Raw genomic sequence first — 46,840 nt, 5'->3', positions numbered from 1 at the left:
ATTCTTTGGTCAGAACTATTTTGAGTGTAGCACAAATGGCTTTTTTAGTTGTCTAGCTTAATTTTACAATCGGCGATGAATGAAAACTGTACCTATAAAAAGAGAAAAATTATTAAAAAAATTTTGATACAGAAACCCAAAAAAAGAAGTAGAATAAAATAACTATAATTTAAGAATAATAGTAAAAGAATGGTTTTGGTTACCTAAAATTATTTTGAAAGATGGTTATATTATTTGGCTTTGAGCATGTTTTTTTTAAAATTATAAAGCTTGTTAAGTAATTTACGCATAAATAAAAAAATTTTATTTTCAATTTATGTTTAAATTTATCGAAAAAAATTTAAATTAAATAGTACAGATTTAACCGTTGTTATAGCACTGCATAAAATGAGTTTTATGCCATTGTATTCTCATTTTAATTCAACCTACTAGCTCGGATAGCTTTTGTTAGGTTGTCTTTAATTAAATAACACTAATATTTGTAAAAAAAAAAGGAAGTACCTCTTTTTTTTGTTACCTTTTTTTTGTATAATAGAAACAGATAGCAGGAGATAGGTTACACCTGTTACAAAAATAAGAGAGTCAAGAAAAGGAGTGATATGTATGTTGACGCTATATACTTCCCCTAGTTGCACATCATGTCGGAAAGCACGTGCTTGGCTGCAGGAACATGAGATTCCCTATGTTGAACGAAATATCTTCTCTGAGCCGTTGAATATCGATGAGTTGAAAGATATTTTACAGATGACGGAAGATGGAACTGAAGAGATTATTTCTACTCGTTCTAAAGTTTTCCAAAAGTTGAATATGGATTTAGATGAACTGTCACTAAAAGAATTACTGGATTTGGTGAAAGAAAACCCAGGTCTGTTACGTCGCCCAATTATGATCGATGAAAAAAGATTACAAGTTGGATTTAATGAAGACGAAATCCGTCGCTTCTTGCCTCGAGATGTTCGTCAGTATGAATTACGTCAAGCACAATTAATGGCTGGATTATAGAAACAAATGCCTCGCAGTTGCGAGGCATTTTTATTTTATATTCATAAAATGAAACATGGACCATTAGATGGGCTGATTTCACGATTTTATAGCTGGATAAATTGAGAAAAATCTTGTATTAAATCTGAATAGTCTTTTCTGAAATGGAACCCTCGCATACCTGTTTCTTCAGCAGCTAAAATATTCGGTGCAGAATCATCGATAAAGTAGCACTCGGCAGGATTTAGCTGAAAGTGGCTATAAAAAGTTCGAAAAATCTGATACTCAGGTTTTGCTAATTTCCAATCTGACGAGATAAAAATACCATCAAAAGCGTTATAACTAGGAATAGTTTCTTCGAATAGATAAAAATCTTGCGGGGCATTGGATAGCAAGTAAATTTTTAAGCCTTGATCCTTTAATTTTTGTGGAAGTTCCTCCATGTGTGGTAGGGGGTTTAGGCCGTGATACCAAGTATGCAACAAATCTTCAGTGATTTCATGTAAATCTTTTGGTAGCCGAGTTTTCACAGATAATAAAAGTTCCTGGCTAGTAAGGGTTCCTTTGTCAAAGCGCAGCCAGTCGATGGAACCAAAAATTTCTTTCATAAGCAGTTTCTGCTTTTTTTCGTCAGCGGTTTTTTCTCGAATAAATCTTATTGGATCAAAATCCACTAAAACATTGCCTAAATCAAATACGATATTCTTGATCATTAAAAGACCTCCTTCACTAAAAGTATACGTTAGACGAACGATCAAACCAAGTATTTCTGATTCGTTCAAATGGATGTAAAAACTAAGAGAAACATTCGTAATAGACTGTTTGTCTTTGTTTATAGGAATTTAATAAAATCTGTCGGCATTCTTTACTTTTAAACGGAATCAGTTACAATGAACATATAATCTATCTTTAAAGTGAGGTGTGCCAAGATGGAGATGGAACACATCAATGAGAATACGATCCGAGTCATTATCGAAAATGAAGATTTAGCTGAACGAGGGATCACTTTTTTGGATCTTTTAGGAAATCATCGTGAGATCGAATCTTTCTTCTATAGTATTCTGGAAGAAGTCGATATTGAAGATGAGTTTAAGAGCAGTGAGGCAGTCACATTTCAAGTACTTCCCAAAAATGACGGATTGGAACTATTTATCAGCAAGAACTTGACGCCTGAGGATATCAGTAAAATGAATAACTCGACTGAATTTGAAGTCAATGATTTTGACCAACTAATTCGGCAACAAATTTTAACGAATTCGGAAAGTCTTGAAGAGAATAGCAATAAGAACAATCTGCGTGTTTTCCAATTAAGCAGTTTTGAAGATATGATCGAGCTTGCAAGCTATCATTTTTTAGATGATGCCTGGTGTGATCTATATCTGTTAAATGAGACGTATTATGTACAAGTGTACTTCGATCCTGAAATTTATGGAGAGTATGCGTTAGCTAATGCGACAGCGGAGATTTTAGAATATGCTTCAGCTTCTTCCGTCTCTACTGAAATGTTAGAAGAATACGGAAAGCTGTTGATGCAGCGTGACGCGATCGAGATTACGCGGGCTCATTTCAGTTAAATTGTTTTTTAATACCATCGCTAGTTTTAGCGTTGGTATTTTTTTTGTCACCGTTTTAGAAGTCAATGGTTTTTGCGTATCTTTTTATGAGGTGAGGAAGATGCTGTTTGCTTATACTGATGAAAAGAAAATGATTGAAGCGGCAATGGTCAAAGAAAACCAAATTTGTTTTTGCCCAGATTGTGGAGAACGATTAATACGTAAAGTAGGAAAGATAAAAATTCCCCACTTTTCACATTTTAATCATAGTCATTGTGTGGGACTAAGTGAAGGTGAGACGCCAGAACATTTAGAACTAAAAGCACTTTTTTTGAAATGGGGCGCCCGATTTGAAGTCAACTGGAAGCTAGAGCAGCCATTAACCGATTTGCCTCAAAGACCAGATCTGCTAAATGAGCAACTAGCCGTTGAAATTCAATGTTCAAGTATCCAAGGTTCTCGTTTGAAGGAGCGGATTGTTGGCTATCAGGAAAAAAACTATCAAGACTGGTGGCTGTTGGGTCAAAGGTTGTGGCCGAAAGAAACATTTACTTCATTACAAAAGCAATTTTGTTCTTTTGATAAAGAGAAGGGACTGCACCTTTGGCTGATTGAAAAAAAGCAGATTCGTTTACTTTACCATATTCATGATAATAAAGGATTGGTCTACAGAGAAAGACAGTGGCCGGCTTTTTCGCTTCCTTTAAAGCGAATTTTCCATTCGACAAACTATCAAAAACCATTGAAAATTGTTCCTTCGAGAGAAAATATTCTTTTGAATAAGCAGACGTTGAGTGTCAAATTGGTTCAAAGCAATCCTAGAATTCTTAAATTACAGCAGTTTTTCTACCAAGAGCGCCGCCATCTTTTGTATCTAACGGAGTGGATCTATTTTCCTAGTCGCTATTTTTTCTTTTATCAAGAGGATGTCTTCCTCTTTCGTTATTTATTTCAAAGGGAAGCAAAGCATGCTTCACGAATTTTCACAAAGTTCATGGACTATCGTGCAGCGAACCAACGAGAGTGGCTCTTTCATCGAGTCAATCAGCAAGAAATATTGGAACGGCTGTATCTTGAAGCCATTTTTTTGTCAAAGAAAGGCTAAAGTTTATTTTCAACCAGCTCTTTTTAAAATTACTTTTTGTGAAATTATGGTAAGATTGAGGATGAAAATAGCTAGGATGTCCATTGCATCAGCTTGCGATCTTGTAGATTGAAGCAGAGAAGACATTGTGAAGCCTGTTTTTTTCCTTAAAAATAGTTTGAAAAGAGTTAGGAGTGTTTTTATGAGTGAAGCAAAACAATTGCCAAAACGTCAAGAGATTCCAGCTGAATTGACCTGGGACTTAACGAAAATTTTTGCAGATGATGCGGCCTTTGAAAAGGAGTTCCAATCTCTATCTGCTGAATTGTCAAAAGTTACGGAAATTAAAGGAACACTAAACCAAGGAGCCATAGATTTCCTTAAAGCAATCGAATATGTCTTAGATGTTTATCGTAAAGCTGAAGTTGTCTATGTATATGCTCACTTGAAGAATGATGAGGATACAGCGAATGCGACGAATCAAGCGCTCTATGCTCGTGCATCTAGCTTAATCGCCCAAGTCAGTGAAGCAGTCAGCTGGTTTGAACCGGAAATGCTGCAACTTTCTGATGATGCGATCTGGAATTATTTTGAAGCAGAACCGAAGCTTGAAATGTATCGCCATTTTGTTGAGCAGATTATTTCAGAAAGAGCGCATATTTTACCAGCAGAGCAGGAAGCATTGTTGGCTGGTGCCAGTGAGATTTTTGGCAGTGCCTCAGACACGTTTTCAATTATGAACAATGCGGATTTAAAATTCCCAGTTGTTAAAAATGAAGCAGGTGAAGATGTTCAATTGACTCATGGTGTTTATGGTCAGCTGTTGGAAAGTACGGACCGAAAAGTCAGGGAGCAAGCTTTTAGGGCCTTGTATTCAGTTTATCATCAATTCCGTAATACTTTCGCTTCGACCTTGAGCGCTCACGTGAAGAATCATAATTATAAAGCCAAAGTTCGGGGATATTCATCTGCTCGTGCAGCGGCTCTAAGTGGGAATCACATTCCGGAAGATGTCTACGAGACACTGACTTTAGTGGTCAACCAATACTTGCCGTTATTGCATCGCTATGTTGAATTGCGGAAGGAATTGCTAGAACTTGAGGACTTGCATATGTATGATCTATATACGCCGCTTTTAGCAGAAGCTCCGATTAAATACACGTATGAAGAAGCCCAAGCCAAAGCACTAGAAGCACTGAAACCACTAGGAGAAGATTATTTAAGTGTAGTGAAAAAAGCCTTCTCTGAACGTTGGATCGATGTCGTTGAAAATCAAGGAAAACGTAGTGGTGCTTATTCTTCAGGTGCTTATGATACCCAACCTTATATTTTATTAAATTGGCATGATCGTTTAGATGAATTGTATACGTTAGTCCACGAAATGGGTCACAGTGTCCACAGCTATTTCACGCGCAGCACGCAACCCTATGTTTACGGGGATTATTCGATCTTCTTAGCAGAGATTGCTTCAACGACCAATGAAAATATCTTAACGAGTTATTTACTACAAACCGAGAAAGATCCGAAGGTCCGGGCCTATATCATCAATCACTTTCTTGATGGGTTTAAAGGTACGATTTTCCGGCAGACACAGTTTGCAGAATTTGAACATTTTATTCACACCGCCGATGCGGCAGGTGACCCATTGACCAGTGAATATCTAAGCAACTATTATGGTGAGCTGAACGCAAAATATTATGGTCCAATCGTGATCAATGATGAAGAAATCAAGGATGAATGGTCACGGATTCCGCATTTCTACTATAATTATTATGTGTATCAATATGCGACTGGTTTTTCAGCTGCAATTGCTTTGTCGAAACGAATCGTTGAAGGAGAGCCTGAGGCCTTAGAAAAATATTTGACGTATTTGAAATCCGGCAGCAGCGATTATCCAATCGAAGTCATGAAGCGGGCCGGTGTCGATATGACTCAGCCAGCGTATATCGAAGATGCGATGGAGGTCTTTGCTTTACGTCTCGATGAATTAGAGGAATTAGTAGCAGAATTAAAACAATAATGATGGATGAAGCTAGGAAAAGGTTTCCTAGCTTCTTTTTTGTCTTCTACTGACTATTTTTTTCGGTTAGAAAACGTATTCCAGCAGTTGAACGATGGTTTCATGTACTATGCTACGAAGCCATTTCAAAGCAAAATTTATAGAAAAGAACTAACTTATCAGTATCAAACCGAGCGAGTTTACGTGGCCTCGAGTGAGGTGGGAAATAATTTATTTGTATTCAAATTGTTGAAAGAAAATTTACAATTGGAATTTCTCTTTTAAGAATGAGTATGCGAGAATTAGCATAAAAAGGGGTGGGTACACATGCATAAACCAGAGAGACGAGATAAGATCGATCTGCTGTTGAAGTTGTCTATTGCAATGATGTTTATCACTGGTTTTTTGATCTTTATGTATCCATTCGTGGTTGATTCGATTAATAATTTTGTTGACCAACAGCGGCTAGAAGAAGTCCAAGATAAAATGGAAGCTCGTTCTGAAGCCGATAAAAAGAAACGTTTAGATAAATTGGAACAGGAAAATAAAAAACTGCGAACGATTATTCCAGGAGCAGGAAGTTTTGATGATCCTTTTGAAAGTTCTTTGCGAGGAACCAAAAGCCCAAAAAAGGAATACTACGAAAAACATATGATCGGAGCCATTTTTATTCCTAAAATTAAAGTAAGCTTGCCCGTCTACGATCAAACGGATGATTTTTTGTTGGACAAGGGAGCGACTGTTTTACAGGGAACCTCTTTTCCTGTTGGCGGGTCAAGTACTCATTCAGTAATCACAGGTCATTCTGGCTTGCCAGATAAAAGACTATTTACTGACTTGGAAGCATTAAAGAAGCAAGACAAGTTTTACCTACATATAGAAGGAAAAAAATTAGCTTATCAAGTAGAAAAGATTAAGAGAGTCAAACCTGATAACTTTAATGCACTCAAAATTGAAAAGAATCGCGATTTAGTGACACTATTAACCTGCACACCTTATGGCGTTAATAGTCATCGCTTATTAGTCACGGCCCATCGGATTAAATACCCGGTCCAAGCAGCTGAGAAAATCAAGGAAACGGAAAAGTACCATCGACAGCGCGTCTTTTATTTAGTAGCAGGTTGTCTGTTTTTCCTAATTATTTTTGGCTATTTTGTTTGGCGCAAGATTATCCTTTATCAATCGAAGAAACGGGATTACACTTTTGTCTTTTATCTCTATGAAGCGGGCGAAACGGTGCCAGGTGTTCGTGCCTTGTTGACACAAAAACACAACGTGGTTCGTTTGGATGGCAGACTAGTTCATACAGTCAGTGATGCGAATGGAAAAATTGAATTTCAGAAAATTCCCGGTGGGATTTATCGCGTTGAGACCGAAAACGGTCTGAGTGTGAAAGGGAAAGTTTGGCGCCTGAAGGATCGTACATTCAAAATTTTAGGGCGCCGGGGCTATACGTTGATAAAACAACGGATTAAGCATTACGTGATCGAAAGCAAGGTGAAGTAGCATGAGTCAGACTTCTAACAAAGGTGCCAAAAAACAAATGATCAGTAAGATTTTAATGATTTTCGTCTTTTTGGCTGGGGTATTAGTGATGGCCTATCCCTTTTATAGCAATGCGGTGAATACTTTTATCGATGAAAAACGAATGGAAGAAGTGCAACGGCGAAATCAAGAACAAAATAAAGAGCAAGTTCGTAAAACAAAAGAAAAAATGAAAAAACGCAACGAAGAACTGAAGAAAAATGGTCTGATTCCATTAGCTGATCCTTTTACCAATGACAATGAACGTAGGATCGTTTCGGATAACTATATCCGTAGCCATTTAATTGGAGCCATTAGCATCCCAAGTATTGAGATTACACTACCATTATTTGATAGGACGAATGAGAAACTGTTGCAAGAAGGAGCTACGGTTTTGCAAGGAACGTCTTACCCTACTGGTGGAATCAATACGCACTCAGTGATTTCAGCTCATAGTGGCTTGCCTGAGAAAAAACTTTTTACTGATTTAGAAGAGGTAAAGATCGGTGAAGTTTTCGTCATTACTTTATTTGAAGATAAGCTGGCCTATAAAGTAGATAAAATCGATGTGGTCGATCCGAAAGATACTTCGATTATTGAGATTGATCCGGGTCGAGATATTGTTACGTTGTTGACCTGTACGCCTTATATGATTAATAGTCACCGCTTATTAGTGACAGGCCATCGAGTGCCTTATACTGAGGAAATGGCGAAAACAATCAATCAGGCGAATAAAACTCGAAAGTTGAAACAGCTTTTGATTTTAATTGGTCTAGGATTGACGGTTTTACTGCTGCTTATAGGCATTTATCGAGCGATCCATAGTTATTTATTGAAGCAACGATTTTTTAATTTGAATGTGGCACGAGTAGATAGAACTGGAATTGGTTTGGCGGATAAACGGTTTGCTTTATATAGCAGAAATGGGAAACGACCAATTCAAAAAGACGGTGTACCACTAATAGCGATGACTAATGAAAAAGGTCATGCACGGTTTGAAAATATTCCTGGTGGAGTCTACTGTATTAAAGAAACTAGTGGCATCAGTTTTAAGGTGGGAATTAAAAAATTAAGACAAGAAAAAATTAGTCTTTATTTGATGAAAGCACAAAAGGAATATATTTTTACTAGAGAGAATCGTGTGTGGATCAAAAAATAAAAAAGCGGTCATTGCTAAGAGCAATGACCGCTTTTTTTCAAATGAGCGATAGATGACATTCTGGTGGAACTCGTTTAATTGATGTGTTTTTACTTTGAGACTTTAAAAATGCCACCAATAAATCTGGCGTATTATATGTATTTAGGATATGAAGGATCGTATCGCAGCCTTCAATTCGAACACCAGCATCGCAGTCCCCGTCATAATTGTAAATGACAGCAGAAGGATGCAAAGTAATCTCCATCTCATTAGCGATCTGTTGATCCGCTAAAAATGCTTCATTTGTAAATTCAGAACGACGATCCTCTAAAAACATTTCCAGATCGCCACCAATTTGAGTGAATAATTGAATCGCTAATTTTTTGGAATAAGGTTTGTTTTCTTCACCCACTGCGTGTTGCAGTGCGATCAAAAAGTCGCGTCCGCGTTTTTTTCCTTGAAGCTGCGCCGCTTTGACATCTAAAGCAGCAGAATAAATTTCTTGAGATAAATCTTTACGTAAGTGAAGGTCTTTTTCTGATCCACCAATCCGTTTCATGAATTCAGAAATCGTCTTGAGATTCATAATAGGGACCAGACGTAATTGGATCTTGAGATCACATTGATCAATCAGTTCAATTACACGCCGTTCGATCGTTAAACATTTTCTGCCGATCGGATTAACAAACAAATAAATCTCAATCACCGAGGGTTCTCCTTTCTATTATCCAGTTGCTGTTGTGCTGCAACTGCTCGCGCGATCTTATTTTGGGTTGCGCGATAAGGGAAGTCAAATTTATGCAAAAATTGTTTGAAGTCTTGTAAGGAGAACTGATCGTTGGATACTTCAAGTTCCAGTTCAAAATCATGCTGGCCACTGTACCAACTTTCATCCAGTGCTAATTTTCCTTCAGGAACGTTCAATTCTGCACGTTGAGTTGTTAATTTGCCAATTAGTTTTAATTCATTAAAGTTGATGTTTAATAAGTCTAAACGCTGCAAAATTTCTTTTGCATCAAAAGCAAAGCGATGCTTCGTAAGAGCCACTTCAACCTGTTCAGGTGTTAACGAGTCGGTTACTTCTAAAAGACCAACGGCTTGAGGAATTTTCAAGGTTGCTTCTGCATGTTTATCAAACTGACGGATCCTTAAACCCATATGGTTCTCTTTCAACTGCCAATCGACAGTGTCATAGTACCAATTGGTTTGTTGGATGGTTTGAGAAAGCGAGAGTTGATAGAAACGGAAGACATGTTCATACTCTGACTTTGTTAACATCGATTTGAATTCGATTTCAATTTCTTCGCTCAATACACTAACCCCTAGTTAAATTTTTCCTACATAAGGCAACCTTACATAGATTAACATATTCAGTCAAATAATCAGCCTAGTGTTTGTGAAAATGTTAGTATTTTGTAATATTTGTTAAATAACAAAAATGTCAGAATTTTTTCTCCGAGAGGTTTGTGATAAGATAAGGAAGGAATGGAAAAAGAAGTGAGGGATTTGCGATGGAGAGAGACTGGGATACATTTCTTGCCCCCTATGAATTAGCAGTGGCTGAGTTAAAAATTAAGTTGCGAGGATTGCGAAAACAGTACCGCAATAGCGGTGAGCATGTGCCGATTGAATTTGTAACAGGTCGGGTAAAACCCGTTGAAAGTATTTTAAATAAAGCTGAGTTGCGAGGGATTGCATTAGATCGGTTGGAAGATGAAATGTCTGATATGGCTGGTATGCGAATTATGTGTCAGTTTGTAGAGGACATTCATTTAGTCGTGGATATTTTGCGCCGACGTAATGATATGAAAATTATTCAAGAGCGTGATTACATCACTAATCGTAAAGCCAGCGGCTATCGCTCGTATCATCTGGTGATTGAGTACCCTGTCCAGATGTTAGAAGGCGAGAAGAAGCTCTTAGCGGAAATCCAAATTCGAACGCTGTCAATGAATTTTTGGGCAACGATTGAGCACTCATTGAATTATAAATATAAAGGACAAATTCCTGAAGATATTGATCAGCGTCTGTTTCGAGCGGCAGAAGCGGCGTATCAACTAGATGAAGAAATGTCTAGCATTCGCGATGAAATCCAAGAAGCACAACACTTGTTTAATCGTAAGGAACAAAAAAAGGAAGTGAAACAGCGTGGTATTACGGATCGGGATCATCCATAATCAAGAAGAAAAATCGATTCGCGTCCTCCAACGGTTACGCGGCTTACTGGCGATGAAAGACGATCTAGAAATTGTAGATCGTGATCCGCAGCTCGTGATTACTATCGGCGGAGATGGTACTTTGCTGTCGGCTTTTCATCGCTACAGTCATCGACTGAATGAAGTGCGCTTTTTAGGAGTTCATACAGGGCATCTCGGTTTTTATACAGACTGGCGTGATTACGAATTGCCTGAATTGGTTAATAGTTTAAGCGATGAACAAGGAACAAGCGTCAGCTATCCGTTACTGGATATTGTGGTAACCTCAGCCAACGGTCAACACCAGCATTTTTTAGCGCTGAATGAATCAACGATCAGAAAAGGGAGCCGTACAATGGTGGCGGATGTTTATATTAAGGAAGAATTATTTGAACGGTTCCGTGGAGATGGCTTATCTATTTCTACGCCAACTGGCTCAACGGCCTATAATAAAAGTGTCGGCGGAGCAGTGGTTCATCCTAGTATCAACGCGATGCAGCTGGCGGAGATCGCTTCTTTAAACAATCGGGTCTTTCGGACGCTTGGTTCGCCAAGTATTATCGGCTCTCATGAATGGATCGATGTTCAATTAAAAAGCAGTGGAGAGCATTTGATTACCATTGATCAATTAGATATAAACAGTAAAGAAGTGGTTTCAATTAAATATAAAATTGCTGATGAACGAATTCACTTCGCTTCCTATCGGCACATGCATTTTTGGCATCGCGTGAAGGATGCCTTTATTCGAGAGGACTAACATGAGATTCGAATGGACTTATCAAGGACAAGAGAGATTGCTTGTACGGACATTTTTACGTCATCAGGGCATCTCAAAAAAATTACTAGCTAAAATTAAATTTCAAGGTGGAAAAATTTTCGTCAATCAGACAGAACAAAACGTCTTGTTTTCTTTAAATACCCATGATATGGTAACTGTTGTGATTCCAGACGAAGAGCCCCATGAAACGTTATTGGCAGACGACGTACCGATCGAGATCATTTTTGAAGATCAGCATGTTTTGGTCGTCAATAAACCGGCGGGGATCGCGTCAATCCCTGCACAGTATCATCCACGAGGGACCATGGCGAATCGCGTCAAGGCCTATTATGTTGCGCAAAATTATCCGGATCAAGTCGTACATGTCGTGACGCGCTTGGATCGAGATACTTCAGGTTTGATGCTCTTTGCCAAGCATGGCTTTGCCCATGCGAAGTTGGATCAAGAACTGCAGCAAAAACGGTTTATCAAAAAGTACCAAGCGTTAGTTTCAGGGACGATTGCCAGTTTAAAAGACCACGACACGATTGCTTTACCGATTGGTCGGGATATGTCATCTTTGATAAAACGTCAAGTGATTGAGACTGGTCAACAAGCGGAAACGGAATATTGGTTAGCTAAACGAGGCGCCAATTGTGCTTTAGTCGATATCCAGCTCCACACAGGGAGAACCCATCAAATTCGTGTGCATTTTTCAGCGATTGGTTGTCCTTTGTTGGGTGATGAGCTGTATGGTGGTACGATGAATTTAGGAATCGAACGGCAAGCGCTGCATTGCTATGCGTTATCATTTATTCATCCGTTTAGCGGTGAAAGAATCGCCTTAGAGCTTCCTTTAGCACCGGACATGGCTAAAATAGCAGATAAAATAGAATCAAAAAATTCATAAGAATGAACAAAGTTCTCAGTTGTGAACAGCAAACTATTTTTTCTTTATAGAAAAAATAGTTCATTAAAAACGAGCGAGGTTGCCAGTTCTGCTATTAGCAGCAACGAGAAAGTGAAGCAGTCAAAGAAAGTCGTACTTATTAAACGATCTTGACAAGCAGAATGGTATCCGAAGCGAGCATCAACCTATTTTTTCTAAAAGAAAAAATAATTCATAAAAACGAGCGAGGTGAGATTGATGGATGAAAACCAGGAGGAATTAGAAGCGCTTTTCCAGCAATTAAGGGAGGAGCTGCACCAGAATCATTTGCAGGAGTTCCGCGATGAATTTTTAGAAATGCACTTCTATGATCAAGGCCAATTTTATCAATCGTTAAACCCGAATGAGCGTCACCTGATTTACTCGTACTTGTCGCCGAAGGAACTGGCGGATATGTTTGATGTGATCGAAGAAGATGATGAACATGTTGATGAGTATTTAAATGAAATGCGCCCGCAGTATGCGGCGGATATGTTATCAGAAATGTACACGGATAACGCGGTGGATTTACTGAATGAGTTAGAGAAAAAACCGGTAGCTAAATATCTAAGTTTGATGGACTCTGAACACGCCAATGAGATTCGCGATTTACTTCATTATGAAGATGACACAGCCGGTTCTTTGATGACTACCGAGTATGTGGCCATTGTAGCGAATCAAACGATGCGTTCGGCCATGTATGTTTTAAAAAAAGAAGCTCAAATTGCCGAGACAATCTACTATACTTATGTAGTAAACGACGACAATCAATTAGTCGGAGTTATTTCTTTGCGCGATTTGATTGTCAACGATGACGATACGATGGTTTCTGAGGTCATGAGTGAACGAGTGATCGCGGTGCACGTTGGGGACGATCAAGAAGATGTTGCTCAAACCTTCCGGGATTATGACTTTCTAGCACTACCGGTAACGGATTATGATGATCATTTATTAGGAATCGTGACAGTCGATGATATCATTGATGTCATCGATGACGAAGCGGCCAGCGACTACTCTGGATTGGCCGGGGTCAATGTTGAAGAAGTCGATGAAAATCCGGTTAAGTCAGCGTCACGGCGGTTGCCGTGGTTGATTACGCTGCTATTTTTAGGGATGACGACAGCGACCTTGATCAATCATTATGAAGAACTAGTAAGTAAAGCGAGTATTCTAGCGGTGTTTATTTCTTTGATCACCGGAACGGCCGGAAATGCTGGAACGCAATCACTAGCCGTGGCAGTCAGACGTTTGGCGATTGCTGATAATAATGAGAAAAATTTTGGTAAAATGATTTTAGGAGAAATTTTAACGGGGCTAGTAACCGGTTTTGTGACGGGCGTGACGATTTTTATTATCGTTGGCATTTGGAAGCATAATTTTATCTTAGGCTTTGTAATTGGCACAGCGATGATGGCCGCGATCACGGTTGCCAACTTGGCTGGCAGCTGGATTCCGATGATCATGGAGCGCTTGGGCTTTGACCCGGCGGTTGCCAGCGGTCCTTTTATTACTACATTGAGTGATTTAACGAGTGTGCTGATTTATTTTAATATTGCGAGTTTGTTTATGGAGCGGTTTATTAATCATTAAGTTATTACCAAAAGACATATGCTGAAGGTAGTGAAAAATTTTGAAAAAAGCTTATGCCATCGTTATCCGAAATGGATTGATTTTATTGGTTCGTCGTCCAGGAATGCCCATTTGGGATTTGCCAGGAGGAGACCTTTTACCAAATGAAAATGAGCGAGACGGTATGCGCAGATTAATCTCCGAACTGCTTTCTTTTAATAGTACTGTTGAGGACTTGATCGGGATCTATACCAAAGAACATTACGAAGAAATCACGTATATATACAAGGTGCAGGAAGCCGTTTCTCAAAGTCGAATGGAGTCTCACGATTATGCAGATTTCAGCTTCTTTGATATTCATAATCTACCGCTAAATGTCTATCCGGATCGTCAACGCCAGATTAAGGATTATTTAACTGGCCGTTTTCCTGTGCGCTTGCGCCTAAAAGAAAATAAATGGCTGTTTAAATTGAAAAGCTTCATCAAAGAAAAAAGAAAATGATGCGCAAACAACCTGCGAATCATTTTCTTTTTTCGTTTAGACTGGCATAGCGACGAACAAAATAATCGCAGAAAAATTCCAGCGGATAATTTCCGATTTGGACATAATTGGTGCTAGTCAAATTGAGAACTTGATCAAAAAGATTGGTCATTAGGTTCTGCGTATGCTGAGTGATTAAGACGGAATGAGCTGGCCGATGACTGATTTGGTTAATTAAATCGACATGACTGGTTAAAATAGTTCCGTAAGACGAAAGCACAAGGATTACAGTTTGTTCGTCTGCTTGCTGAATCGCTTTTTTCTGTAGCTCCTCGTTTTCAGGGACATGGATCAATTTATTTGAAGCGCTAAAGGCGATCTGCATATTACGAGCCAGTTCTAATGTTGTGGTATAGCCGATCAAAATAATTTTTTCAGCTTGCTGGATTTTTTCAAGTAATTGATCAATCTCTTGGTAATCAATTTTCTCAAGAATATCCTTTAATGCCGACGTGATTTCAGCGGCGTAATTGGCTAGAAAGATTTCTGGCTGTTCTTGTAACTTTTGAAAGTCAGACGCTCTCATCCTTAATGCGTTATAGCTTTTTATCCGCTCGTTGATCGTCAGCGCTTCTCGCAAGTGTGAAAAGGAAGAAAAGCCAAAGGCCTGACAGAAACGGGTCATCGTAGCAGGTGACACGAAACAGCGTTTCGCGATTTGTGAGATAGTTAAGTGCTGGATCTCTTTTTGATGAGTAAACAAATAGACAATAATTTTTGAATAAGTTTTATCAGAAGGGTGTCGATTCAAGTAATTGAACAACTCATAAATAGGAAACATAGGGAATACTCCTTTTTTGATGATTCATTTTCATAACTATGAAAATAAGTGCCGAAAAAGAAAATGGATCGGCCAAGCTGAAACTAGAACCGTTTCCATTTGTGCTAGACTAATAAAGTAAAGACAATTATACACTATTTGTTTAGAAGGGATGAGAAGATGAGTAAATTTCCAGATAACTTTTTATGGGGCGGAGCCGTTGCCGCAAACCAATGGGAAGGGGCCTACCTAGAAGATGGAAAAGGTTGGTCAACAGCGGATACCGCACTTTTTGAGGAAAATCCTGATAAAGTGAATCTTTCACTGCTACAACCGATGACTACGGAAAAAATAGAATTCGCAAAAAATGATACGGAGGGAATTTATCCGAAACGTTTTGGAATCGACTCGTATCATCGTTATAAAGAAGATATCGCGCTTTTTGCTGAAATGGGCTTCAAAACTTTTCGTTTATCGATCTCTTGGCCGCGCATTTTCCCAAATGGTGACGACAGTGAGCCTAACGAAGCAGGCTTGGCATTTTATGATGCACTTTTTGATGAGTGTTTGGCCTATGGAATTGAGCCTTTAGTAACGATCTCTCATTATGAGTTTCCTTTAGCCTTGGCGCTAAAACAAAATGGTTGGGAAAGTCGCGAAACAGTTGATGCCTTTGTGCGCTATGCAAAAGTCTTGTTTAAACGCTATCAAGGAAAGGTTAAGTATTGGCTAACCTTCAATGAGATCAATATTATTGGCATGACGGGGTATTTAAGCGGGGGCTTATTGGCGGATAAAACGGACAATATGCTGCAAGCACAATTTCAAGCCGCTCATCATCAGTTCATCGCCAGTGCTTTAACGGTTGAAGCGTGTCATGAAATGCTGCCAGATGCTCAGATTGGTTGCATGCTAGCGCGCCAAGAAGCCTATCCTGAAACATCCAACCCGCTGGATGTTATGGAAAGTATCAAGGCTGATCAGATGAATTTATTCTATTCTGATGTACAGATCCGTGGCTATTATCCACGTTATATGGATAAATTCTTCCGAGAACATCAAATTGAAATTAAAAAGGAAGCCGGCGACGATGCGATTTTGAAGGCGGGGACTGTTGACTTCATGTCTTTTAGCTACTACATGAGCAGTATCGCTTCTCATGAAAAAGCCGCCGAAGAAACTGGTGGAAATCTTTTAGGTTCGAAGAAAAATCCGTATTTAGCAACCAGCGATTGGGGCTGGCAAATTGATCCTATGGGACTACGAATCACACTGCATAAATTATACGATCGCTACCAGATTCCTTTGTACATTGTTGAAAATGGTTTAGGCGCGAAGGATGTCGTTACCGAAGATGGACAGATCCATGATAGTTATCGGATCGATTATTTAAGAGACCACATCGAGGAAATGGCACTGGCAATTGACGAAGGAGTGGAGCTGATGGGGTACACGCCGTGGGGCTGCATTGATTTAATCAGCGCCAGCACTAGTGAGATGGCAAAACGTTACGGTTTTATTTATGTCGATCAAGACGATAAAGGCAACGGTACACTGAAACGCTTGAAAAAGGATTCCTTCTATTGGTATAAGGAAGTCATTGCCACAAACGGTGAAGACTTAGGCTAAATAATATCCCCGCGACAGCATCATGGATGACTGTTGCGGGGGTTTTATTCAATTTTTAAAATTTCACAACTTTTGTTCCATGAACTTCATGGATACCTAAGGATTCGGCGATTCTTTCCGCATTGTCAGCGTTAATCCCGCCGCCAGGTAAAATAATGATCCGACCCGCCGCATAATCAATTAACTCTTTTAAATGAGGCAAGTTGTCTTCGATGGAGGTATCTAACGACCCACCGTGAGTCAAAATTCGGTCGATGCCTAGTTTAGCGAACCAATCGATCGTTTTGAATTGTTCTTCCTTAGAAAGCTCATCAAAGGCCATGTGGAAGGTTGTCAATAAGCCTTCACTATTGCCTAAAAGCATTTCCAACGCTTCTTCATCAACTTCATTATCCGGTGTCAAACAGCCAAAAACAACCCCGTCTGTTCCAGCATTTTTCGCATGAATCAAATCGTTTTCCATGATTTTCAATTCAATATCATTATAGACAAAATTTCCGCTACGAGGACGAATCATAGTCATCACTGGTACGTGCTTTTCACTAGTATAAGCTAAGACTTCTTCAATCACGCCGATACTTGGCGTTGTTCCGCCAACGGCTAGATTGTCACACAATTCGATCCGACCAGCTCCCGCTTGGATCGCTTGAGGAATGTTTGTGTAATTTTCAGCGCAAAATTCTTTAATCATTAAATAGCCTCCTTGATTCTCATCTAAAATATTCTTTAAAAAAATTCTATTCTTGTTCCGCAACTAGTTTAGCATATCTCGACGATAGTAGGAATAAAAGAACTATGCTATGATAACCAAAAGGAAGTGGCAAAATGTTAAAAAAAATTGAACGGGGCGCTAATTTTTTGGCCAAGCAACAAGCACTGTTTCGTTGCCCAAAATGCCACCGCGAAATGATTCAAAAGGAAAAAAGTTTAACTTGTGAGAATGGTCATCGCTTTGATTTAGCGAAGAAAGGCACACTTTATTTTTTAGATCATCAAATTAAAAGTGAGTATGATCAGGAAATGTTTGCACCCCGAGGCCGAATGATCCGTTCCGGTATGTATCAGCCAGTGGTCGAAAAAATCGCCGAACTGATGCAAACAGGGAATGTATTAGATGTAGGTTGTGGAGAGGGCAGTTTCTTGCAGCAGCTTAATCGGCTGAATGAAAATCCTGTGACGATCGGCTTTGATATTGCTAAAGAAGGAATTTATTTAGCAAGCAATCAGCCCATAGACGCATTTTGGTGTGTAGCGGATCTGACGAATTTGCCCTTTGCGGATCAATCCTTCGATACAATCTTGAATATTTTTTCACCTTCCCAGTATCGTGAGTTCAAGCGCGTATTGAAACCTAACGGCTGTGTAATCAAGATCGTTCCACAAACAAACTATTTAAAAGAATTGCGAGCAGTCTATCGACCTGATGGGGAAAGTTATTCTAACGAGGCAGTTATTCAACGTTTCACAGAAGAAATGACCGTGGCTCAACGGGAACGTGTCACCTATGAATTTGAAATTCCAGAAAATAACCGATTGGACCTCTTAGAGATGTCACCCCTTGAATGGCAAGTCTCACCAGAAATAAAAGCAAATTTAGCTGCGAACCCGTTAAAAAAAATAACGATTGATGTCGAGATATTAAAAGGCTATTAGAGTAATCGCTTTCATAAGAATTTGTGAAAACAGATGGTTGCATTTGTGACTTCGTGATGTTATAGTAGCAACAAGTTGTTTTTCATTGGTTTTTATCAGGTTCCTGTTCTGATAAAAGTTAGTGAAAAGTGCTTCACTAACGTAGCGACTCGCCGTGCTAGACACCGAGTTGGTACGTTTTTTTTTTGATTTTGGAAAAAATCACCTCGATGATTGAGTGCGCTGTCGATTCAGCTTCAGCAGCTCCCAAGATCATTTGTCTAATAAAACAAGCTGTAAACCAGCAAAGATCATAAATTAAGAAAAAGAAGGGTACTAGCATGACAAATCATATTGTATTATTTGAACCACAAATTCCAGCAAACACCGGAAATATCGCCCGCACGTGTGCGGCAACAAATTCTCCGCTACATTTGATCGAGCCATTAGGATTTTCAACGGACGATAAGCATTTAAAACGAGCAGGACTCGATTATTGGAATGATGTAAACATCACTTATCATAAAGATTTAGCGGCTTTTCTTGACTATCTTGGTGATCAACAATTGCATCTAATAACAAAATTCGCCAATGCAACCTATTCAGAAGTGGATTACACAGATGATGCCGATCATTTTTTCATGTTTGGTAAAGAGACTACAGGTTTGCCAGAAGAATTTATGCGGGAAAATGAGGACAAATGTTTACGGATTCCAATGAACGATGAACACGTTCGCTCATTGAATCTGTCCAACACAGTGGCGTTAGTGGTGTACGAAGCATTGCGCCAGCAAGATTATCCGCAGCTAGAATTGACGCATCACTATGACCACGATAAGTTAGACTAAGTGAATGGATAGTCAACGAATTAGGAATGAAATCTAAAGAGTAAGGAACTGGATTGGATGAAAATTTATTTTACCCGCCACGGAAAAACCCGTTGGAATGATGAAAAAAGATTTCAAGGCATGATGGGAGACTCGCCTTTATTGCCTGAGAGTATCGAAGCAATTAAAGCATTAGGCCAGGAATTAAAGGATATTCCCTTTGAAAAAATCTATACTAGCAGCTTGAAGCGGGCTTATTTGACAGCAGAAGGCATCAATAAACAATTAACCCAACCGACGGAGATTATTCGAACGGATGAGTTACGTGAGCTGGGCTTAGGAACCCTTGAAGGACAATTGATCCCAGTTATTGAGGAGCGTTATCCTAAAGATATGGTAAATCTGCGAAATCATTTGGACCTGTATGATCCAACGCCCTTTGAAGGTGAGAAAATTGAAGACATGCTGAAGCGGATTAATGATTTTGTCGCAGAAGCAGTGGCAGAAGCCCAAACGGGTCCGCTGCTTTTTGTCGGTCATGGAGCGGCATTGACCGCGGCAATCCAAGCTTTAAACGGCAAACCCTTAGCAGAATTACGTGATATGGGCGGTTTATACAATAATAGTTTGACCATTTTAGAGGCAAAATCTAGCCAGCCGCCGTATGAAATGATCCAATGGAATGATGTCAGCTTTTTAGCAGGAACAGGCTCGAAACCCGACTCATTACTTTAAGAAGGAGGGACAAAATGTCGGAAGAACAGTTATACATCGTGGGCACGCTAAAAGCCATTTTCTTTCAAAACCCCAGCAATTTTTATAAAGTTCTGCTGGTAAAAGTTAGCGAGACCAACAGCGATTATCTCGAACAGGAAATCGTCATAACGGGCAGCTTTGGCGATGTGCAAGAAGATGAAGAATATCGCTTCTTGGGGCATTTTGTTGAACATCCTCGCTATGGAAAACAATTTTTGGTGGAAAGTTATGAACAGGCGCATCCAACTTCGGCGAATGGGTTGATCAATTATTTATCTAGTGAAAAATTTCCCGGAATTGGTAAAAAGACCGCTGAAAAAATCATTGAGGTATTAGGCGAAGAAGCGATCGATGAGATCATCGAAAATCCGGCGGTGCTGGCACGGATTCCCAATTTGAATGCTAAGAAACAAAAGGTCGTCGTCGAAACCCTGCGGCAAAATCACGGAATGGAAAAAATTATCATGGGTTTAGGGCGCTATGGCTTTGGCAGTCAGCTCTCCTTTGCAATTTTTCAAACCTATCGTAATGAAGCTTTGGATGTGATCGCGGAAAATCCATATCAGCTAGTGGAGGATATCGAAGGAATCGGCTTTAAAAAGGCGGACAGCTTGGCAGAACAGCTTGGTATCGCGGCGGATAGTCCACAGCGGATTCGGGCGGCGATTTTTCATCAAGTTAATGAAGATGCCAACCAAAGTGGCGACACGTATGTGGAAGCTCAGCAATTATTAACCGAGGTTTTGCAATTATTAGAAACCACACGACCTGTTGAGATCGCTCCCGATCAAATTGCAACGATGATTATTCAGTTAGTAGAAGAAGAAAAAATTCAGCAAGAAGCAACCAAAATCTATGAGAACACGTTGTTTTACAGTGAGTGGGGAATTGCTTCTTCTATCGAACGGTTGTTGGCCCGTAAAAAGGAAATCAATTATCCGCAAAAGACGGTGGATAAAAAATTACGAATCATTGAAAAGCAATTAAAGATTACGTATGGTGACTCACAAGATCAAGCAATCAAAGAAGCGATTCGTTCACCGTTGTTTATCTTAACGGGGGGTCCCGGAACAGGGAAAACCACGGTGATTAACGGGATTGTTACATTATTCGCTGAGTTGAATGAGTTATCTTTAGACCCGAAAGACTATACTAACGCGATCTTTCCGATTTTATTAGCGGCTCCCACCGGACGGGCAGCCAAGCGGATGAATGAAACGACCGGTCTGCCTGCCAGTACGATCCACCGATTATTAGGTTTGAATGCCAACAATGAGACACCCGATATTGAAGCCAAAGAATTAGATGGGGGCTTGTTAATCGTAGACGAGATGTCGATGGTAGATACATGGCTCGCAAATACTTTATTAAAAGCAATCCCTGATAACATGCAAGTCATCTTCGTAGGAGATAAGGATCAATTGCCCTCTGTCGGTCCGGGTCAAGTTTTCCATGACTTGCTGCAAATTGAGGCTATTCCCAAAATGGAGCTAACGGATATTTATCGTCAAGGGGATGGCTCTTCGATTATTCCACTGGCGCATGAAATCAAAGACGGCAAGCTGCCGCAAGATTTTAGACAAAATCAAAAGGACCGTTCATTCATTGCTTGCCACGCTTTTCAAATGGAAGAAGTGGTTAAGCAGATCGTCGAGCGAGCAAAGAAAAAAGGTTACACTGCCCAAGATGTTCAAGTCTTAGCACCAATGTATCGCGGACCAGCAGGGATTGATGCAATTAATAAGATGATGCAGGAAATTTTCAATCCTAACGATGGACGAAAAAAAGAAGTTCAGTGGAACGATGTTGTTTATCGCATTGGAGACAAAGTTTTACAGTTAGTCAACAATCCGGAGCTGAATGTGTTCAATGGTGATATGGGGATGATCGTAGGGATCATTCCAGCGAAGGAATCGGAAGACAAAGTCGATGAATTAGTGATCCAATTTGATAGTAATGAAGTCAGCTACAAACGTTCCGAATGGAATAAGATCAAACTTTCTTACTGCTGCTCGATTCATAAAGCGCAAGGCAGCGAGTTCAAAATGGTACTGCTGCCGATGGTGAAGCAATATTCTCGCATGCTGCAACGAAATTTATTGTATACGGCAGTGACTCGTAGTAAGGATTTGTTGATCCTGTTAGGTGAAGAGGAAGCCTTTCAAGCATGTGTCAATAAAGAATCGGCCGTGCGAAAGACGACTTTGATTGAACGAATCACTAAAGGCACTGCCGATGCACCCGAAAAACCTAAGGAAGAACCTTTTGAAGGATCAGAACAGCCTGTATCTGATACCAAAGACCCGACCATCTTGACACCTAAACTAATCACTGCACAAACCATCGATCCAATGATCGGAATGGAAGGCACAACACCAGCGATGTTTATGTAAAAAGGACGGAAAATAAATCCGAGGATTTATTTCTCCGTCCTTTTGTCTGCATACCAGATGTATTGAGTAGCGGTTGAAAAATTAATATCGAAAGAGCGCTCGCCCATATTTTCACCGTCGGCTTGTCCATGTTGTGGAACGACGGAGACGATTCGAATGCGGCTGCTGGTAAAATGTTTGTAGTGTTTATTTTCCGTGTGCTTTTTTCGTAGCAGCTGGATTAAAAAGCGTAGGATTGCAGGGAGATTGGGCTTTTCAACCACGACGAGATCAATCGTATCTTTTTTCGGGTCAGCCATTGGTGCGATTGCGATACCGCCGCCAAAATACGGAATATTGGTCGTTGTACATAAGAAGGTCCGTTCAAAGTTTAAGGACTGACCATTCAGCTCCACTAAAATCGGAAACGTCTTTTGCGTTAGGATCGCTTTGACTAAGTAAAGAGCATAGGAGGCGGAGCCTAAATGATATTTGTTCAAGACCTTTTTTGAAGTCGAAGCGTTGGTTGTTGCAACGATCAATGCATCTAAACCAATCCCGACATTATTCAAGACTAAACCAGACTCTTCTCGAATCTTTTCTTCATAGTGAAAGACGTTGATTGGTTGAGGCTGCAAAGCGGAAGTGATCTGTTCGAAGGCTTTCTCAGGATCCCGCGACAACCCGATGCCGCGAGCAAAATCATTTCCCGAACCCGCTGGGATATAGCTAACTGGCAGCTCTAGGCCCAAAGTGTAAAATTGATTGACCACTTCGTGCAAAGTACCATCGCCGCCAATCACTACTAGCAGATGGAAAGAATTATCAAGATGGTCCTCTTCACAAGTTTCAGACCAAGGACTTAATAGAGCACCTAAGCGTTCCACCAAAGCCCTTTCATCGCCAGGCTTTTCTGTATAATAAGGCGTATATGTATAGTTGCCATCATCTAATAGTTGGATGATTTTTTCGGCTTTTTTCCCACCGTTGCCACTACCAGCTGCGGGATTAATTAATAAATGATAATGAAATTTCATGTTCTCGATCCTTTCAGAAACTGATTATAACAGAGTGAAGGGCTGAACTGTATAAAATTGAATCATTTTATTCCTCTGAAGCCGTAAAATCCGGCTAAAAAATTCGTAAGAACACGAAAAATACCTGCTCCAACAGAGTAGGTATTTGTAGCATCATCCATTAGGATTGCTTCACTCGTTCGCTAAACCAAGTGATGACTTTCTTTTCATAATTTGAAGGGGAATATTCAGGTGAGATTTCTGTCTGTTGTGTTGCTTGCTCAATGGTGACCACTAATTTTCCCCAAAGATAGAGCACTTTTTTTTCTGGTGTATATTCGATCCGGTATTTTTCCACCAGGGGTGCTCGCGTACTGCAGCAACCATAATTGCCATCGGTCCAGCGAGCTTTAAGTATAGCAACCTTGTTTTGTTGTGCCTCTTCATATAATTGTTCGAGTTCATTATCAATTCCTAGCAAAGCAAACACCTCTCATTCATAAAAAATTCTTATATTTGAATTGTATCACCGAATGCTAGAAAGATTCAATTTTGCCGCCGTTCGTTTGGGAAGTAAGCTTTTTGAAAACTTGTTCTTCCGTGGAGTTGTGTTATAATACGCGAAGCGGTTCATCAACCATCCCGCTTTAAAAAAACTTGGAGAAAGAAGGATAAGAATGAATTTAGTAGAAAAGAAACGTGTCAATGTCGTTGTGACTAACGGAATCATCATGGCGTTATACTTAGCGTTGACGATTTTAGTCTCGCCAGTCGCATCAGGAGCGATCCAATTTCGTATTTCAGAAAGTCTGAACCATTTAGTCGTTTTCAACCGTAAATTTTTATGGGGGATTTTCGGTGGGGTCGTCGTGTATAATGCGATCTTTGGAATGGGTTGGCTCGATGTTGTTTTTGGCGGTGGACAAACCTTATTGGCACTATCTCTAACCGCCTTATTACAGAATGTCATTAAAAATACTAAAGTCCGTTTAGCCTTGAATGTTCTATTTTTTAGCGGAAGTATGTTTATGATTGCCTGGATGTTGAATTTAACGGCACAATTGCCTTTTTGGCCAACCTATGGCTGGACAGCTTTAAGTGAAGCAATCATTATGACAATTTCTGCGCCGATTATGTTTTATTTAGATAAACGGTTACACTTTAACACTCAAGTATAAAAAAATGACTGGGCCCAGATTGGGCTCAGTCATTTTTATTATTCATGCATAGATAAGGCTTCGACATCTTGAATTTCAAAATGTTTACGTTCTAAGTAGTCAATAATATGATTCAATTTATTTTCATCCACACCTGCTGGTAAGGTAAATAGGGTTCTGCGGCCTTTGAAATCTTTACCAACGTCAAGTGTAATACAGCTAGCGATGGGAGTGAATTTTGAGATAATTTTCGCCATGGTAGCGAGATCGCCTTGTTTGCCAGAAGTGACGACCGTCAAGACATAGCTTCCTGTTTGGATATTCCAAGATTGAGAAAGCATATTCAGCAATGTGCTGTGAGTCAAGATACCATAAAAATGATGGTTCTCGTCTAAGACAGTGATATAGGGCAATTCTTTTATCGTAAAAAAGATTTTAAAAAAAGAAGTGTCTAAAGAAATAAATTTTGTTGCATTTTTGAGCAAATGAGTGACTGGCAGACTCATGTCACCACCATTTGCTTTGTGCCGGTAAATGTGCATTTTATAAATATTGCCGCGGAAAATTTGATTGCTCTCATCAAGAATCGGTACACAACGAAACCCGGTACCTTCTAAAGTATCCAGTGCCTCTTGCAACGTGGTTGATTCATTAATGGTGGTCAAATTCTCTTTAGGATAAACAAGACTTTTTAATAACATCCAATAACCCTCCAATAAAGCGATTCATTCTTTCATTATATTATCATATTCTATCTGATAAAGAAATTCTTTCTCGAGGTCATTTGAATTCAGTGAAAAATAAATCTTGTAAAGGAAGATTGACAGAAAATTCGATAGATGATAATGTAAGCTTGTGACTTTATGGGGATATCAGCGATTATGACGCATGGTTATCCACCTTATTTTCAAAAAAACATTAACAAGAATTAGGAGTAGATCGCTATGGCAACAAAAAAAGCGGCTCTAGCCTGCACTGTTTGCGGGTCAAGAAATTACACGAAATCAGTCAGTGAAGGCAAACGCGGTGAGCGTTTAGAGATCAATAAATTTTGCAAGCATTGCAATCAGTATACAGTGCATAAAGAAACTAAGTAGGGGGATTTTAGATGAATTTTTTACGCAGTGTGAAAGAAGAGATGAAGCTTGTTTCATGGCCTTCTAAGAAACAATTACGTCATGATTCATTAGTCGTTATCGAAACGGCGATCATCTTTGCTTTAATGTTTTTCATTATGGATACGGCCATTCAAGCATTGATTAATTTGATCATTCGCTAGTAGCCAATTCAAAAAAAGCATGTTATACTATTTGAGAGAAAAAACCTTGGGAGTACTGAGGTTTTTTTATTTTAGAACGAGGAGCCGATGGCGAAAATGGAATCTTTTGAAAAACAATGGTATGTGTTACATACTTATTCCGGCTATGAAAACAAAGTGAAGGCAAACTTAGAATCACGTGCCCAAAGTATGCGGATGGAGGACTATATTTTCCGAGTAGTCGTTCCTGAAGAGACAGAAACAGAAGTTAAAGGCGGCAAGGAAAAGGAAATCGTCCACAAAACTTTCCCAGGTTATGTGTTAGTTGAAATGGTCATGACCGATGATTCTTGGTATGTTGTTCGTAATACACCAGGTGTAACAGGCTTTGTTGGCTCACACGGTGCCGGAAGCAAACCAGCGCCATTGATGCCAGAGGAAATCAATCATATTTTACGCTCAATCGGTATGAGCACACGACAAAATGATCTTGAAGTTGAACTTGGCGAAACCGTAAAAATCATCGAAGGTGCTTTCGCTGGTCTTGAAGGGGTCATCACTGAAATTGATGATGAACGTGCGAAAGTGAAAGCCAACATCGATATGTTTGGTCGGGAAACAAGTACGGAATTAGATTTCGATCAAATCGACAAAATTTAACATGTTTAGCTGAGGCTTTTGTCTCAGCTTTTTTTATTGTAAAAGTTTTTCTAAAGCAGCTCGTTTTAGTTGAACTATCTGATTCGAGTCAGTATGCTGAATGGGCTATTAAAAGAGAATTTTTACTATGGAAACGGAGGTAGTGAGATGAAAAAAAATTTTCTATTTCTACTAGGGTTCATGGCGCTAATAACGCTCGCAGCCTGCGGAAATAAAACAGCTGAGGATACAACAAAGACACAGACAACTACGAGTAAAGCACAACCAACGAATCCTAAAAGTGACGTGCCAACAGTCTTTATCCATGGCTATGGTGGTACGATCAATTCTTTTGGTGGAATGATCCAGCGTTTGACAACTGACGGAAAGACGAAAAAAGAAGTGCTTATTACAGTCCAGCCTGATGGCACGCTGCAGGTGGATGGTGAACTAAGTAAGCGAAAAGACAATCCTAGTATTCAAGTATTATTTGTGGCCAACAAAGACAATGAATGGAACCAAACAGAATGGATCTATGGTGTTTTGAAGTATTTGAAGCAGCAAGGAGTCGATCAGGTAAATCTAGTTGGTCACTCAATGGGGGGAGTCAGCTCATTACGCTACTTAACGACATACGGCCAACCAAACGATGCGCCAACGATCAAAAAATTTGTTTCGATCGGCGCGCCTTTCAATGATTTTACAGATACTGCCAATGAACAGTCAGTCGATGAGCTGTTGCAAAATGGCCCGAGCGAACTAGCTAGCCGTTATGTTGATTATCGCGATGGTGTTGGAAATGTCCCGAGTCGGGTACCGATCTTGCTGTTAGCTGGAAAATTGAAGGAGCAAGCTACTTCTGATGGAACTGTACCACTGAATAGCGCCTTAGCGACCTATTCTTTATTGAAGGCCCATGGCAATCCAATCGAGTATCAGATTTTTACAGGAGCCAATGCGCAGCACAGCCAACTCCATGAAAATCGTCAAGTGGATCAAGCAGTCGCTAACTTTTTATGGAAGTAGGAGACAAATCACTTGCTTACTTTTTGTAAGAGTATTATGATAACCCATGTAATCGAAAGAAAGAAGGACTTTATCATGGCTTATCAAACAAGTAACGAAGAACATCCAGTTGAAATCGTAAATATCGCCTCATTAGAAGGACGCGTTAAAGAACGTATGGACAAAGGTGCGTTTGGCTATATTCGCGGCGGATCAGAAGACGAATGGACAATGAAAGAAAATACTTCTTCATTTAATAATAAAACAATTATGCCTCGTGTATTACGTGGTGTAGATCATGCGAACCTAAGCACAAAACTTTGGGATATCGAATTAGCAACACCAATTATCCAAGCACCATCTGCAGCTCAAGGTTTGGCTCACGAAAAAGGTGAAGCAGATACCGCAAAAGGTGTTGCCGAATCTGGTTCAATCTTTTCAATCAGTACTTATGCAAATACAACTGTGGAAGATGCGGCTGCCGCTGCACCTGAAGCACCACAATTTTTCCAAATCTACATGAGTAAAGATGACGGCTTCAACGAATTTATTCTAGAAAAAGCTGTTAAAGCTGGAGCAAAAGCAATTATCTTAACGGCTGATTCAACCTTAGGCGGTTACCGTGAAGAAGATATCGTGAATAATTTCCAATTTCCACTTCCAATGCCAAACTTAGCTGCTTACAGCGAACAAAGTGCAAGTGGTGACGGTGAAGGAAAAGGAATCGCTGAAATTTATGCAGCAGCCAAACAAGGACTCGTTCCAGAGGATATCAAAAAGATCAAAGATTTAACAAATTTACCTGTTCTTGTTAAGGGAATTCAATCACCAGAAGACGCTGAGGTTGCTATTGCAGCTGGTGCTGATGGGATTTGGATCTCAAATCACGGCGGTCGTCAATTAGATGGCGGACCTGCATCATTTGATGTTTTACCGTTAATTGCAGATGTCGTGAATAAACGTGTACCAATTATTTTTGATAGCGGCGTTCGTCGTGGCGAACATGTCTTCAAAGCTTTAGCTAGCGGAGCAGATTTAGTAGCGATTGGTCGTCCAGTCATTTATGGATTGAATCTTGGTGGCGCAGCCGGCGTGAAATCAGTCTTTGATCATTTGAACAAAGAACTTTCTATCACGATGCAGCTTGCGGGAACAAGAACCATTGAAGAAGTAAAAAATACAAAATTAAATGATGCAAAATAGTTTTTAACGAATAACATAAAGCTTCCACAAGAAATGTTTCTTGTGGAAGCTTTTTTTTCATTTTCCTTGCGCACGCTTTCTTTTTAGTTTATCATTATTAAAAAAGTTAGGTAAACCTAAAAAAAGAAAAGTGGGATGTTAAATGGAGACGATTCTAGTAAAAGATTTGACCGTTGCCTACCGCGGAAAAATTGCTCTAAAAAAAATCAATGTCCGATTATCGCCAGGTAAATTAACCGGTATCGTCGGACCAAATGGTGCGGGAAAATCAACGTTGATGAAAGGTATTTTGGAGTTGGTTCCGATACAATCAGGAACGATCTTGTATGGAGCGGACAAACTAAAAAAGCAGCGAAAAAAAATTGCTTACGTGGAACAAAGACAAGATATTGATCTGAGTTTCCCAATTGATGTTTTTGGTGTCGTTCTATTTGGAACCTATCCTCATTTAAAACGATTTCAACGACCAGGGAAAAAGGAGAAAGCCTTCGCCTCAGAATGTTTAGCAAAAGTTGGCTTGTCGGAATTTGCTGAGCGTCAAATCAGCGAGTTATCTGGTGGGCAGTTACAGCGTGTCTTCATTGCGCGGGCATTAGCACAGCAAGCGGAATGGATTTTGTTAGATGAGCCCTTTGCGGGGATTGATGCGACGAGCGAGAAAATCATTATCGAACTATTGAAAGAACTGAGGGATGAAGGGAAATCGATCGTAATCGTGCATCATGATTTACACAAAGTAACAGATTACTTTGACGAGGTGATCTTGCTAAACAAAGGACTGATTGCTTCGGGACCAGTGAATCAGACGTATACAACGAAAAATATGGAGAAAACTTATGGGTCTGAAATTACCCAAATGTTGCAGTTGGGAGGTGTCGAACGTGCTTCATGAGTTTATTCAAGGCTTGACGAATTATCAATTTTTACAAAATGCATTGATTACGTCAATCATGGTGGGAATTTCCGCCGGAGTGATCGGTTCATTTATCATCTTGCGAGGAATGTCCTTGATGGGCGACGCAATCTCCCATGCGATTTTACCTGGTGTTGCGATCTCGTATATGCTAGGCAGCAGTTACATTATCGGAGCTACCTTTTTTGGGATTGTCTCAGCGGGGTTAATCGGATTCGTTGGCAAGCATAGTCGCTTGAAAAACGATACGGCAATCGGAATTGTTTTTAGTTCCTTCTTTGCGTTAGGAATTATTTTGATTTCCTTTGCCCGTAGTGCGACGGATTTGTATCACATTTTGTTTGGGAATGTTTTGGCCGTTCGCGATTCGGATATGTATTTAACCGCTATTGTAATGGTGATTGTGGTACTAGCGGTCTTACTATTTTATAAGCAGTTGAAATTAACTTCCTTTGCTCCGACAATGGCGCAGTCTTATGGCTGGAATATTAGCTTGATTAATTATGGACTGATGTTCTTACTGACATTAGTCGCAGTCACTTCTTTACAAACTGTTGGAACAATCCTCGTCATTGCCATGTTGATTACACCGGCGGCTACCGCCTATCAATTGACCAATAAACTTTCCGTGATGGTAGGATTATCAACGTTATTCGGGGTACTGAGTGCAATCATCGGGTTATATTTTAGTTATAGTTATAATTTGCCTTCTGGTGCGACGATTGTTATGGCAGCAGCGATCTTTTTCATTGCTGCTTTCCTATTTTCGCCTACCAAGGGCTTGATTCAACAACTAAGAAAGGAGCAATTAAATGAAGCATAAAAAAATAATTTTTGCCGGGATTTTAAGCCTGTTGTTATTAGCAGGCTGTGGGACAAAGGATGAAGAACGCTCAGCGTCAGACGATTCTAAAAAGACAAGCGTAGTTGCAACAAATTCGATCATTGCAGATATGGTCAAAGAAGTGGGGGCTGGTCAAGTCAGTGTCAAAAGTCTTGTACCAGTTGGAACGGACCCTCATGAGTATGAACCTTTGCCTGAAGACATCAAGCAGGCTAGTGAAGCAGACGTTGTCTTTTATAATGGGCTCAATTTAGAAACGGGAAACGGTTGGTTTAATAAATTGATGGAAACAGCGGATAAGAAAGAAAACGAGGACTACTTTGCGGTCAGCAAGGAAGTTGAACCAATTCACTTAACCGGTAATACGAAGCAAGAAGATCCCCACGCTTGGTTGAATATTTCCAATGGAATCTTGTATGTTAAAGAAATCCAGCACGTGTTAAGTGAAAAAGATCCAGAGAATAAAGAAAGCTATCAAAAAAATGCGGACGCTTATATTAAACAGTTAGAAGAACTGGATACCACGGCAAAGGATGCGTTTGCCGACATTCCAAATGAGAAAAAATTGTTGGTTACCAGCGAAGGTGCGTTCAAATATTTTTCTAAGGCCTATGATTTAACTGCTGCTTATATTTGGGAGATCAATACAGAAAGTCAAGGAACGCCGGAACAAATGAAACAGGTAGTCGAAAAAGTTCGTGCGTCGAAGGTACCATCACTATTTGTTGAAACGAGTGTGGATAAACGAAGTATGGAACGACTTTCAAAAGAGGTTAATCTGCCGATTTATAGTGAGTTGTATACTGATTCGTTGGCAAAAAAAGGGGCACCAGGGGATAGTTATTACAAGATGATGAAGTGGAATCTGGAGAAGATCCATGAGGGTTTGATGGAATAAACAAAGACAGCTGAAAGTTCAGCTGTCTTTTTACGTTTGTTATCTTATTTAGACGGTTGCTTTTTCTGGTTCACCAAAGACTTGACGTTTTAAGCGTAAGCCAGTAGGAGTTGTTGCTACGCCACCTTCAGCGGTTTCTTTAAAGATCTGAGGCATCGCGCGGCCTACTTTGTACATAGCTTCCACGACTTCATCTGGTGGAATGACACTGCGAATACCGGCAAGCGCCATATCGGCTGAGATGAAGGCTTGAGAAGCGCCCATCGCATTCCGTTTGACACAAGGAACCTCAACTAAGCCAGCTACTGGATCACAGATTAAGCCCATTACATTTTTTAAAGTGATCGCTAAGGCGTTTGAAGCCATCTCCGGTGTGCCGCCATTCGCGGTGACTAAAGCAGCCGCAGACATTGCACTAGCTGAACCGACTTCGGCTTGACAACCGCCTTCAGCACCTGAGATAGACGCATTATTAGCCATTACTAAACCAAATGCACCCGCTGTAAATAGAAAATCGAGTTGTTCTTCATGACTTAATTCTAATTTTTCCCGAGCCGCCATTAAGACCCCAGGCAAAACACCGGCACTACCAGCAGTTGGCGTCGCGCAGACCAAGCCCATTTTTGCATTGACTTCGTTGACGGCGATCCCGTTACGTACAGCCTTTAAGATTGTTTCGCCGCTCATAAATTTGCCGCTTTCGATGTAGTCGTTCATTCGTTTCGCGTCGCCGCCAGTGATCTTCGTTACCGAAGTCACGCCTTCGATGCCTTCTTCAATCGAACTTTCCATTACTTCTAAATTGCGTTCCATCAACGCAATAATTTCTTCCCGCGTACGATCTGTTAATTCCATTTCAGTCGCGATCATTAATTCGCCAACTGTTGGATAATCCTTCGCTTGTTCGACAAGTTCTTGGATTGTATAAAACATGACAATTCCTCCAATCTATAATATAAAAATACGTTCATAGTCGTTCTATTTGAAATAAGTCACACTCAAGACATCGTCTTCACACTTGATTTCCTGTCTCAATCCTTCTGGATCGTCTGGCGTATCATCGATTTCTAATAGTACGATGCCGTTTTCTCCCCGAGTTTTGCGAGTCATCGTTACTTTCCCGATGTTCAAGCCATGCTTCATGAAAATAGTCGAAACACGTGAAAGTAAACCAGGGACGTCTTTATTAATAATGATATAGGTTGGATTGCCCATGCCTAATGAGATGCTGTAGCCGTTCATTTCTGTAATTTGGATATTTCCACCGCCGATGGAAACACCTGTGATAGACATCTCAAGATCGCCTTTGATCATGCGCAAGGTCACTGTGTTAGGGTGATCGGCAATTTCTTTTTTAGGAACAAATAAAACTTCCATCCCTTGTTCGTGAGCGATTTTCAATGAATCGGATAAACGAGGGTCATCTGGGTCCATCCCTAAAATACCACCGACTAAAGCAATGTCGGTCCCATGACCGCGGTACGTTTTAGCAAAAGATTCAAACAAGTCAAACTCAACTGAATCTGGTCGTTCACCAAAAATCATACGGCAAACTTTTCCGATTCGCGCTGCACCCGCTGTATGCGAGCTGCTTGGGCCCACCATTACTGGACCAATAATGTCAAAAACACTTCGATATTTTAAAACTTCCATTATTTTAAACCTCCCTAATCTATCCGATGAAAATCCTCATCAATTCGATCATAGTGTAACATATACGCTTTCTGAAAAAAGTAAGATTAACAATTTATTTTGTTATTCTCATAGTAGTTAAAGAGATTGTGAAGTATTTTATTATTGTCAGAATTTTTAGTTTGAAAATCATTTCATCTTGCATTTGGAAAGAAACTCTGATATGATACCAAAGTGTGTTTTGTTCACACGGTTTTAGTGGGAGGAGAAATTTTGATCTCCAATTAACCACATCACGGACCCAAGGAGGTATGTCTCGTGGCAAAGAAAGTAGAAAAATTAGTTAAACTGCAAATTCCTGCAGGGAAAGCAACTCCAGCTCCCCCAGTAGGTCCTGCACTAGGTCAAGCCGGTATCAACATCATGGGATTCACTAAAGAATTCAATGCTCGTACAGCTGATCAAGCAGGTTTAATCATCCCAGTTGTGATCTCTGTATATGAAGACCGTTCATTTACATTCATCACAAAAACACCACCAGCTGCAGTATTATTGAAAAAAGCTGCTAACGTGGAAAAAGGTTCAGGCGAACCAAACAAAACTAAAGTTGCAAAAGTTACTAGCGATCAAGTAAAAGAAATCGCTGAGTTGAAAATGCAAGACCTAAACGCTGCTAACGTTGAGTCAGCAATGCGCATGGTTGAAGGAACTGCACGAAGCATGGGAATCACTGTCGAATAAGTTTCGACACCCCAAGAAAGTAGCTTCTCAGTTGGCTCCCTATCTAAAGATACGGAACACGTGGGAGGTTCTACCGTTATAACCACATCAAGGAGGAAACAAAATGGCTAAAAAGAGCAAAAAAATGCAAGATGCATTAAAAAAAGTTGATGCAACAAAAGCTTACCCAGTTGCGGAAGCAGTAGCATTAGCAAAAGAAATTAACTTCGCAAAATTTGACGCAACGGTTGAAGTTGCTTACAAATTAAGCGTTGACCCTAAAAAAGCAGACCAACAAATCCGTGGAGCAGTTGTGCTTCCAAACGGAACTGGTAAAACACAAACTGTTTTAGTATTCGCTAAAGGCGAAAAAGCAAAAGAAGCAGAAGCTGCTGGCGCTGATTTCGTTGGCGACGACGACATGGTTGCAAAAATCCAAGGTGGATGGTTCGACTTTGACGTTGTTGTAGCGACACCTGACATGATGGCTACAGTTGGTAAATTAGGCCGTGTGCTTGGACCAAAAGGTTTAATGCCTAACCCTAAAACTGGTACTGTAACGATGGATGTTACAAAAGCGGTTGAAGAAGTTAAAGCTGGTAAAGTAACTTACCGTGTTGATAAAGCTGGTAACGTTCATGTGCCAATCGGTAAAGTATCATTCGACGATGCTAAATTGGTTGAAAACTTTAACACAATCAACGAAACTTTAGTAAAAGCAAAACCTGCAACTGCTAAAGGTCAATACATCAAAAACATTTCAATGACTACAACATTTGGACCTGGTATCCATGTTGAACAAACTGCTATCTAAATTTATTTTAGAATAGTGCTTGACTTGACTAACTTATCTATGGTAAGTTAGTCAAGGTTAATTTATTAACTGTACCGAAGACAGTAGGTGACGCAAGTCTTAATTTCCTACCGAGGACGTTTATTGAGAACATTCAATAGTCCCTCTATGTCTACGGTGGCATAGGGTATTTTTTTGCTTCGCGCGAAAAAATTCTCTTCCATCAAAATCAGGAGGTGAAATATATAATGAGTGAAGTAGCAATCGCTAAAAAAGCCGCTATTGTTGAAGAAGTCACTGAAAAATTCAGCGCAGCAGCTTCAGCCGTTATCGTTGACTACCGTGGTCTTACTGTAGAACAAGTGACTGAACTACGTAAACAATTACGTGACGCTAACGTTGAAATGAAAGTTATCAAAAATTCTATCTTGGTTCGTGCCGCTGAAAAAGCTGGCTTGAACGGATTAGAAGAAGTATTCTCAGGACCTACTGCTGTTGCATTTAGTAATGAGGATGTAGTTGCTCCAGCTAAAATTATCGACGAGTTCGCTAAAACAGCTGACAAATTAGAAATCAAAGGCGGTATCATTGAAGGAAAAGTAGCTTCTATCGAAGAAATTACTGCTCTTGCAAAACTACCGAACCGCGATGGACTTCTTTCTATGCTATTATCTGTTCTTCAAGCGCCAGTCCGCAACGTGGCTTACGCTGTGAAAGCAGTCGCAGAAAAAGAAGACGAAGTAGCTTAATCGCTGCTTAACATAAAAAAATAAAAACTTACCTAAACGGAGGAAACTTAAAATGGCATTAAACATTGAAAACATTGTTGAAGAGCTTAAAGGCGCAACAATCTTAGAATTAAACGACTTAGTTAAAGCTATCGAAGACGAATTTGGCGTAACTGCTGCTGCTCCTGTAGCTGCTGCTGGTGCTGCTGCTGGACCTGCTGCTGAAGAACAAACAGAATTTACTGTTGAATTAACAGCTGTCGGCGACCAAAAAGTTAAAGTTATCAAAGCAGTTCGTGAAGCAACTGGCTTAGGCTTGAAAGAAGCTAAAGCTGTAGTTGATGGCGCTCCTGCACCAGTTAAAGAAGATGTGTCTAAAGACGACGCTGAAGCATTAAAAGCTGCTTTAGAAGAAGTTGGCGCAACAGTAACAGTAAAATAATCATTTCTGATTATTTAAACGGAGATCTGATTTCAGATCTCCGTTTTTTTGTCTTACATTCTCAAAATAAAAAAGCCAAACAGCAAGTTGCTTGGCTTAATGATACATATCTTTACTGTAAGACTTCGATCATGACATCTTGCTGATCCTCAGGAACATTTCCCGCATAATTAGGCGTAGCTAAGGATAGTCCCCCTTGCTTATTGTGGAAGAGATACAATTCGTCCGTTTGGTGATTCGAAATAGTCGGACCGGAAATCTGACTGCCGATCACAAGCTGCGTGCTTACTTGAACAGTTCGAATGTCATGGTTGTTAGCGGAGAATACCCGAATTGTTTTGACGGGAACATTTTTCATCGAGAAGGCATAGACGGTTGCTTGGCTCGTTCCGCCATCGAACGTTAGTTGGTTGGAATTTGTATTGATATTGATAGAATCGGGAACGTTCATGCCGGTAAAGTAAAAGGTTGCATAACCACCGAATTCATTTTGGGATACCGTATCAGTTACTTGCTCTTGACTTGAATCACTAGTACTAGACGGGGCGGTGCTAACGGGTTCTTCTGCAGTTGTTTGACTGATCGTATCAGATGTTTCCGAAGTAGTTACACTCGTAGTTTCTGACGTAACGATCGTTGAGGAGACAGAGTTTGACTGTTTTGAGTTATTAGTTGAATGGCCAGGTGAGTCCTGTTTGCATCCGGTCAATAGAAGGGATGCCATGATGCAGGCAAAAATAATTTTTTTCATGAGTAATCACTCCCTTATACATTTATACATAGTATATCAAAAAAATATAATTGTAGTTATTTTCACAATCGTTTGTTACACCTTTAGCTTGTCCTTTTTTGTGGATTCTGGTCCTGTGAGCAGTTTCATTGAAATCTCCACCGAAACGGCCTACACTTATAATCAGTAAGTAGGAAAGGAATGAGAATTTTTGAAGAAAATGTATGAGACAGCTATGATTAATCATGGTGGACGTAATGGGGATGTGCAGGCACCAAATGGCAGTATGAAAATGAAGATTGAGCCACCTTCAATTCATTCAGAGGGGACGAATCCTGAGCAATTATTTGCGGCTGGCTATGCTTCTTGTTTCAATGGTGCGGTGCATCATATGCTGAAAGAACATAATATTGAGTCGGATGCTGAAGTCAAAGCTCGTGTTTCTTTATACCAATTAGATGACGGTGGCTATCAAATCGGCGTTATCCTTGAAACATCATTACCGGGTGTGGAAAAGGAAGAAGCCCAGAAGATTGTTGAAGAAGCGCACGAATTTTGTCCTTATTCAAAAGCAACTCGCGGCAATATCGATGTTGAAGTAGAATTGGTCTAGTTACTAGTACCCTTGAAATAAAATAGATGCTCTTCTTTCATTTTCTTTCACCAGGAGTGGAAAGAAATGAAAGAAGAGTTTTTTTTGAGTTTCTATAACGATCTTTATTTAAAAAAATATTTCTTGCAAATAATAAAAAGAAGAGAAAAATAAGAGGGATAAGCTATCACTTTACAAAAAAGGGCTATTTAAATAGAATGAATATTCAAATAATTATTGAAGGAAGTTGGATGAAAATGAAGAAATATGTAGCAGAATTTCTAGGTACCTTTATGCTAGTTTTTCTAGGAACTGGTACAGTAGTTATTGCTAAAGGGGGCACTTTAACAATTGGTTTAGCCTTTGGTTTGGCAATTACGATTATGGCTTATGCCGTAGGCGGTATTTCTGGTGGGAACTTTAACCCAGGTGTCTCAGTTGCTATGATGATTAATAAACGTTTATCAGTTAAGGATGGCATTTTTTACATTATCGCTCAAGCGTTAGGTTCAATTGTTGCTTCAGCAATTTTATCTGTTTATATTCATGCATTAAAATTACCTAGCGATGGTTTTGGACAAAATGATTTTCCTAACATTAGTGCAGCACAAGCCTTTGGTGTTGAAACATTGGTCACTTTCCTATTTGTTTTTGTTATCTTGATGGTAACAAGCACTAAATATGGGAATGCGACAATGGCTCCAGTAGCTATCGGTATTACTTTAGCTTTCTTAATCATTGTTACCTTGAACTTAACAGGCGGATCATTGAATGCGGCACGTAGCTTAGGCCCTGCGATTTTTGCTGGTGGCACTGCGTTGTCTCATTATTGGGTTTACTTGCTTGCACCAACTTTAGGTGCAGCAATCGCAGCCTTTGTTGCGAAATTCATGGGTAGTGAAGAAAAATAGGTTCCTTTTTAAGATGGTCGTTCAGACCGTCTTTTTGTTTGCCTAAAAAAGGTCCATTGCAATCAATCTAGGATTGCAATGGACCTTTTTTTAAATATGTTCGGAAATTGTATCGACTTGTTTCTTTCGATAGCTTAAGAAAATCACTAAATAGATACCTGCGGTGAAGAGTGTGACACCGATAGGGTTATTCATTAAAATACCAATGAAAATTAATCCTAAGACAACAATCACTAAGCCGCTGAAGAAACGCTCGACGAAACTTCCTTTTTTCAAGGCTAAAACAAAGGCTGCAATACTAATCAGCATCCAAGTCAATAGGACAGAGTAAGACAATGAGCCGACTAAGTAGTTAAAGAGTTTGTTACCTAAGAAATAAGACAAGATGACGCCTAGATACAGAGTACCTGTACAAAATAGCACGGCTCGTTGTGGGACCTGATGCTTATTCAGAGCCGCTAGTTTTGAAGTAAATCCTGTATTTTCTTTGACTCTAAAATACAAGGTCCGTGAAGAGGCGTATACACCGGAATTAATTGAAGAAAATAGCGCTAGAACAATAACAAAGTTTACAATATCTGTTGCAAAAGGAATGTTCATTTTTTCAAAAACCATAACGAAAGGGCTCACGTTGGTGCTGGCTAATGTGTCCCAGCGGTAAATAATCAGTAAAAGAATCATTGGAATAATATAGAAGGAGATAATCCGGCCCATGACTCCTTTGATTGCTTTAGGAATCGCAGTCTTAGGATCTTCTGCTTCACTGACAGTAATGGCAATCAATTCTGAGCCACCGTAAGAATAAATTACAACTAATAGTGAATTAACTAATCCATTAAGTCCATGAGGGGTGAAGCCGCCATGACTGTTCATGCGAGAAATCGTAGCGGTAAAACCAATATTAAAGATTTCATGACCAACAAGATAGACACCAAAAGCGATTAAAATCATGATTACGGCAATTTTGATAAAAGCTAACCAGTATTCAGTTTCGGCAAATAAACGTACCGAATACAAGTTGATCAGTGTAGTAAGCAGTGCCAGAATCAAAACAAAGATCCACGATGGCACGTGAGGAAACCACAACTGCATAAAGCTAGCGGCTGCCACCGCTTCAGCAATGATATTGACCATCCATAAGGACCAATACAGCCAGTCGATAAAATCGGCTGTACGTTCACCGAGAAACGGTTTAATGATTCCGGATAGGCCTTGAACATTGTCGCTGTCTAAGACCAACCGACCTAATCCATTCATAACGATAAATAGGACTAAACCGCCTAAAAGGAAAGCGAGGATAACGGAGGGTCCGGCGATCCCGATCGCTTCGCCACTGCCTTTAAACAAGCCTGCGCCAATCGCTCCTCCTAGTGCCAACATCATAATATGCCGAGAAGTCATTTGTTTTTGTAATTTATTTTCCATAAAGAACCTCATTTCTAAATAGCAAGAATAGTTTGTAGATTTGAAATATTCTGATAATTATTTGTTAATAATACCAAAATATTCTGACAATTCAATCTTGCTGAAAATTTTATCATCCCATTTACACCGTTTAGTTATTATTCTCTATTGATTGTTATTTTTTATTAAAAAAACCGGTATAATTGAACATTTGATTGTGCTGATCTAATCCGTGTAAAATGGGAACGTAGAAGACTAAAAAAAGAACCTGAGTCAAAAAGTTTGCTTTTCAAAAAATTCTTTAGATAAGAAATTTCTGAAAATCGTTTTGAAAATACTGTATTACCGCTGAAATAAGCTTTTTTTCGTTGTAATCTTGTTATAACGAGGTCATTTTCGAGCAGAATAATAGGAAAAAGAACGATTCATTAGTAGCATAATAATGTAATTATCTTATATAGAAAGAGGGAGAAAAGAATGGGTTTATTATGGAGTTTAATCATTGGTGCAGTTATTGGTGCAATTGCCGGTGCAATTACAAAAAAAGGCGGATCAATGGGCTGGATTGCTAACATCGTTGCTGGTTTAGTCGGTTCTGCACTTGGTCAAGCATTACTTGGCTCATGGGGGCCTAGCCTAGCTGGTATGGCACTAGTTCCTTCTATTATTGGTGCTGTGATTGTTGTTGCAGTCGTTTCATTTTTTATTGGAAGAAAATAGCAATTATTAAAAATAAAAAAAGCGCCTAGGCGCTTTTTTTATTTTGCTTTAAGTAATTCTTCCTTTCCATGGATCAATTGGGTCAAGAAGGCACAATAAGGAGTATGAATTCCAGCTAGTTGTCCTTTTTTCCACACGGCCCCATTGATATAATCGATTTCCGTTTTCCGTTGATTGCGAATCAAATCTTGATACATCGAAGGAAAGTGCAATCCCTGTGTTTTTGGGTCATACGTAGCTTCGATAGCATCAATCATTTCTGTGTGATCTAAATGGATCCTCTCTGCTTCTGCCACGGCCACAAATTCTGCAACGAGTGCTTCAATTATTTCTCTGGCGACAGTCAATGAACCAAATTCTGCAATATTACAATCTAAAATCGTACATAAGCCGTTCAAAGTTCCATTGATACAGGCTTTTTTCCAAATAGAATAGCGGACATTTTGACTATAAATAGGATTAAGTTGTGCCTTTTGAAAGACTTCTAATACTTCTAGGGTGAAGGCCTTGCCACTTGGAGCTAAATTTTCCATTTCAATACTGCCAGATCCGGCTAACTTCGCGTGCCCTGGTCCTGCTAAGCCGGCGGTCCAAGTCGTTGTTCCAAAAATAATATTTTCCTCCGGTACGAATTTTGCTAGTGTTTCTTCATGTCCTAATCCATTCAATAAACAAAAGACAAAGGTTTTGCTACCAATAATTGGCTGAATGTCATGGAACATTTGCTCCAGCTGCATCGATTTTGTCAATGCTACGATCAAATCGACTGTTTCGTGTTCTTCAATGATTTCTTCCGGCGAATAAATCGGAAGTTGCGCCACGATTTTTCGATCATCAAAATCTCCAATTAATCCGTTTTTACGGATGGCTTCAATATGTTCAGGCCAGCGATCAATTAAGAGAACTTCATTTCCGGCTTCGTGAAGCATTAAGCCAATCCGACTCCCCATCGCGCCTGCTCCAGCTATTGCAATTCTCATTCTTTTTTCCCCTTTCAACTACCGTATTAGTATAGCTAAAAACCTCTTAAAAAAAGAGTATTCTGCTTGCAAAAGAAACAATTTTTCATATAAAAAATAAAATAAATGAAATTATGTTGCAAAAACACCTCGTAGCGTTTATAATCGGTGCATAAAGTTGAAATGGTTTTCATTGATAAAGGAGGAGTCACATGTTTGGATTTTCTATTTTCTTAAATGAAGATGTCTCCATAGAAACACGGGACGCGATTGAACTGATGGCGCAACATGGGTTCTCTGGAATATTTACTTCATTACATATTCCAGAAGATGACGCAAAACAATACCGCCAACGATTGACTGATCTTGGAAAAATCGCGCAAGCCTATCAGCTTGAGTTAATGGTCGATATTTCTGGGTCAGCATTAAATCAAGCGGGGTTTTCATTTGATCGTATCGATGAATTGAAAGCTTTAGGCGTTACCGGATTGCGGATGGATTATCACATCAGCAATCAGCAGATTGCTTTACTTTCTCATGAAATCGCTATCGCATTGAATGCCTCGACGATCACTGAAACAGATATTCAAGAATTGAAGGATGCAGGTGCCCAGTTTGGAAGGCTTGAGGCGTGGCATAATTATTATCCGCGACCTGAAACAGGCCTTGATGCAGATTGGTATTGCAAAAAAAATCAGTGGTTAAAAGCGAATGGTTTTACAATTCAAGGCTTTGTACCAGGCGATGAAAAATTACGGGGGCCACTTTATCGTGGGTTACCAACATTAGAAGCGCATCGTGGGCTTCACCCATTGGCAGCGGCAATCGATTTACTTCAAGATACGGATCGCGTGTACATTGGCGATAGCGGCTTATCGACGGAAGTCTTGGAACAGTTTGCTGTTTATATAGAAGAGAAGATATTGAAATTACACGTAATACCTTTAGATTCGCAGTTTGCGTTTGTATCTGGTGACCATACCAACCGTCAAGACGAAGCACGAGATGTTATTCGCAGCGCGGATGCGCGCTTCAGAAAAATCCCGCAGGTCACACCCTTACCGCTAACCGAACGGGCAGTTGGAGCTGTCACTATTGATAATGCGGATTATTTACGCTATATGGGAGAGATCCAAGTCGTGAAACGACCATTAGAGGCTGATCCGAAAGTCAATGTTGTCGGGCAAGTAATTGAAAAAGATCTGCCATTGATTCAACAGATCAAGGCGGGGCAAAAATTTAGTTTAGAGAGTGTGGAAAAGAATGATTAATTTAGAAAACTTAACAACAGAACGTCGAAACGAAACAACCTTTGGTTTAGATGAAATGAGTGTGGCCCAAGCGGTTTACTTGATGAATCAAGAGGATCACAAGGTTCCTGATGCAGTAGCGGATCAATTACCGCAGATCGAAAAAGTAATTGAAGCGACGATTGCGGCATTTAAAAAAGGCGGACGCTTGATTTATATGGGTGCGGGTACAAGTGGGCGCTTAGGAGTCTTAGATGCAGCCGAATGTGTACCAACCTTTGGAGTTGAACCAGAAATGGTGGTAGGTTTAATCGCTGGCGGAGAACAAGCGATGACTGTTGCTGTTGAAGGCGCAGAGGATGACGCGGAGCTTGGCGCACAAGATTTAAAGGATTTACACTTAACAGAAAATGACATGGTGATTGGAATCGCTGCTAGTGGACGGACGCCTTACGTTATCGGTGGTTTAGACTACGCCCGTTCTATTGGTGCAGCCACAGGAACGATTGCTTGTAATAAAGGTGCGGTGATCAGTCAGCATGCGGAAATGCCAATCGAAGTAGATTGTGGACCGGAATTTTTAACTGGCTCGACTCGTTTGAAATCTGGTACGGCGCAAAAGTTAATCTTAAATATGATTTCAACCATCAGCATGATCGGGATCGGAAAAGTGTACAACAATTTGATGGTGGATGTAAAACCGACCAATGAAAAACTAGTGGAACGTTCAAAACGGATTATCATGCAAGCGACCGAAGCGGATTATGAAACAGCGGCCCGCTACTTTGAAGAAGCGGAACAAAATGTTAAACTAGCGATCGTGATGATTCTGACCGATAGCACGAAAGACGAAGCAGCGGAAAAACTAATCCAAGCAGATGGATTTGTTAAAAAAGCAATTTAAACAAGTATTCAACTAAGAGAGGTATTTGCTCTGTTAGTTGAATAAAAATAAATACTGAAAACGAATACAATATGATAGATAGGGAGAGAGTAAAATGGCAAAAGAAGAATTAACCTTGAATCAAATTGCTAAAGAGATTTACGAGGGTGCCGGTGGAATGGACAACGTTCAAAGTGTAGTTCACTGTATGACCCGTGTTCGGATGAGTGTGCGTGACGATGAAAAAGTGGATCAAGCAAAATTAAAGGCGATCCCAGGTGTACTAGGAGTCGTGGATGATGAACAATTACAAGTCATCATCGGTCCAGGGAAAGTCAATAAAGTAGCAAAAGAAATGGTAGATATTGCTGGTGTTGGCCTTGGTGAAGAACTGCCGCACAGTTCTGGTAAAGACAAAGTCAATGCAAAAGCGGCAGAAATGAAAGCAGCCCAAAAAGCGAAGCAAAAAAATTCTCCCTTTAAAGCTCTCTTAAAAGATATTTCGAATATTTTTGTACCAATGATCCCAGCTTTTGTTGGATCAGGATTAATCGCAGGGATTGCAGCGATCTTAACCAACTTAGTGACAGCAGGCACTCTAGATGCGGGGACTTGGCAACAGTTTATCGACGTGATGAACATCATGAAAAATGGGATGTTTAGCTACTTAGTCATCTTTACCGGTGTGAATGCTGCGCAAGTATTCGGTGCGAACCCAACCCTTGGTGGGGTTATCGGTGCGGTGGTTACCTTGACTGGGATGAATCCGGAAGCACCGTTGACGAACTTATTTACGGGGGATCCATTAGCTGCTGGTCAAGGTGGGATCCTTGGCGTGATCTTCGCGGTTTGGTTATTGTCAATTGTTGAAAAGAAATTGCATCAAATTGTACCAGACGCGGTTGATATTATTATTACACCGATGCTTTCTTTATTAGTGATTGGTTTGCTAGAAATTTTCTTGATCATGCCATTAGCTGGTTTTGTCTCTAACGGTATGGTTGGAGGAATCAACTGGGTCTTAGCAGTTGGTGGTGCCTTCTCTGGTTTTGTGTTAGGTGCATTATTCTTACCAATGGTTATGTTCGGTTTACATCAGATCTTGACCCCAATTCATATTCAAATGATTAACGAAACAGGTAAAACAATGTTATTGCCAATCCTAGCGATGGCCGGTGCGGGTCAAGTCGGTGCGGCATTCGCTCTTTGGATTAAATTACGTAAAGACAAAGAACTGACTGAAATGATCAAAGGTGCGTTGCCAGTTGGGATTTTAGGGATCGGCGAGCCATTGATCTACGGCGTAACGTTACCTTTAGGTCGGCCATTTATTACCGCATGTATCGGCGGCGGGATCGGTGGTGCTGTGATCGGTGCTATCGGTGGTGTCGGTGCGATTGCGATTGGCCCTTCCGGAGCTGCATTGATTCCATTAATTGCGAACGGTCGTTGGTGGGGGTATGTTTTAGGGCTACTTGCAGCATATGCAGGTGGTTTTGTGGCTACTTATTTCTTTGGAATTCCTAAAGATAAATTAGCTGAGCAAAAACTGGCAGAAGAAACAGTTGTTGAACCAGCTATGACGACAGTAGAACCAGTTACTACGGCGCATGCGACCGAAGTCTTTTCAGCAGTTGCCAAAGGTGCGGTTCATCCATTGGAAGAAGCAGCGGATCCTGTTTTTGCTGAAAAAATGATGGGTGAAGGTTACTTTATCGAACCAACTGACGGAGCGATCTATGCGCCTGTTCGTGGAAAAGTCAGCACGATTTTTCCAACGAAACATGCGATTGGGATTACAACTGAGAGTGGGATGGAAGTCTTGTTGCATATGGGAATCAATACGGTTGAGCTCGATGGCAAGCCTTTTGATATCATGGTTAATGAAGGACAGACAGTTACAACGGAGACAGAAGTGGCTAAGGTTGATTTAGACGCGATTAAAGCAGCTGGAAAGGGCACTTCGATGATGGTCTTAATCACTAATATGAATGAGATCGCGACTCACGTGTTAGAAAAAACGGGTCCAGTTTTAGCTTCTGAAGAAGTTTTCAAAGCGACAACCAAATAGAAGTCAAAAAGAGCGATGCCACCTGTTGGCATTGCTCTTTTATAAACCGAAACAAAGGGTCTGACTGTGATGGTCAGACCCTTTGTTTCTTAAAAATATTTTTTTCGGTATTCTTGAACGATGGCACGAGTGCTATAGATTTTTTCCGCATTTTCTTTGTTACGGCTGATATAGACATAAAACAATAAATCGACAGTGATAAATTGCGCTAAAATCGAATCGGTCGCAGCACTTCGATAAGTCGCTTCAGTCGGTCGAGAAGTTTGCAAACAGACGTCAGAAAGCTTGGCTAAAGGATTTTGACCAAATTGAGTCAAGGTAATGACGGGAATACCTAAGTCTTTAGCTGTTTCAGCCAAAGCAATCAGTTCAGACGTTAACCCGGAATTAGAAATCAGCCAAATGACCGCTTCTTTTTCGTGGAGAACCAGTTGTGGCAAAATGGTATTGTAATCTGGTTCGCTAATGATATTTTTTCCTAAGCGGCTCCACTTTTGAACAATATCCATTGCAGCTAAGTTTGAGGCTCCAATGCCTAAGACATAACAAAATTTTTTTTCCTCTAGTAATTTGCATGCTTCAATAAACTCTTTTTCGTTGAAGAGAGCGGTCGTTTCATCAATTGTGAAGCGAGCATTGCTAGCTAATTTGTTTTTTAAGTTGTGAAAGGGCTCATCGTGATCGACATCGCTGTATGTATTGTTGTTGCGTTCTTGGATCGTTTCTGCAGAAAGTTCGATCTTAAGATCTGTCAGGCTGTGATAGCCCATTTTTTTAGAGAATCGCACAACAGTAGGGGCGCTAGTACCTGCGGCCTCGGCAATCTCATTAGCAGTCATGCCAGCTGCTTTTTCACTGTTTTCACGAATGAAGAAATAAATTTTTTTTTCAGCAGCGGACATTTCCAGCTGCATACTTTTCATGTGAGAAAGAACACTCATAAGCTACTCCTATTTTTTATTGTAAAATCGACTAATTAATATCTAGAAAATCAGTGAATAGATATCGTAGACTTCTTCTTTATTATACCATTTAATCAAGAAAATTATTTTTTTCTATAAGAACTTCCTCTAGGCTTTCCTTTTTTTTGAAAAGTCGTATGATTGAAGAGAATCTTTTCTAAAGGAGTTTATTAAATGGCGTTGATTGATTTTATTTTACACATTGATGCCCATATGGTGTCATTGGTTCACCAATATGGCGTAGGGATTTATCCAATTTTATTCGGGATCGTTTTTATTGAAACAGGGGTGGTTATTTTTCCCTTCTTGCCGGGGGATTCCTTTTTATTCGCGGCGGGAGCCTTGACTGCGCTAGGCGGAAATGTCTTGCATTTGCCGTATGTGATTGGGATCTGTGTGATTGCCGCAATCTTAGGTGATATGATGAATTATTGGATTGGGCATACGCTAGGCGTTAAGGCCTTATATCATAGTCCTATTTCCCGTTTTATTAAAGAAGATAAGGTTCGTGAAGCAGAGAACTTTTTCAATGAGCGAGGCAAATGGACGATTTTCTTAGGACGCTTTATGCCTTTTGTTCGGACCTTTATTCCTTTTATCGCCGGTTCTAGTAAAATGAACTGGGGTCTTTTTTCCAGCTTCAATGTTTTCGGCGCCATTGTCTGGGGAAGCGTTGTGAGTTTGGCGGGTTATTTCTTAGGAAATATTCCGATTGTCAGTGACCATTTTTCGTTGATTATGCTAATGATTGTTTTCATTTCTTTAGTACCGATCATGATTCCTTACATCCTGCATTCCCGAATTGTGTAACGATAATCACTCGAAAAACCGCTGTAACGCTTGATATATAGCGGTTTTTTTGTAG

50 protein-coding genes and 1 other annotated feature are annotated in these 46,840 nt (G+C 40.0%); of the genes, 36 read left to right on the top strand and 14 right to left on the bottom strand.

Annotated elements, in window-relative coordinates; all coding sequences use genetic code 11:
- The first annotated feature begins 603 nt into the window (after positions 1-603).
- A complete protein-coding gene (gene spxA / locus FFM67_RS09515; protein WP_071863184.1) occupies positions 604-1,002 on the top strand; it encodes a transcriptional regulator SpxA in 399 nt (132 codons plus the stop codon).
- A gap of 86 nt (positions 1,003-1,088) precedes the next feature.
- Here the strand turns inward: spxA and FFM67_RS09510 are convergent, their stop codons facing one another.
- The gene (locus tag FFM67_RS09510) at positions 1,089-1,694 is read right to left on the bottom strand and encodes an HAD family hydrolase (RefSeq protein WP_137614329.1); all 606 of its coding nucleotides are present in this window, start codon (positions 1,692-1,694) and stop codon (positions 1,089-1,091) included.
- 216 nt (positions 1,695-1,910) lie between these two features.
- Between FFM67_RS09510 and FFM67_RS09505 the strand changes: the two genes are divergently transcribed.
- The 5 genes from FFM67_RS09505 to FFM67_RS09485 all read left to right on the top strand — a co-directional run bounded on the left by FFM67_RS09505 (position 1,911) and on the right by FFM67_RS09485 (position 8,300).
- Positions 1,911-2,555 (top strand): adaptor protein MecA, encoded by a 645-nt coding sequence (locus FFM67_RS09505; RefSeq protein WP_137614328.1) that lies wholly within the window; start codon positions 1,911-1,913, stop codon positions 2,553-2,555.
- 100 nt (positions 2,556-2,655) lie between these two features.
- Positions 2,656-3,639: a competence protein CoiA gene (locus FFM67_RS09500; RefSeq protein ID WP_246042971.1), complete on the top strand. Its 984-nt coding sequence runs from the start codon at positions 2,656-2,658 to the stop codon at positions 3,637-3,639.
- Positions 3,640-3,820: 181 nt separating this feature from the next.
- Complete coding sequence (gene pepF / locus FFM67_RS09495) at positions 3,821-5,638, top strand: oligoendopeptidase F (protein WP_137614327.1); 1,818 nt, start codon at positions 3,821-3,823, stop codon at positions 5,636-5,638.
- 306 nt (positions 5,639-5,944) lie between these two features.
- Complete coding sequence (locus FFM67_RS09490) at positions 5,945-7,123, top strand: class C sortase (protein ID WP_137614326.1); 1,179 nt, start codon at positions 5,945-5,947, stop codon at positions 7,121-7,123.
- 1 nt (position 7,124) lies between these two features.
- Positions 7,125-8,300 (top strand): class C sortase, encoded by a 1,176-nt coding sequence (locus FFM67_RS09485; protein WP_137614325.1) that lies wholly within the window; start codon positions 7,125-7,127, stop codon positions 8,298-8,300.
- 37 nt (positions 8,301-8,337) lie between these two features.
- Here FFM67_RS09485 and FFM67_RS09480 read toward each other — a convergent pair whose 3' ends face one another.
- Positions 8,338-8,985, bottom strand: a complete 648-nt coding sequence (locus tag FFM67_RS09480; RefSeq protein ID WP_137614324.1) for a DsbA family protein — start codon at positions 8,983-8,985, stop codon at positions 8,338-8,340.
- On the bottom strand, positions 8,982-9,590 hold the full coding sequence (locus FFM67_RS09475; protein ID WP_137614323.1) for a CYTH domain-containing protein: 609 nt from the start codon (positions 9,588-9,590) through the stop codon (positions 8,982-8,984). The genes FFM67_RS09480 and FFM67_RS09475 overlap by 4 nt, the downstream gene beginning before the upstream one ends.
- Before the next feature lie 200 nt (positions 9,591-9,790).
- On the opposite strand from FFM67_RS09475, the gene yjbM reads away from it, so the two are divergent.
- The 5 genes from yjbM (at position 9,791) to FFM67_RS09450 (ending at position 14,230) form a co-directional block, all read left to right on the top strand.
- Positions 9,791-10,456 carry a GTP diphosphokinase gene (yjbM, locus tag FFM67_RS09470; protein ID WP_137614322.1) on the top strand — a complete coding sequence of 222 codons (666 nt, stop codon included), beginning with the start codon at positions 9,791-9,793 and terminating at the stop codon, positions 10,454-10,456.
- Positions 10,428-11,231 carry an NAD kinase gene (locus tag FFM67_RS09465; RefSeq protein WP_137614321.1) on the top strand — a complete coding sequence of 268 codons (804 nt, stop codon included), beginning with the start codon at positions 10,428-10,430 and terminating at the stop codon, positions 11,229-11,231. The genes yjbM and FFM67_RS09465 overlap by 29 nt, the downstream gene beginning before the upstream one ends.
- Position 11,232: 1 nt before the next feature.
- Complete coding sequence (locus tag FFM67_RS09460; RefSeq protein WP_137614320.1) at positions 11,233-12,141, top strand: RluA family pseudouridine synthase; 909 nt, start codon at positions 11,233-11,235, stop codon at positions 12,139-12,141.
- Positions 12,142-12,378: 237 nt separating this feature from the next.
- Positions 12,379-13,749: a magnesium transporter gene (mgtE, locus tag FFM67_RS09455; RefSeq protein ID WP_137614319.1), complete on the top strand. Its 1,371-nt coding sequence runs from the start codon at positions 12,379-12,381 to the stop codon at positions 13,747-13,749.
- Between the two features lie 40 nt (positions 13,750-13,789).
- On the top strand, positions 13,790-14,230 hold the full coding sequence (locus FFM67_RS09450) for an NUDIX hydrolase (protein ID WP_137614318.1): 441 nt from the start codon (positions 13,790-13,792) through the stop codon (positions 14,228-14,230).
- A gap of 19 nt (positions 14,231-14,249) precedes the next feature.
- Here FFM67_RS09450 and FFM67_RS09445 read toward each other — a convergent pair whose 3' ends face one another.
- The gene (locus FFM67_RS09445) at positions 14,250-15,050 is read right to left on the bottom strand and encodes a MurR/RpiR family transcriptional regulator (protein ID WP_137614317.1); all 801 of its coding nucleotides are present in this window, start codon (positions 15,048-15,050) and stop codon (positions 14,250-14,252) included.
- A gap of 159 nt (positions 15,051-15,209) precedes the next feature.
- On the opposite strand from FFM67_RS09445, the gene FFM67_RS09440 reads away from it, so the two are divergent.
- A complete protein-coding gene (locus tag FFM67_RS09440) occupies positions 15,210-16,658 on the top strand; it encodes a glycoside hydrolase family 1 protein (protein WP_137614316.1) in 1,449 nt (482 codons plus the stop codon).
- Between the two features lie 55 nt (positions 16,659-16,713).
- On the opposite strand, the gene FFM67_RS09435 is transcribed toward FFM67_RS09440, so the two are convergent.
- On the bottom strand, positions 16,714-17,349 hold the full coding sequence (locus FFM67_RS09435) for a copper homeostasis protein CutC (protein ID WP_137614315.1): 636 nt from the start codon (positions 17,347-17,349) through the stop codon (positions 16,714-16,716).
- A 134-nt stretch (positions 17,350-17,483) separates the two neighbouring features.
- On the opposite strand from FFM67_RS09435, the gene FFM67_RS09430 reads away from it, so the two are divergent.
- The 4 genes from FFM67_RS09430 to recD2 all read left to right on the top strand — a co-directional run bounded on the left by FFM67_RS09430 (position 17,484) and on the right by recD2 (position 22,266).
- Entirely contained in the window at positions 17,484-18,311 is an 828-nt protein-coding gene (locus FFM67_RS09430; protein WP_137614314.1) for a methyltransferase domain-containing protein, read from the top strand.
- Between the two features lie 320 nt (positions 18,312-18,631).
- Positions 18,632-19,138 (top strand): tRNA (uridine(34)/cytosine(34)/5-carboxymethylaminomethyluridine(34)-2'-O)-methyltransferase TrmL, encoded by a 507-nt coding sequence (gene trmL / locus FFM67_RS09425; RefSeq protein ID WP_137614313.1) that lies wholly within the window; start codon positions 18,632-18,634, stop codon positions 19,136-19,138.
- A 57-nt stretch (positions 19,139-19,195) separates the two neighbouring features.
- Positions 19,196-19,852, top strand: a complete 657-nt coding sequence (locus FFM67_RS09420) for a histidine phosphatase family protein (protein ID WP_137614312.1) — start codon at positions 19,196-19,198, stop codon at positions 19,850-19,852.
- 14 nt (positions 19,853-19,866) lie between these two features.
- Positions 19,867-22,266, top strand: a complete 2,400-nt coding sequence (recD2, locus tag FFM67_RS09415) for an SF1B family DNA helicase RecD2 (RefSeq protein ID WP_137614311.1) — start codon at positions 19,867-19,869, stop codon at positions 22,264-22,266.
- Between the two features lie 26 nt (positions 22,267-22,292).
- Here the strand turns inward: recD2 and FFM67_RS09410 are convergent, their stop codons facing one another.
- Positions 22,293-23,282 carry a diacylglycerol/lipid kinase family protein gene (locus FFM67_RS09410; RefSeq protein ID WP_137614310.1) on the bottom strand — a complete coding sequence of 330 codons (990 nt, stop codon included), beginning with the start codon at positions 23,280-23,282 and terminating at the stop codon, positions 22,293-22,295.
- Positions 23,283-23,442: 160 nt separating this feature from the next.
- On the bottom strand, positions 23,443-23,751 hold the full coding sequence (locus FFM67_RS09405) for a hypothetical protein (RefSeq protein WP_246042970.1): 309 nt from the start codon (positions 23,749-23,751) through the stop codon (positions 23,443-23,445).
- Between the two features lie 187 nt (positions 23,752-23,938).
- Here FFM67_RS09405 and FFM67_RS09400 point away from each other — a divergent pair, with 187 nt between their 5' ends.
- Positions 23,939-24,439, top strand: a complete 501-nt coding sequence (locus tag FFM67_RS09400; protein WP_137614308.1) for a QueT transporter family protein — start codon at positions 23,939-23,941, stop codon at positions 24,437-24,439.
- A gap of 38 nt (positions 24,440-24,477) precedes the next feature.
- Here the strand turns inward: FFM67_RS09400 and cbpA are convergent, their stop codons facing one another.
- Complete coding sequence (cbpA, locus tag FFM67_RS09395) at positions 24,478-25,119, bottom strand: cyclic di-AMP binding protein CbpA (protein ID WP_137614307.1); 642 nt, start codon at positions 25,117-25,119, stop codon at positions 24,478-24,480.
- A 243-nt stretch (positions 25,120-25,362) separates the two neighbouring features.
- On the opposite strand from cbpA, the gene rpmG reads away from it, so the two are divergent.
- The 8 genes from rpmG to efaA all read left to right on the top strand — a co-directional run bounded on the left by rpmG (position 25,363) and on the right by efaA (position 31,178).
- Complete coding sequence (gene rpmG, locus FFM67_RS09390; RefSeq protein WP_071863206.1) at positions 25,363-25,515, top strand: 50S ribosomal protein L33; 153 nt, start codon at positions 25,363-25,365, stop codon at positions 25,513-25,515.
- 11 nt (positions 25,516-25,526) lie between these two features.
- A complete protein-coding gene (gene secE / locus FFM67_RS09385; protein WP_137614306.1) occupies positions 25,527-25,697 on the top strand; it encodes a preprotein translocase subunit SecE in 171 nt (56 codons plus the stop codon).
- 96 nt (positions 25,698-25,793) lie between these two features.
- Positions 25,794-26,336 carry a transcription termination/antitermination protein NusG gene (nusG, locus tag FFM67_RS09380; RefSeq protein WP_071863235.1) on the top strand — a complete coding sequence of 181 codons (543 nt, stop codon included), beginning with the start codon at positions 25,794-25,796 and terminating at the stop codon, positions 26,334-26,336.
- Between the two features lie 147 nt (positions 26,337-26,483).
- On the top strand, positions 26,484-27,341 hold the full coding sequence (locus tag FFM67_RS09375) for an alpha/beta fold hydrolase (RefSeq protein WP_137614305.1): 858 nt from the start codon (positions 26,484-26,486) through the stop codon (positions 27,339-27,341).
- Between the two features lie 75 nt (positions 27,342-27,416).
- Positions 27,417-28,523 carry a lactate oxidase gene (locus tag FFM67_RS09370; RefSeq protein ID WP_137614304.1) on the top strand — a complete coding sequence of 369 codons (1,107 nt, stop codon included), beginning with the start codon at positions 27,417-27,419 and terminating at the stop codon, positions 28,521-28,523.
- 142 nt (positions 28,524-28,665) lie between these two features.
- Positions 28,666-29,415: a metal ABC transporter ATP-binding protein gene (locus tag FFM67_RS09365; RefSeq protein ID WP_137614303.1), complete on the top strand. Its 750-nt coding sequence runs from the start codon at positions 28,666-28,668 to the stop codon at positions 29,413-29,415.
- On the top strand, positions 29,405-30,259 hold the full coding sequence (locus FFM67_RS09360) for a metal ABC transporter permease (protein WP_137614302.1): 855 nt from the start codon (positions 29,405-29,407) through the stop codon (positions 30,257-30,259). The genes FFM67_RS09365 and FFM67_RS09360 overlap by 11 nt, the downstream gene beginning before the upstream one ends.
- A complete protein-coding gene (gene efaA, locus FFM67_RS09355; RefSeq protein WP_137614301.1) occupies positions 30,249-31,178 on the top strand; it encodes an Mn/Fe ABC transporter substrate-binding lipoprotein EfaA in 930 nt (309 codons plus the stop codon). Before FFM67_RS09360 ends, efaA begins: the two co-directional genes overlap by 11 nt.
- Before the next feature lie 48 nt (positions 31,179-31,226).
- Here the strand turns inward: efaA and sdaAA are convergent, their stop codons facing one another.
- A complete protein-coding gene (gene sdaAA, locus FFM67_RS09350; protein WP_137614300.1) occupies positions 31,227-32,111 on the bottom strand; it encodes an L-serine ammonia-lyase, iron-sulfur-dependent, subunit alpha in 885 nt (294 codons plus the stop codon).
- Positions 32,112-32,156: 45 nt separating this feature from the next.
- Positions 32,157-32,831 (bottom strand): L-serine ammonia-lyase, iron-sulfur-dependent subunit beta, encoded by a 675-nt coding sequence (sdaAB, locus tag FFM67_RS09345; protein ID WP_071863214.1) that lies wholly within the window; start codon positions 32,829-32,831, stop codon positions 32,157-32,159.
- A 297-nt stretch (positions 32,832-33,128) separates the two neighbouring features.
- Here sdaAB and rplK point away from each other — a divergent pair, with 297 nt between their 5' ends.
- The 4 genes from rplK (at position 33,129) to rplL (ending at position 35,493) form a co-directional block, all read left to right on the top strand.
- Complete coding sequence (gene rplK / locus FFM67_RS09340; RefSeq protein ID WP_010781347.1) at positions 33,129-33,551, top strand: 50S ribosomal protein L11; 423 nt, start codon at positions 33,129-33,131, stop codon at positions 33,549-33,551.
- 103 nt (positions 33,552-33,654) lie between these two features.
- The gene (gene rplA / locus FFM67_RS09335; RefSeq protein WP_071863215.1) at positions 33,655-34,344 is read left to right on the top strand and encodes a 50S ribosomal protein L1; all 690 of its coding nucleotides are present in this window, start codon (positions 33,655-33,657) and stop codon (positions 34,342-34,344) included.
- A gap of 56 nt (positions 34,345-34,400) precedes the next feature.
- Positions 34,401-34,527: a sequence feature (ribosomal protein L10 leader region), on the top strand.
- 44 nt (positions 34,528-34,571) lie between these two features.
- Entirely contained in the window at positions 34,572-35,072 is a 501-nt protein-coding gene (gene rplJ, locus FFM67_RS09330; protein ID WP_071863216.1) for a 50S ribosomal protein L10, read from the top strand.
- A gap of 52 nt (positions 35,073-35,124) precedes the next feature.
- Entirely contained in the window at positions 35,125-35,493 is a 369-nt protein-coding gene (gene rplL / locus FFM67_RS09325; protein ID WP_071863217.1) for a 50S ribosomal protein L7/L12, read from the top strand.
- A 112-nt stretch (positions 35,494-35,605) separates the two neighbouring features.
- Here rplL and FFM67_RS09320 read toward each other — a convergent pair whose 3' ends face one another.
- Positions 35,606-36,244: a hypothetical protein gene (locus FFM67_RS09320; RefSeq protein ID WP_137614299.1), complete on the bottom strand. Its 639-nt coding sequence runs from the start codon at positions 36,242-36,244 to the stop codon at positions 35,606-35,608.
- A gap of 190 nt (positions 36,245-36,434) precedes the next feature.
- Here FFM67_RS09320 and FFM67_RS09315 point away from each other — a divergent pair, with 190 nt between their 5' ends.
- Both FFM67_RS09315 and FFM67_RS09310 read left to right on the top strand, forming a co-directional pair.
- The gene (locus FFM67_RS09315) at positions 36,435-36,836 is read left to right on the top strand and encodes an organic hydroperoxide resistance protein (RefSeq protein ID WP_137614298.1); all 402 of its coding nucleotides are present in this window, start codon (positions 36,435-36,437) and stop codon (positions 36,834-36,836) included.
- Positions 36,837-37,072: 236 nt separating this feature from the next.
- Positions 37,073-37,726 (top strand): MIP/aquaporin family protein, encoded by a 654-nt coding sequence (locus FFM67_RS09310; protein WP_371851585.1) that lies wholly within the window; start codon positions 37,073-37,075, stop codon positions 37,724-37,726.
- Between the two features lie 90 nt (positions 37,727-37,816).
- On the opposite strand, the gene FFM67_RS09305 is transcribed toward FFM67_RS09310, so the two are convergent.
- On the bottom strand, positions 37,817-39,151 hold the full coding sequence (locus FFM67_RS09305; RefSeq protein ID WP_137614296.1) for an amino acid permease: 1,335 nt from the start codon (positions 39,149-39,151) through the stop codon (positions 37,817-37,819).
- Between the two features lie 456 nt (positions 39,152-39,607).
- Here FFM67_RS09305 and FFM67_RS09300 point away from each other — a divergent pair, with 456 nt between their 5' ends.
- The gene (locus FFM67_RS09300; protein ID WP_071863221.1) at positions 39,608-39,850 is read left to right on the top strand and encodes a GlsB/YeaQ/YmgE family stress response membrane protein; all 243 of its coding nucleotides are present in this window, start codon (positions 39,608-39,610) and stop codon (positions 39,848-39,850) included.
- Positions 39,851-39,888: 38 nt separating this feature from the next.
- Here FFM67_RS09300 and FFM67_RS09295 read toward each other — a convergent pair whose 3' ends face one another.
- On the bottom strand, positions 39,889-40,830 hold the full coding sequence (locus FFM67_RS09295) for a 2-dehydropantoate 2-reductase (protein ID WP_137614295.1): 942 nt from the start codon (positions 40,828-40,830) through the stop codon (positions 39,889-39,891).
- Positions 40,831-41,021: 191 nt separating this feature from the next.
- Between FFM67_RS09295 and FFM67_RS09290 the strand changes: the two genes are divergently transcribed.
- From FFM67_RS09290 to FFM67_RS09280, 3 genes are all read left to right on the top strand, one after another.
- Positions 41,022-42,080, top strand: coding sequence for a DUF871 domain-containing protein (locus FFM67_RS09290; RefSeq protein ID WP_137614294.1), 1,059 nt, complete (start codon positions 41,022-41,024; stop codon positions 42,078-42,080).
- The gene (gene murQ / locus FFM67_RS09285) at positions 42,073-42,963 is read left to right on the top strand and encodes an N-acetylmuramic acid 6-phosphate etherase (protein WP_137614293.1); all 891 of its coding nucleotides are present in this window, start codon (positions 42,073-42,075) and stop codon (positions 42,961-42,963) included. Before FFM67_RS09290 ends, murQ begins: the two co-directional genes overlap by 8 nt.
- Before the next feature lie 94 nt (positions 42,964-43,057).
- Positions 43,058-45,013 carry a glucose PTS transporter subunit IIA gene (locus FFM67_RS09280; RefSeq protein WP_137614292.1) on the top strand — a complete coding sequence of 652 codons (1,956 nt, stop codon included), beginning with the start codon at positions 43,058-43,060 and terminating at the stop codon, positions 45,011-45,013.
- 89 nt (positions 45,014-45,102) lie between these two features.
- Here the strand turns inward: FFM67_RS09280 and FFM67_RS09275 are convergent, their stop codons facing one another.
- Positions 45,103-45,954: a MurR/RpiR family transcriptional regulator gene (locus FFM67_RS09275; protein WP_137614291.1), complete on the bottom strand. Its 852-nt coding sequence runs from the start codon at positions 45,952-45,954 to the stop codon at positions 45,103-45,105.
- Between the two features lie 195 nt (positions 45,955-46,149).
- On the opposite strand from FFM67_RS09275, the gene FFM67_RS09270 reads away from it, so the two are divergent.
- Complete coding sequence (locus FFM67_RS09270) at positions 46,150-46,785, top strand: VTT domain-containing protein (protein ID WP_137614290.1); 636 nt, start codon at positions 46,150-46,152, stop codon at positions 46,783-46,785.
- Positions 46,786-46,840 lie beyond the last annotated feature (55 nt).

Source organism: Enterococcus viikkiensis (assembly GCF_005405345.1).
GTDB lineage: Bacteria > Bacillota > Bacilli > Lactobacillales > Enterococcaceae > Enterococcus_A > Enterococcus_A viikkiensis.
This window is presented reverse-complemented; position numbering and strand designations above follow the sequence as displayed.

Coding starts and splice junctions, on each gene's coding strand:
- spxA (WP_071863184.1), top strand. CDS start 604: ATGTTGACGCTATATACTTCCCCTAGTTGCACATCATGTCGGAAAGCA.
- FFM67_RS09510 (WP_137614329.1), bottom strand. CDS start 1,694: ATGATCAAGAATATCGTATTTGATTTAGGCAATGTTTTAGTGGATTTT.
- FFM67_RS09505 (WP_137614328.1), top strand. CDS start 1,911: ATGGAGATGGAACACATCAATGAGAATACGATCCGAGTCATTATCGAA.
- FFM67_RS09500 (WP_246042971.1), top strand. CDS start 2,656: ATGCTGTTTGCTTATACTGATGAAAAGAAAATGATTGAAGCGGCAATG.
- pepF (WP_137614327.1), top strand. CDS start 3,821: ATGAGTGAAGCAAAACAATTGCCAAAACGTCAAGAGATTCCAGCTGAA.
- FFM67_RS09490 (WP_137614326.1), top strand. CDS start 5,945: ATGCATAAACCAGAGAGACGAGATAAGATCGATCTGCTGTTGAAGTTG.
- FFM67_RS09485 (WP_137614325.1), top strand. CDS start 7,125: ATGAGTCAGACTTCTAACAAAGGTGCCAAAAAACAAATGATCAGTAAG.
- yjbM (WP_137614322.1), top strand. CDS start 9,791: ATGGAGAGAGACTGGGATACATTTCTTGCCCCCTATGAATTAGCAGTG.
- FFM67_RS09460 (WP_137614320.1), top strand. CDS start 11,233: ATGAGATTCGAATGGACTTATCAAGGACAAGAGAGATTGCTTGTACGG.
- mgtE (WP_137614319.1), top strand. CDS start 12,379: ATGGATGAAAACCAGGAGGAATTAGAAGCGCTTTTCCAGCAATTAAGG.
- FFM67_RS09445 (WP_137614317.1), bottom strand. CDS start 15,050: ATGTTTCCTATTTATGAGTTGTTCAATTACTTGAATCGACACCCTTCT.
- FFM67_RS09440 (WP_137614316.1), top strand. CDS start 15,210: ATGAGTAAATTTCCAGATAACTTTTTATGGGGCGGAGCCGTTGCCGCA.
- FFM67_RS09435 (WP_137614315.1), bottom strand. CDS start 17,349: ATGATTAAAGAATTTTGCGCTGAAAATTACACAAACATTCCTCAAGCG.
- FFM67_RS09430 (WP_137614314.1), top strand. CDS start 17,484: ATGTTAAAAAAAATTGAACGGGGCGCTAATTTTTTGGCCAAGCAACAA.
- trmL (WP_137614313.1), top strand. CDS start 18,632: ATGACAAATCATATTGTATTATTTGAACCACAAATTCCAGCAAACACC.
- FFM67_RS09420 (WP_137614312.1), top strand. CDS start 19,196: ATGAAAATTTATTTTACCCGCCACGGAAAAACCCGTTGGAATGATGAA.
- recD2 (WP_137614311.1), top strand. CDS start 19,867: ATGTCGGAAGAACAGTTATACATCGTGGGCACGCTAAAAGCCATTTTC.
- FFM67_RS09410 (WP_137614310.1), bottom strand. CDS start 23,282: ATGAAATTTCATTATCATTTATTAATTAATCCCGCAGCTGGTAGTGGC.
- FFM67_RS09400 (WP_137614308.1), top strand. CDS start 23,939: ATGAATTTAGTAGAAAAGAAACGTGTCAATGTCGTTGTGACTAACGGA.
- cbpA (WP_137614307.1), bottom strand. CDS start 25,119: ATGTTATTAAAAAGTCTTGTTTATCCTAAAGAGAATTTGACCACCATT.
- rpmG (WP_071863206.1), top strand. CDS start 25,363: ATGGCAACAAAAAAAGCGGCTCTAGCCTGCACTGTTTGCGGGTCAAGA.
- secE (WP_137614306.1), top strand. CDS start 25,527: ATGAATTTTTTACGCAGTGTGAAAGAAGAGATGAAGCTTGTTTCATGG.
- nusG (WP_071863235.1), top strand. CDS start 25,794: ATGGAATCTTTTGAAAAACAATGGTATGTGTTACATACTTATTCCGGC.
- FFM67_RS09375 (WP_137614305.1), top strand. CDS start 26,484: ATGAAAAAAAATTTTCTATTTCTACTAGGGTTCATGGCGCTAATAACG.
- FFM67_RS09370 (WP_137614304.1), top strand. CDS start 27,417: ATGGCTTATCAAACAAGTAACGAAGAACATCCAGTTGAAATCGTAAAT.
- FFM67_RS09365 (WP_137614303.1), top strand. CDS start 28,666: ATGGAGACGATTCTAGTAAAAGATTTGACCGTTGCCTACCGCGGAAAA.
- efaA (WP_137614301.1), top strand. CDS start 30,249: ATGAAGCATAAAAAAATAATTTTTGCCGGGATTTTAAGCCTGTTGTTA.
- sdaAA (WP_137614300.1), bottom strand. CDS start 32,111: ATGTTTTATACAATCCAAGAACTTGTCGAACAAGCGAAGGATTATCCA.
- sdaAB (WP_071863214.1), bottom strand. CDS start 32,831: ATGGAAGTTTTAAAATATCGAAGTGTTTTTGACATTATTGGTCCAGTA.
- rplA (WP_071863215.1), top strand. CDS start 33,655: ATGGCTAAAAAGAGCAAAAAAATGCAAGATGCATTAAAAAAAGTTGAT.
- rplJ (WP_071863216.1), top strand. CDS start 34,572: ATGAGTGAAGTAGCAATCGCTAAAAAAGCCGCTATTGTTGAAGAAGTC.
- rplL (WP_071863217.1), top strand. CDS start 35,125: ATGGCATTAAACATTGAAAACATTGTTGAAGAGCTTAAAGGCGCAACA.
- FFM67_RS09320 (WP_137614299.1), bottom strand. CDS start 36,244: ATGAAAAAAATTATTTTTGCCTGCATCATGGCATCCCTTCTATTGACC.
- FFM67_RS09310 (WP_371851585.1), top strand. CDS start 37,073: ATGAAGAAATATGTAGCAGAATTTCTAGGTACCTTTATGCTAGTTTTT.
- FFM67_RS09305 (WP_137614296.1), bottom strand. CDS start 39,151: ATGGAAAATAAATTACAAAAACAAATGACTTCTCGGCATATTATGATG.
- FFM67_RS09300 (WP_071863221.1), top strand. CDS start 39,608: ATGGGTTTATTATGGAGTTTAATCATTGGTGCAGTTATTGGTGCAATT.
- FFM67_RS09295 (WP_137614295.1), bottom strand. CDS start 40,830: ATGAGAATTGCAATAGCTGGAGCAGGCGCGATGGGGAGTCGGATTGGC.
- FFM67_RS09290 (WP_137614294.1), top strand. CDS start 41,022: ATGTTTGGATTTTCTATTTTCTTAAATGAAGATGTCTCCATAGAAACA.
- murQ (WP_137614293.1), top strand. CDS start 42,073: ATGATTAATTTAGAAAACTTAACAACAGAACGTCGAAACGAAACAACC.
- FFM67_RS09280 (WP_137614292.1), top strand. CDS start 43,058: ATGGCAAAAGAAGAATTAACCTTGAATCAAATTGCTAAAGAGATTTAC.
- FFM67_RS09275 (WP_137614291.1), bottom strand. CDS start 45,954: ATGAGTGTTCTTTCTCACATGAAAAGTATGCAGCTGGAAATGTCCGCT.
- FFM67_RS09270 (WP_137614290.1), top strand. CDS start 46,150: ATGGCGTTGATTGATTTTATTTTACACATTGATGCCCATATGGTGTCA.